Below are 57,671 nucleotides of genomic sequence, written 5' to 3'. Positions count from 1 at the left end.
CATACGATGAGGAATCAGAAGCAGAACAAAAAGAGTAAAATTAATTAATTCAAACACGCGATAAGTAAGTCTTATCGCGTGTTTTTTGATGGGGAGTTTTATCCTGTATGTAATGGGCAATAATACCGAACATTCCGAGCAAATGAGGTTAACCAGAAGAATTCAGTGGAGAGAGAATGCCACCAGTAAAAAAGTCTTAACTTAATATTTTAAATAGATATTGTTTTACACTGAATATTATCATTGAAATAATGTCGAGACATGGAAGAGTTTCTGTATCTAAATTATTAATACAGTTTATACAAGGGACTGATACAGTTTCTTGAAAAAACTATTTTTCAGTTATTGGCTTTCTTGTAATCGTTATTAAATGTGTTATTCTAAGAAAACAAAGTGTTTGACCATAATAAGAAAATGCGCTAATATATAGGAGACAAAAAATTGTATCATTATCTCTCTGGATATTTTTGTAACAGATTTCCCTTATGCAGAATGACATGGTTATGATATTTACGGAAAGGGTAAATGAATAATATGTAATTTTTTGTGATCTTGGGTAGGCTAGGAAAGAAAATAATAAAGCATATATGGAAAGGAAGAGGTGAACCATTTTGAAACAAGTACTTGAAAATATTGAGAGTCAGTTCGAAATGTTCCAAATTCTAGATGAAAATGGAAAAATTGTTAACAAAGATGATATGCCCGATCTATCTGATGATGAGCTTAAGGAGATTATGAAACGTATGGTATACACGCGTATACTTGACCAACGTTCTACTGCCTTAAACCGTCAAGGAAGATTAGGTTTCTATGCACCAACTGCTGGACAAGAAGCTTCTCAATTAGGAAGCCAGTTTGCATTAGAAAAAGAAGACTTTATTTTACCAGGATATCGTGATGTTCCACAATTAATTTGGCAAGGTCTTCCACTATATCAAGCATTCTTATTCTCTAAAGGACATTTTCATGGTAATCAATACCCTGATGAATTAAGAGCTCTTAGCCCACAAATTATTATCGGTGCACAGTATGTACAAACTGCTGGCGTAGCACTTGGAATTAAAAAACGTGGCAAGAAAAATGTAGCTATTACTTATACTGGTGATGGTGGTACTTCTCAAGGTGATTTCTATGAAGGTATTAACTTTGCTGGTGCATATAAAGCTCCTGCAATTTTCGTAGTTCAAAACAACCGTTTTGCTATTTCAGTACCTGTAGAAAAACAAACAAATGCCAAAACGTTAGCACAAAAAGCAGTTGCTGCTGGAATCGAAGGAATCCAAGTTGATGGTATGGATGTTTTAGCGGTATATGCTGCAACTAAATTTGCTCGTGAACGTGCAATTAACGGTGAAGGTCCGACATTAATCGAAACATTAACTTATCGTTTTGGGCCACATACGTTATCTGGGGATGACCCGACTCGTTACCGTACAGAAGATATGGACAATGAATGGGAGAAAAAAGATCCAATCGTTCGTTTCCGTACGTACCTTGAAAGCAAAAAGCTTTGGTCAGAAGAAGATGAAAACAAAGCTATTGAGCAAGCTAAAGAAGATATTAAAAAAGCAATCAAACAAGCAGAAGAGCAACCTAAACAAAAAGTTACTGATTTAATTGCGAATATGTACGAAGAGCTACCAACTCATCTACAGGAGCAAAATGAAATATATAAAGAAAAGGAGTCGAAGTAAATCATGGCACAAATGACAATGATTCAAGCTATCACTGATGCAATGCGCGTAGAATTGAAAAATGATGAAAACGTGCTTGTTTTTGGTGAAGACGTTGGACAAAATGGCGGAGTATTCCGTGCAACAGAAGGTCTTCAAGATGAATTTGGTGAAGATCGTGTGTTTGATACACCACTTGCTGAATCTGGAATCGGTGGACTTGCGATCGGTTTAGCTTTAGAAGGATTTCGCCCAGTACCAGAAATTCAATTCTTCGGCTTCGTATATGAAGTAATGGATTCTATAAGTGGACAAATGGCGCGTATGCGTTATCGTTCTGGCGGTCATTATAATGCCCCGATTACTGTTCGTGCTCCATTTGGTGGAGGAGTCCACACTCCTGAATTACATGCTGATTCATTAGAAGGATTAATGGCACAACAACCAGGTTTAAAAGTTGTTATTCCTTCAACACCATATGAAGCAAAAGGTCTATTAATTTCTGCTATCCGTGACAACGATCCGGTAATATTCTTAGAGCATATGAAACTATATCGTTCTTTCCGTGGCGAAGTTCCTGAAGAAGACTACACTGTTGAAATTGGGAAAGCTGATGTGAAACGCGAAGGTTCTGATGTAACGTTAGTAACCTATGGTGCAATGGTACATTCATCATTAAAAGCAGCAGAAGAATTAGAAAAAGACGGGATTCAAGCAGAAGTAATTGACTTACGTACAGTTTCTCCAATTGATTATGATACAATCCTAGCATCTGTAAAGAAAACAAACCGTGTAGTTGTTGTACAAGAAGCACAGCGTCAAGCGGGAGTTGCAGGTCAAGTTATCTCAGAAATTCAAGAAAGAGCAATTCTAGAATTAGAAGCTCCAATTCTACGTGTTAGCGCGCCTGATACAGTATATTCATTTTCTGATGCAGAAGAAATATGGTTACCAGATCATAAAGATATCGTAGAGAAAGTAAACGAAGTAATTAATTTCTAAAATAGTTTAGGAGGTTTCATAGCATGGCATTTAATTTTAAGTTACCGGATATTGGTGAAGGTATTCATGAAGGTGAAATAGTAAAATGGTTCGTAAAAGAAGGCGACGAAGTAAAAGAAGATGATGTACTTTGTGAAGTACAAAATGACAAATCAGTTGTCGAAATTCCTTCTCAAGTAGATGGAAAAGTTACAAAGATTCACGTTGCTGAAGGCGATGTTGCAGTAGTAGGAGATACACTGATTTCTTTTGATGCTGAAGGTTATGACGATGAAGAAGAAAGCGGAGATGACGCTTCTTCAGAACCTAAAGAAGAAAAATCTTCAGAATCTAAAGAAGAAGAAAAAGAATCGTCTAAAGAAGATTCAAGCGAGCAATCTGATGATTCTCGTGTAATCGCAATGCCTTCTGTTCGTAAATTTGCACGTGATAACGATGTAAATATTAAAGATGTAAACGGAACTGGTAAAAATGGCCGTATTCTAAAAGAAGATGTAGAAAGCTATCTAAATGGTGATCAGCCATCTAGTCAAGCTTCTGAGGACAAAGCTGAAGCTTCTTCTGAAGATAAGCAAGAAAAAGTTGCACCTCAAGGTCAATATCCAGAGACTCGTGAGAAGATGAGTGCTATCCGTAAGTCTATTGCTAAATCTATGGTTAATTCCAAATCAAAAGCACCACATGTTACACTTATGGATGAAATTGATGTAACAGAACTTGTTGCTCACCGTAAGAAATTCAAAGCAGTTGCTGCTGAACAAGATATTAAGTTAACTTATTTACCATATGTAGTTAAAGCATTAGTATCTGCGTCCAAGAAGTTCCCAATCTTGAATTCTTATATTGATGAAAATACAGATGAAATTGTTGAGAAACATTATTACAACATTGGTATTGCAGCAGACACAGATAGAGGTCTATTAGTTCCAGTTGTAAAAGATTCTGACAAGAAATCTATTTTCCAAATCTCTCAAGAAATCAATGAATTGGCAGGGAAAGCTCGAGATGGTAAACTTAAACCTGATGAGATGAAAGGTGCTTCTAACACTATTTCAAACATCGGTTCTGCTGGTGGACAGTGGTTTACTCCAGTATTAAATTACCCAGAGGCAGTTATTCTAGGTATCGGACGTATTGCCGATAAACCAGTTGTTCGAGATGGTGAAATTGTTGTAGCTCCAGTTCTCGCTGTATCTTTAAGCTTTGATCATCGTATCGTTGACGGCGCAACAGCACAACTTGCACTTAATCAAATTAAACGATTATTGAATGATCCACAATTAATTATGATGGAGGCGTAAGTAATGGTAGTAGGAGATTTTCCGGTAGAAGTAGACACTCTAGTCGTTGGGGCAGGACCTGGTGGCTATGTTGCGGCAATTCGTGCTGCACAATTAGGTCAGAAAGTAACAATCGTAGATAAAGGAGCTCTAGGTGGAGTATGCTTAAATGTAGGTTGTATTCCTTCTAAAGCACTTATTGAAGCTGGCCATAAATATGAAAATGCACATGGTTCTGAAGATCTTGGAATCACAACAGACAAAGTAGAAGTAGACTTTTCTAAAGTTCAAGACTGGAAAGGTTCTGTTGTTAACAAACTTACTTCAGGTGTTGAGAGCTTATTAAAAGGTAATAAGGTAGATATCGTAAAAGGTGAAGCGTATTTCGTTGATGCAAATACTGCTAAAATCGCTGGTGAGAGTAACTCTCAAACGTACAAATTTAAGCATTGTATTTTAGCAACAGGTTCTTCACCAATTGAAATTCCATCATTTAAGTTTTCTGATCGCGTTATCGATTCAACTGGCGCATTGAACTTAAAAGAAGTGCCGAAGAAAATGGTAGTAATCGGTTCTGGCTATGTTGGAACAGAGCTTGGTACAGCATATGCTAACTTTGGAACTGACATTACTTTCTTAGAAGGTGCGAAAGACATCCTAGGTGGATTTGAGAAACAAATGACGCAACTTGTTAAAAAAGGCCTTAAGAAAAAAGGTGCTACTATCATCACTGAAGCAATGGCTAAAGGTGTTGAGGAAACAAAAGATGGCGTAAAAGTTTCTTATGAAGTAAATGGAAAAGAAGAAACAATCGAAGCGGATTATGTACTAGTAACTGTAGGTCGTCGCCCTAACACAGAAGAGCTTGGTTTAGAGCAAATAGGTGTTAAGATGACAGACAGAGGCCATATTGAAATAGATAAGCAATGTAAAACAAGCATTGAAAATATCTATGCAATTGGTGATATTGTAGAAGGACCTGCACTTGCGCATAAAGCTTCTTACGAAGGTAAGATTGCTGCTGAAGCTATTAGCGGTGAAAAATCTGAAATCGACTACGTAGGTATTCCTGCAGTAGCATTTACAGAACCTGAATTAGCTACAGTTGGTATGTCTGAACAAGACGCAAAAGATGCTGGTTATGATGTGAAAGTGGGTAAATTCCCATTTGCTGCGAATGGTCGTGCACTTTCTTTAAATAACACAGACGGTTTCTTAAAACTAATCACTCGTAAAGATGATGGTTTGGTAATCGGTGGACAAATTGCTGGTCCGAATGCTAGTGATATGATTTCTGAGATTGGTTTAGCAATCGAAGCAGGTATGACTGCTGAAGATATCTCATTAACTATCCATGCTCATCCAACATTAGGTGAGATTACTATGGAAGCAGCAGAAGTTGCTTTAGGTACACCAATTCATACAATGTAATATATATAAAACTGCCAAGTAATTTTTACTTGGCAGTTTTTTTCTAGGCTTTAAATAATTGTTAGGGTAAGGGGAAAATTTAATTAATAAAAAACACGCAATCTCCTATTTTTGTTTCATCCCCAACATTTGACTTAGAACCTTTTTCTTAATCTATAGTAACGTTTCAATTTCTTGAACGACCTCTTCTTTTGTAATATCTCCATTTAACTTATTTTTTATTTTCCCATCTTCTAATATATACATGCTGCTTTCTGCTTCCGTATGTTCTATGTTGTATTGTTCTAAATCATTATTTTTCGTTAGATTTTCGGCTGAAAAAGCATATGGATGTTTTGCTTTTAATTCAAAGATAGCATCTAAATAAATATCAGTGTCTTTTTTTGACTGTATATAAAGAACTTCATGATTAGTTAAATCGATAGAAATGACGTCATATGGACTTGATTCTTTTTGACAAGCAGTAAGCAAAGTAACGATTATAATGAAGACAATAAAGATAGAATATTTTTTCATGCTTATTCACGCCTCTCGTAATTGTGCCTAATTATGAGTTTATCAAAGAAATTTAAGTAAAAAGTCGCTGTTAATAAATAGTAAAATAATTGATATCGCTAGAACACAATACTACAATTTATTGTTAACTTGTAAACATAATGTCAAATAGAATCGAATAAGAAATAACTATGTATTAAAGTGGATTGCAAGATTTTACTCGTTCATTACTTGAATTAGTATTACTCGATTGATGGGTGTAACTTATTAGCTTATAATGAAACTAGTAATCTACTAAAATTCATCTTGGAGGTTCTACATAATGAAACAATCACGCATGAGTACTTATCTATACATGATATTGGTTTTATGTATTTTATTGATAGCATGTAGTAATGATTCAGAATCTGTCGGCAAAGGAAAATCTAATGAGGAAAGCGAAACGAATGAAAATGCCAATGCACAAAACAAGGACCAATCAGAGGAAAAAGATGAGCAAGATCAAACGGATGAACAGAAACAAGATGGATTAGAGAAACAGGAACCGGAATACTACATATCTGAAGAAACTGCAACTGTATTACCACTGGACGATGCAAATGAAAAAATAGTCCTTCTAACAATTGATGATGTTCCTGATGCTCATGCCGTGGAGATGGCTCATACGTTAAAAGACTTAGGAGTAGGAGCTATTTTTTTTGCTAATGGGCATTTTATAAATGATGATGAAGGCGCAGACAAACTAAAAGAAATTCATGATATGGGATTTTTAATTGGAAACCATACAAATACGCATCCCGTACTTCCAGAACTTACAGAAAAGGAACAAACCGATGAAATTGTTTCTGTGAGTGATCGTATTGAAGAAATAATAGGGGAACGCCCAAAATTTTTTCGAGCTCCACATGGTATGAATTCAGACCATTCAAAAGCTGTTGCTAAAGAAGAAAATATGACTATCATGAATTGGACTTATGGCTATGATTATTTTGACGCGTATACGGAACCTCAGGCTTTGGCTGAAGCGATGATCACAGGTGAAGGACCTGAAGCAGGAGTAGATTATTCTTTATTAAAGCCAGGAGCTAATTTGTTAATGCATGATCGTAACTGGACGAATGAAGCATTAAAGGATATAGTGGAAGGATTACAAAATCAAGGATATGAGATAGTAGATCCACATTTAATAGAAACTTCATAGTATGATGAAGAGTTTATTGGTTTTGATAACTAATAAACTCTTTTTTTGTTTTATTATGTCATACTAATATATATTGACAGAATAAATGTGACATAATATAATTTAATTAGGAAGACATAAACTGTAAAAGGAGATGGCTTCATGGGTACAATAATATGTCAGGATTGTCAACATGTTATCGAACACTTTGAAGGGGAGAAGGTAACGACCTTGTATAGTACTTGTCCAACCTGTTCTTCAAAAAAACAATCGAAATAATATATATTTTCTTCAACCAATGGGAAAAAACGAACAATATCTGATTATTGTTCTTTTTTTTATTCCGTATTTAACGAGCAGTACACCCGCGCTTCAAGACAAAGAGACTTAACGAAAATAGGTAAGTAGGGGATAAACTAAACGTAAATGTCCGATACTGATCAAGGCTTTTAGTTCATCCCTTGAGCTACTAACATTCATAGTGAAAGGGAACGAAAAACCCACTGAATGTTAGTTTTACTATATGAATTCTACTTACGCATATAGCTTATTTCATAAAATTTTAAAGCAATAGCTTCAAAGTTTTTTTCATGATACGATAAGTTTATGTTCCAATAGAATGTAAATACTATTATAAATAGTATGTAGTAAAGAGGTGTGACAACATGAATTATCAATACCCCATGGATGAAACATGGTCAACGGAAGAAATAATCGATGTAGTGAACTTTTTTTCATTAATTGAAAAGGCTTATGAAAAACGAGTGAATCGTGAAGAAGTATTAGCATTGTATAGAAGGTTTAAACAAATTGTTCCTTCTAAGAGCGAGGAGAAAAAATTATTTTCTCAATTTCAAGAGGCATCAGGTTATTCAAGCTATCAGGTCGTAAAGCAAGCGAGAGAAACTAATGAATCAAGTATACGGATGTAAATTACAAAAACACCAGCATATATACGGCTGGTGTTTTTGTAATGCACAATTATAATTTTATTCATCTCTAGAATCTATAGCTAATTGATATAAAGGTAATAGATGATCGAATACATCCATTGTTAATTGATAAAGTTCGTCACCGTTGGAAAGGACAGGATCGCCTTTTTTAATATGTTTTCCAATTAAAAACTCTGCTTTTTTCACATCTCGGAATCTTTCAAGATGACTTTTATTTAATTCAGTTAATGGGATAGCGTCTTTTTTTGTGTGATCAAGAGAAGCGACAAAAGATGTCGGAAGTTTCTTTATTTCATCAAACTGATCAATGAAAGCACTAGCTATTTTAGATTTGTTCGGTAATTCGTATATTAGCGCTAACCAAATAAATACATGATCATCAAATATTCCTAATTGAAAGTGGGGATGTTTTTTGTATCCTCGCTTATTATCAGCTATTGCTAGCCAAGTATCATTTGGTGGGTTTACCGTACGACGTGCATGTTTTGCAATATGTAAGAATAACTCATTGTTCGTTTTTTTAGAGAGATCCTCAGAAAGTGATTCTCCTATTTGTTGAAACTTTGGTTGTATTCTTGTTTGAATTGCTTCCATGCGTTCATCGAGGCCATTTATATTGAATGTTTCAAAATCATTGTTTGTAAAGCCATTCATCAGTAAATATTCATCCTTTCATACGTCTAGATTATAATAATTATTATTAAGTAAATGGGAGAATAAGTCAAGTAATGTAGTTTTATTAGGTTTGGTGGAGGTTATTACAGGGAATAGAAACCTAAATATTTTCATTATTTTTGTTATTATGAAGAACAAATAATTGCTATACTCATAAAATAAAACAAATAAGTGACAGGCGTATCATAAGATATGCCATTAGCTAAATTAGCTAAGGAGTGAGGGAATGAAGTACGTGATGGATGCTCTGAGGAGAAAAGAGGCCGAGGAAAAATTACCTGTCATTCGATTGGAAATAGATTATGAATTAGCTACTTTGTTTGAAGCACTGCAAAAGAATGATACAGTACTTATTATAAAAACAAAGGAACGTTTAAAACAGTTAAGAAAACAATGGTTAGATATTGAAAATGGAAATGATATCTAAAAGTAGACCCTAGTATGAATTGAGAAAACATTTTTGATGCGTATTAGGGTCACTATGTTCATGTTGGATATACTTTGATACAATATTTTTAAGTACTGTTTGGAGGGATTATATGGATATACGTCAAAGGGAGACAGTGTATCAACATGCTAAAGCATGGGTATATGAAGCTGGAAAGATAATAAAAGAACAAATGAATAACCCACTTAATATCGAAACAAAATCAGATGCAAATGATTTAGTTACAATTCTAGATAAACAAACAGAAAAGTATTTTGTTGAAAAAATTAAAGATGAATATCCAGATCATCGAATAATTGGGGAAGAAGGTTACGGGGACCAACTGACAGAATTGGATGGAACGATTTGGGTAATTGATCCAATTGATGGTACGATGAATTTTGTTCATCAAAAAAAATTCTTTGCGATATCCGTCGGTATTTTACATAATGGTGTTGGTGAAATTGGACTAATTTATGATGTGATGAATGATACATTGTATCATGTGAAAAAAGGAGAAGGGGCTTATAGGAATAATGAACTATTACCACCACTATCAATGAACAAACGTTTGAATGAAGCGATTATTGGTATGAATTATTTTTGGTTATGTGAAAACCGTTTTGTTGATTATCGCGTTATGCAAGGATTTATTCGTACAATTCGTGGTGCAAGAACATATGGATCTGCTGCTTTAGAATTAGCATACATAGCTGAAGGAACGCTTGATGGCTATTTATCAATGAGGTTATCTCCATGGGATGTTGCTGCTGGTATTATTTTGTTACAAGAAGTTGGTGGCATTGTTGGGAATATTGATGGGAAGAACTGGGATCCATTACAGAAATCATCTATCATTGCCAGTAATCCAGTGTTGCATGATGAAATTATACAGATATTAAAAAAAGGGAGAAAGTGATAAAATCACTGTTTCCCTTTTTTTCTTGCCATGACGACTCCAAAAATGCCAAAACCAATAAGAATAAATAATAGAATGAACCATATATTACGAAATGCAATAGATAAACCAACTAGAATAAACATTAAGACTACTAAGAACGCAAGTAATAACATTGGTAAATTAATATTTCTCATGTTGACAACCCCTTCTTTATCTCCCTACATTAGTATATCGAAAATTGTATAATACTTCAAAAATCAGACATATAAAAATATATATTTATATGGTATCCTCGATTTAGATTTAGTATGATAAGTATAGTGTTAGGAAGAGGGTGGGAAGAGTATGAGTTTTATGCATGAGTTTATCCTTGATACGTTTGGTGTAGAAAATATTTTTTGGATTTTTTATGTAATTAATTTAGTCTTATCAGCCATAGCGTACAAATTAGGATTTGCAAAAAAGTTACCAATGGCAAAGAATATTATAGTATACATATTATTAATGATTGGCGTATTCGTATTAACGATTTTCTCTACCGTTATGCGGATGCCTACAGTAGAATGTTTGGTAGTAATTATAATGGTACTAGGTATATATCGTCTTCGGTTACATAATGAAAGAAAAGAATAATTTTAAAAAGCGATGAAGAATAATTAATTACTGACAATTATTCTTCATCGCTTTTTTTGTATATAAATCACTCTATGATGAGTTGAATTTACTATAAGAAGTCATCTACTTTTTTAGTTTCTTTATACAATTTAAACTTTCCTGTAGATAGACGTTTCTTTGTGTTCTTTTCAATTCGGTCATAGCAAGGCTTACAAAGGTGCATATTTTTTCTTCGATTTCGAAGTCGTTTGGCTTGTAATGAATAATGTTCAATTTCTTCAACTTTGTCACAGATGCTGCACTTTACCTGCATATTTTCACCTCTATTTGGGAAAAATTATATTAAATTAGTATAAATAATAGTATAACATACAACCATTTGATGAGAAGTAAACTACCTCTTTTATCCCACATGTAACGGGAAGTAATCCCCGTATTGCAAGACCATGAGGTTTAAGCTAAAGGGGATACACTGTCTGCTTAAGGGCGAGCCTTAGTTTATGCCATTATGTTTAATCACAAGATTTAAGGGGTATTAATTTAAATAAGTTATTAGAAAACCGTAAAATTGATGAAGGGGTGATTTTATGAAAAAACGTTATGTGGTATCTGCAGTTGGTGCAGTTGGAGCTGGTATTGCTAGTTATTATTTAATGGATAGCAATAGCCGTTATAAGCTTAAAAAAATGGCGAAAAGTTCTGCGAAAAAAGTGAATAGAGTATTTGAAAATGCTGGAGTACCTGATCAATCGGATGAACAAGAATTGGACCAGTTAGAAAATGCAAAAATGGTATCTGAAGGTTCTCAATTCGGAGTACAATATTATAATGAAAAGAAAAATGAAAATACCTCGGAACAACAACAAAATTTATAATTAAAAAAGAAGGGGTTGGGACTATTGTATGGATATCCCAACTTCTTCTTTTATTAATACTTAAGCAATAACTATTTCTTTTATATTTTTAATTGGATTATCTTGATTGGAACCATCTCCATAATAGAAGTGAACGGGACCATCTTCTTTTAATGGTTTACCATTTTTAGAAAATAAGAAGTATCCATTAAGTAAATTTTCAACAGAAATAGTTTCAAAAGAATCTTCAGTTCCAGTTATTAATTTTACAGTTGTTGCTTCACGGGTGGGTTCTGCGTTACTAATAAAATCATATAAAGGCATTATATAACTGTTTTTTAAAAATTCTTCTCCCTCCATCTTAGAGATACTTCTATTAACTGGAGGTTTTTGAAAACCAGAATATTCATCTTGTTTATTCTTTTCAATTTTAAAAGCTTCTTCTAATTTAATTTTACGATCATCAAAGATCCATACCGTTGGATCCAATGTTATTGGGTAGTGAACATTCCCTTTTATCATAACTATCATATTAAATATTTCCCCCTATCTAGGTATTCCCATTTAAGAATAGCAGACATCGCTTTCATTTTCATCTATTTGAATTGTAAGTTTTTTTTGCTTTTATTTGCATTTTCTGGTTGCTAGCGATAATATAATATAAAGAAAGTCTTTTTGTGGAGGGGATTTAATTGATGCCTGATTTAATGATAGACCATCGTGAAAAAGCCCACGCCCTTCTTAAGGCTGATGCTGATAAAATTTTACGACTTATTGAAGTTCAGATAGAAAACTTAACCATGCCACAATGTCCTGTTTACGAGGATGTACTTGATACGCAAATGTATGGCTTATCACGTGAAATTGACTTTGCAGTGCGTCTTGAATTAATCAGTGAAGTAGAGGGAAAGGCGTTACTTGAAAACTTGGAGAAGAAGCTCAACATTCTACATGAGGCTTCACAAAATACATTGTGAGCGAGGTTCATGTATTGGCGTAACGGTACAAAAGCAAAAACTTTGCCAGCATAAACGGCAAGGTTTTTTTGTTTACATATTTGGGTATTTATTAAAAAGATAAAAAAGAGAATTAAATATAACACACTAATTAATAAAAGTGTTATACTAATATCAATCTCTTAATCTATTATAGGGAGAAGCAATGATGCTAGATAAAATAAAAGATTATGATTACACACTTATGATTACACCTTTGTTACTAACAGGGTTTGGTATGGTTATGGTATATAGCGCAAGCATGGTGGTCGCTGTTGTAGATGGGAATGCAAGTAACTATTATCTCATTCGCCAGTTAATATTTTTCGCGATATCATTTATCGCATTTGCAGCATGTTGTTTTTTACCATATCAAATATATCAACGATTGATGAAGGTAGTTATTTTATCATGTATAGTGTTATTAATTAGTGTATTGTTTTTTGGAAATGCTGCAAATAATGCAAGGTCTTGGTTTGCGATTGGCCCTTTAAGTATGCAACCTGCAGAATTTGCAAAGCTAGGGTTAATTATATATTTAGCAGCTATTTATTCCAAAAAACAATCCTATTTAAATGAATTTAAGAAAGGAGTACTCCCTCCGCTTATATTAACCATTATTTTATTAGGGTTAATTGTATTGCAACCTGATATCGGGACAGCTGCGATTATATTTTTAATGGCATGTTCTGTGATATTCGCATCGGGTATTAAGTGGAAGCATTTGACGATACTCGTTTTAATTGGAATTGGTCTAGTTATTCTCGCTGCTCCTAATATGATTACAGAAGAAAGATTATCGCGTTTTACAGGAGCTTATCAGCCGTTTGAATCACCAGATTTAAATGGATACCAACTTATTCAATCATATGTAGCGATTGGTGTCGGTGGTCTGACAGGAGAAGGACTTGGACAAAGTGTTCAAAAACTTGGTTTCTTAGATGAAGCACATACCGATTTCATCATGGCAGTCATTGCTGAAGAATTAGGATTCTTAGGAGTTGTAATTGTCATAGGATTGCTCGCAACCATTGTTATACGAGGTTTGTATATAGCGAAAAAATGTAAAGACAGCTTTGGCTCGTTACTAGCTATTGGGATTTCATCGATGGTTGGAATTCAAACATTTATTAATTTAGGAGCTATTAGCGGTATTTTACCGATTACAGGTGTACCGTTACCATTCGTGAGTTATGGAGGATCATCAATGTTAATCATGTTAATTTCGATGGGAATCCTTAATAATATTGCAAAGCAAGTGAATCAACAAGAGCAGGATAGAGAAGAGTTAGCACCGAAGCCTGCAATGCATAATCAAAACTCAACTAATATGTACAGAGGTGGTAAAAGATGGCAGAGTTAAACAAGATTAACAAAGTACTAGTAGCAAACAGAGGGGAAATTGCAATTCGTGTCTTCCGAGCATGTACGGAGTTAAATATACGTACTGTTGCTATTTACTCAAAAGAGGATTCCTCTTCTTTTCATCGATTTAAGGCGGATGAAGCTTATTTAATAGGTGAAGGAAAAAAACCAATTGATGCATACTTAGATATTGAAGGTATTATCGAACTTGCAAAAGAAGTGAATGTTGATGCAATTCATCCAGGCTACGGATTTCTTTCTGAAAATATCCAGTTTGCAAGACGCTGTGAAGAAGAAGGAATCATTTTTATTGGACCAAGTAGTGAACATTTAAGCATGTTTGGTGATAAGGTTAAGGCAAGAGAACAAGCAGTAGCAGCTAACTTACCAATCATACCTGGAAGCGATGGTCCAATTAAATCTTTAGAAGAAGTTCAAGATTTCAGTCAGCAACATGGTTACCCAATTATTATAAAAGCTTCCTTAGGCGGTGGCGGACGTGGAATGCGTGTAGTGAAAAATGCTAATGAGCTAGAGAGTGCCTACGATCGTGCAAAATCAGAAGCTAAAGCCGCTTTTGGAAATGATGAAATCTATGTAGAGAAGTTAATCGAAAATCCCAAACATATTGAAGTCCAAATATTGGGAGATAACGCAGGTAACATTGTTCATCTATATGAAAGAGACTGTTCTGTTCAACGTCGTCACCAAAAATTGATTGAAATAGCACCGAGTTTATCATTGGAAGATAAATTGAGGGAAGATATTTGCCAGGCAGCTGTAAACTTGATGAAAAATGTAGATTACTTGAATGCTGGGACGGTTGAATTTCTTGTTACAGATGATGAATTCTATTTTATCGAGGTTAACCCACGCGTACAGGTAGAACACACTATTACAGAGATGATTACTGGTATTGATATTGTACAATCTCAAATTAAAATAGCTGATGGATCCCAACTACATGATAAAACAGTCGGGATTCCAACACAAGAACACATAAGTACTCAGGGCTATGCGATTCAATCAAGGGTAACAACGGAAGATCCATTAAATGATTTTATGCCAGATGCAGGTAAAATTAATGCGTATCGTACTGGTGGTGGTTTTGGAGTACGCCTCGATGCAGGTAATGGTTATCAAGGTGCAATTATTTCTCCTCACTATGATTCCTTATTAGTGAAAGTATCTACGTGGGCATTAACATTTGAACAAGCCGCAATAAAAATGGTCAGAAACTTAAAAGAATTTCGTATTAGAGGAATAAAAACGAATATTCCATTTCTAGAAAATGTGATGGTACATCAAAAGTTCCTATCTGGTGAATATGATACAACCTTTATTGATAAAACACCGGAACTATTTATATTCCCGAAAAGAAAAGACCGTGGAACAAAAATGCTTACGTATATCGCAAACACTACATTAAACGGTGGAGAAGGTATATCTAATATTGAGAAACCGGACTTTAGACCGTTAGATATACCATCTACCAATCATATTGAGTCAACACCGCCTGGTACAAAACAAATATTGGATGAGCTTGGACCAGAGGGTGTAGCAAAATGGATGAAAGAACAGAAAGAAGTATTATTAACGGACACAACCTTCAGAGATGCACATCAATCCTTATTTGCGACACGTGTTCGCACGAATGATTTGCTTCACATTGCAGAACCAACAGCTAAACTGCTGCCAAACCTTTTCTCTGTTGAAATGTGGGGCGGAGCAACATACGATGTAGCATATCGTTTTCTTAAAGAAGATCCTTGGACTAGACTGTTGAAATTACGTGAAGAAATGCCTAACGTTCTATTCCAAATGTTATTACGTGCAAGTAATGCAGTTGGGTATAAAAACTATCCAGATAATTTGATTGAAGAATTTGTGGAGAAAAGTAGTGAAGCTGGCATTGATGTATTCCGCATCTTTGATAGCCTAAACTGGGTAGAAGGAATGAAATTGACAATTGATGCGGTACGAAATTCAAATAAAATTGCTGAAGCTGCTATTTGTTATACAGGTGACATATTAGATACTGGTAGAAGTAAGTATGATGTATCTTACTATCAGATGATGGCAAAAGAATTAGAAGCTGCAGGTGCACATATTTTAGGAATTAAAGATATGGCAGGTTTATTAAAACCAGAGGCCGCTTATCAATTGATTCATAAATTAAAAGAGACCATTGATATACCAATTCATTTGCATACGCATGATACGAGTGGAAATGGTGTGTTCACCTACGCTCGCGCTATTGAAGCTGGTGTAGATGCAGTAGATGTGGCAGTAGGTTCAATGGCGGGTATGACTTCTCAGCCGAGTGCACAGACACTCTATCATGCATTAGAAGGAACGCCATTCCAACCAGATATTAATATCGAGAATTATGAACGTATAGGTCATTATTGGGAAGGAATTCGTGATTACTACCAAGAGTTTGAAAGTGGTATGAAGGCACCTCATACCGAGATTTATCATCATGAAATGCCTGGAGGACAATATAGTAACCTCCAACAACAAGCAAAAGCAGTTGGATTAGGTCATCGTTGGAACGAAGTCAAAACCATGTTCCGTACGGTAAATGATATGTTTGGTGATATAGTTAAAGTAACACCGTCATCTAAAGTTATCGGTGATATGACATTATTTATGGTACAAAATGATTTAACAGAAGAAGAAATCTATGAAAAAGGTGAATCTATTGATTTTCCAGATTCAGTAATAGAATTTGCCCAAGGGTACATTGGACAGCCTTATCAAGGGTTCCCAGAGAAACTTCAAAAAGTTATCTTAAAAGATAAAACACCAATAACTGTTCGTCCTGGTGAGTTATTAGAGCCAATAGACTTTAAGTTAACAAGAGATGAATTGTATGAAAAATTAAACCGTCCGGTTACTAGCTTTGATTTAATTTCCTATGCATTGTATCCAAAAGTGTTTATGGATTATCAAGCATTTACAGAAACATATGGTGATATTTCTGTACTTGATACACCAACATTCTTCTATGGTATGAAATTAGGAGAAGTAATTGAAGTTGAGATTGAAAAAGGGAAGACGCTTATCGTTAAATTGGTTTCTATATCAGAGCCAAAAGAAGATGGTACACGCGTGGTATACTTCGATCTGAATGGTCAGTCAAGAGAAATAACTATAAAGGATGAGAGCATAGAATCCTTAGTTGCTGTCAAACCACAAGTAGATAAAAATAATAAAAATCACTTAGGAGCAACTATGCCAGGTACCGTTTTAGAGTTAAATTGTAGTAAAGGTGATAAAGTCGAAAAAGGCCAACACTTGATGACAAATGAAGCGATGAAAATGGAAACTTCAGTTCAAGCACCATTTGATGGCGTGATAAAAGAGATTTATGTATCAAATGGCGATACCATTGCGGTTAATGATTTATTAATAGAATTTGAATAGTAACAAAATAAAAGCTTGAAGTGAAAATTATTTTTCACTTCAAGCTTTTTAGATGTGAAAACTATTATAGTTCATTTGTGATTCTCTCTGCGTTTTGTGCGGAATGAGAGATGCATAAAAAATGATAACATTCCGAAATAGCAAGTAATAAATAATGCATGAAATAATGCAATAGCTAAGTTAAGTGATGTAAAGATTATTAGCGCACCGAATATGACTTGTAAAGTTATAAGTCCTAAAGTAATCCACCAACTCCAATAGAATACTTTACTATTTTTATAGTATTTCACCATACGTATAGTTAAGATGATTGTCCATATGAAAAGCAATCCAGCTGCTAGACGGTGCCCCATTTGTACCCATTGATAAAAATTGTAATCTGAAATACCAAATGAACTATTATTGACACACAATGGCCAGTCACGACATGCTAAATTCGAATCTGTATGTCTTACTAATGCGCCAGAGTAAACGACACACATTGTATAAAAAGAGAGTGCATAAATTTCAGTTCGGTGCTTTTTCTTAATATGTATATCTTCTGTATGCAATTTCTTATCTATTTCGAATAATTGTAGCATTAATAAAAAAACTGCTGCAAAACAGACTAATGAAATTCCAAAGTGAGTTGCTAATGCAAAATCAGATTGTCCCCAAACAACAGCTGCTGCTCCGATTAAGGCTTGAAGAATCATTAATGAGAGAGCAGAAAATGCTAAAAACACGACCTCTTTATTATGACGAAGTTCTTTCCACACAAGGTAAGTTAAATAAACAATTAATAGTCCTACAACACCAGTAACTCCTCGATGACTTAATTCTATAAACATCTCAAATGAGATTTCAGTCGGTAGAAATTGCCCTTCGCATAGCGGCCAACTATTTCCACAGCCATCAGCAGATCCGGTTTTGGTTACTAGAGCACCACCTAGTAATAGCGGAATCATACAGATCGTGGATATAACGGATAGAATTTTTAATTTTTTTGTCATAGAAGTAGCCTCGCTTTAAATTTGTCTATCTATAAACATGATAATCGTAAAGAGATAGCGATTGCAATGAAATAGTTATGAACAAAATATGAACACTTTTGTTGGACAGACAAATTTAATACTATCATGTTTTTAATTTGTTTACATTAGAGTTTTCAAAAAAGACTTGCATATTTTAAATTTGTTTGCTAGAAATAGAGTAGGGAATAGCATGTGTAAAACCATGCCATAACATAGCATCGACAAATTATGACGGATGGTACATAATAACGGGTACGTTCGGATTGTTTCACATTTTTGTCACATATTAATGTTCAATATGTTGTAAAATATTACATGGAAGTTCATTAGATTGTACGGATTATACGTGATACAATGAAAATGTAAGCAGAATAGGATAGAATAATAAATAAAATCTTATTCTGATTATTATTATGTCTTCTTACTGAACGTGAAGGGGGGATACAATGAATAAAGTAGAAATGACCTATTCTGAGTTAATAGGTAATACCTCCATCTCTAATAAACAAAAAGTAACCATGTTTATTTCAGAGGTGAAGGCATTAATAAAAATTGGGATTGTAAACTCAAACCTAATTACAACGATAGCAGGTTTTTTATTAGCTATATCGTTTACGAGTTCCTCCTTTATAAGTAATTGGGGCACATTTCTCCTTACAATTATAGGTAGTGCATTAGTAATTGCAGGAGGTTGTATCGTTAATAATTGGTACGATGTTGATATTGATCCAAAAATGTCGAGGACGAAAAATAGACCGACAGTAACGGGATTCTTTTCTCTGAAAACGGTTCTTGCGATTGGTTTAGTAACAACAGCAATTGGACTAATATTGTTAATGTTTACAACATGGTATGCGACATTATTTGCTTTTATTGGATGGTTTGGCTATGTCGTACTATATACAATGTGGTCAAAAAGACGATATACGCTAAATACTGTTATAGGGAGCCTTTCAGGTGCGATGCCCCCATTAATTGGTTGGGCTGCAATTAGTCCTTCTTTTCACGTGGTACCGTTTGTTATGTTCTTAATTATGTTTATATGGCAAACTCCACACTTCTTAGCGTTAGCAATGAAGAAACGTGATGAATATGAAGCGGCTGGAATACCAATGCTACCAGTAGTAAGAGGAATGGCAGTTACAAAAAGACAGATCATTGTCTATATAGCTTGTCTACTTCCATTACCATTCTTTTTATTACCAACAATGGGTATAACATTTGCAGTAATTGCAACTCTCTTAAATCTTGGATGGTTGGCAATAGCCTTTACCGGACTATTTGTTGATGAAGATAAGAAATGGGCAAATACAATATTTATCTTCTCGCTGAATTATTTAATAATATTATTTCCGTTAATGATTATCGTTACCTATATTTAGCTAATGTTATGTTATTCCTTAAAAATAAACATATAAAAAGGAAACAACAAGAAGAAAGAGAGGTATTCTTACATGAAAGGTTGGATGGGAAAAATGAAAGTTTTCTTCCTTATCTCAGCCATCGCTTTGTTGATGGCTGGGTGTGGAAGAGAAAATCTAACTGCACTTGATCCGAAAGGCTATGGGGCAGATCGTGCTATGGATTTAATCTTGCTAACAACTTTTATCATGATTGGTGTTTTTGCTGTTGTATTGGCAATCTATGTCATTACACTAGTTCGTTTCCGCAAGAAAAAGGGCCAGGAAGATTATATTCCTGAACAAGTAGAAGGAAACCATAAACTAGAAGCAATTTGGACTATTATTCCGATCATTTTAGTATTAGTTATTGCAGTTCCTACAGTGATGGGAACGTTTGATTTAGCAGATGATTCCAATGCAGACGAACATGTTAATATTGAAGTAACAGGAAACCAGTATTGGTGGCATTTTAACTACGAAGGAGAAGAAGTAGTAACGAGTCAGGATTTATACATTCCTACGGGAGAACGTGTGTACTTAAACATGTTATCCTCTGATGTTACGCATTCCTTTTGGATTCCATCTATCTCTGGAAAAATGGATGTTAACCCTGAAAACGTAAACACCATGTTTATAGAAGCACATGAAGAGGGTGTTTATTGGGGTAAATGTGCAGAACTTTGTGGCCCTTCCCACTCATTAATGGACTTTAAAGTAATTGCAGTAAGTCCCGAAGAGTATGAACAATGGATAGCGGATATGCAAAGTGTAGATCCAGAGGAAGTTCCTGAAGATTCTGTAGCTCAAGAAGGTCAAGAACTTTTTGAAGCAAATAATTGCATGAATTGTCATGCGATTGGCTCTTCCCCGGCTGCGATAGGACCTAACCTAACGAATTTTGGAGATCGTTCAACAATTGCAGGTATATTAGAACCTTCAAAAGAACATCTTGTTGAATGGTTAACAGATCCTGAATCGGTCAAACCTGGGAATAAAATGACCGATCAATATCCAGCTCTTAGTGAAGACGAAGCTGAAAGCATTGCAGAATACTTATTACAATTACAGCCTTCAGAAATTACTCCTGAAAGTGCTGGAAATTAAGACTTGGGATGGAAGACATGAAAGGGAGGTATAAGCATTGAGTGTTAACAGTGCTCAAAAGAGTGGTTTTGGTGCTACTTTATGGGATTGGCTTACTACCGTGGATCATAAGAAAATCGGTATTTTGTATCTCGCAGCAGGGGCATTTTTCTTCCTGTTAGGTGGACTAGAAGCACTTATCATACGAATTCAGTTAATTTCACCACAAAATGATTTCATTAGTGCTGGATTGTATAATGAAATGATTACAATGCATGGAACGACCATGATATTCTTTGCGGCAACGCCGTTGCTCTTTGGATTAATGAACTATATTATGCCATTACAAATCGGGGCTCGCGATGTAGCGTTCCCATTCTTGAATTCTTTAGGTTTTTGGTTATTCTTCTTCGGAGGAATTATGTTGAATTTAAGTTGGTTCACCGGTGCTCCAGATGCTGGTTGGACAAACTACGCACCACTTTCGTTGCAATCACCTGGGCACGGGGTAGATTTCTATGTAATGGGATTACAGTTATCCGGTGCAGGTACATTAATGAGTGGTATTAACTTCATAGTAACGATCGTACTTATGCGTGCGCCAGGTATGACGTATATGCGTATGCCATTATTTACTTGGACGACATTTGTAACAAGTATCTTAGTACTATTTGCGTTTCCAGCACTTACTGTTGGATTATTCTTAATGATGTTTGATCGTATGTTTGGTACAGCGTTTTTCGATGTTGCACTTGGAGGTAACTCCATTATCTGGCAGCATTTATTCTGGATATTTGGACACCCTGAGGTATATATCCTGATACTTCCGGCGTTTGGTGTATTTAGTGAAATACTACCTACTTTTGCGAAAAAACGTTTATTCGGATATACAGCAATGGTATTTGCAACATTTTTAATCGCTTTCTTAGGATTTATGGTGTGGGCTCACCACATGTTTACAGTTGGACTTGGTCCTGTTGCTAACTCCATCTTTGCAGTTGCAACAATGGCAATTGCTGTTCCAACGGGTATTAAGATATTTAACTGGCTATTCACGCTATGGGGTGGAAGCATTACCATCAATTCAGCTATGTTATGGACGCTTGCGTTCATACCTTCATTTACAATTGGTGGAATGACTGGTGTTATGCTAGCTTCTTCTGTAGCTGACTATCAATATCATGATAGCTATTTCGTAGTTGGTCACTTCCACTATGTAATTGTTGGTGGTGTCGTATTTGCCTTACTAGCTGCAATGCATTATTGGTGGCCAAAGATGTTCGGTCGTTACCTACATGAAGGTATGGGTAAATTAGCATTCTGGACATTCTTTATCGGATTTCATTTAACATTCTTTATACAGCATTTCTTAGGTTTAATGGGAATGCCCCGTCGTTACTGGGTATTTTTAGAAGATCAAGGATTGGATACTGGAAACTTAATTAGTACTATTGGTGCTTTCTTTATGACATTTGGGGTATTGGTATTTGTTGTAAATATATTCTACACATGGAAAAAAGGTGAAAAAGCTCCTGCTGATGCTTGGGGTTCTGGTCGAACGTTGGAATGGGCAACAGCTTCTCCACCAATTCATTTTAACTTTAAACAAATGCCACTTGTTCGTGGCTTAGATCCTCTTTGGATTGAGAAAATGGAAGGCAATAATAAGATGACTCCAGCTGAGCCTGTGGATGAAATTCACATGCCGAACGGATCTATTCTCCCACTTATTATGACAATTGGTTTCTTCATTGCATCCTACGGGTTTATTTATCAAGTTGATCATAAAGCTTGGTTAATTGCCGTTTATGTTGGTATGGCAATCGGATTGGGTTGTATGTTAATTCGTTCTTTAAGAGACGATCACGGTTATCATATCCCTAAAGAAGAAGTAGAAAGGGAGGATGATTAATATGAGTCATCATGATCATTCCATTGATCCGAAGAATTTATCGCAGGATCCATCAAAAGCAACGATGGAAGGGAAACATAAGTTTCTTGGCTTGTGGATATTCTTAGGTGGAGAGACCGTCTTATTTGCTTGTTTATTTGGAACATATCTTGCATTAAAAGACTCTACTGCTGGCGGACCATCAACGCATGATTTATATGGTCTTGAGTTGGTCTTCTTAATGACGGTGTTACTATTAACGAGCTCCTTAACAAGTGTATATGCTATATACCATATGAAAAATAACGACTTTAAAAAGATGCAGTTATGGATGGGAATTACAGCAGCTTTAGGTCTTGCTTTCTTAGGATTTGAGATTTATGAGTTTGCGCACTATATTCATGATTATGGATTTACATTCCGTTCTTCTGCATTTGGATCTGCGTTTTATGCGCTTGTTGGATTTCACGGAGGTCACGTAGTTTTTGGACTTTCATGGATTATTACATTAATGGTTCGAAATGCTAAACGCGGATTGAATCTTTATAATGCACCTAAATATAATACATTTGCATTATATTGGCACTTCATTGACGTTGTTTGGGTATTTATTTTTACAGTTGTTTATTTAATGGGGATGGTGAGTTAATTTATGACGGATAATATGAGTACCAGAAAAATTAATTCGTTCCAAAAAGCTAAAAATAAAGAAGAAATGAAGAAACAAATTGTTACGTTTGCATTGATGATTTTCTTTACATTAATTGCGTTTTTCGCTGTAATGTTGGAAATCGATAAAATGTTTGTAATCCCATTGCTTCTCATATTGGCAGTGGTACAAATCGCATTTCAATTCTTTTATTTTATGCATATGAAAGATAAGGGACATGAAGTTCCATCACAAATCATTTATGGTGGAATATTTGTTACAATGTTGGTTATTTTAACTTTTACTGTTATAACTTGGTGGTAAATATACTTTAAAAAGGTCGGGGTGAAGTCATTTCCCGACCTTTTTATATGTTCTATTTATTTGTTTTAAAATCGTCACATGCAATTGGAGAAATCTATTATAAATTAAGTTATAATGAGAAAAGTGGTACATAAATGGAGTGATATCGTATGTGGTTAGATATTCAAATTTTTGGTTTTCGTGCGTTATGGAGTCCGTTCTTTTTAATGTTTGTTATATTACTAGGTATTGCTTATTATCTCATAACAGGCCCATTACGAGGTAAATTTGGAGAGAATGGAAAACCAACTGCTAGACAAGTATTTATGTTTTATACGGCGCTAGTTTTATTATATCTTGTAAAAGGAGCTCCTATTGACCTGCTCTCACACATAACGCTAACTGCCCATATGATTCAAATGGCAATATATTTACTTGTTTTCCCTATATTAATCATTAAGGCAATACCTGAATGGGTTTGGAGAAATATGATGGAAACGCGAGTTGTAGCACCCGCACTGAAGCTTTTAACAAAACCATTAATTTCTCTACTATTATTTAATGGATTATTTTCCATTTATCATATTCCAGTAATTTTTAACTTTGCAAAGTCTTCACCTAGTGTACATACGACTATATCGATTGTATTATTGATTTCGGCTTTTATTGTATGGATACCATTATTAGCTCCGATCAAAGAGTTGGATAAGCTTCAACCTTTGTTGAAAATTGGTTATATTTTTGCAAATAGTGTTCTGATTACTCCAGCATGTGTATTGATAATATTTTCATCTGAACCATTATATGCGATTTATTCACAGGGGGGAGCATGGTTACAAGCATTGAGCCTTTGCGTTCCACAAGATGTCTTACAAGGTCTTGCACCTCAATTGTCTGGTCCGGAAACCTTTATTTCTTTAAGTACGGTTGATGATCAGCAATTAGGTGGTATCATTATGAAAGTTATGCAAGAAATCACATATGGAATCTTATTAGGTACCATAATATTTGCATGGTTTAAAGGAGAAAGTAATAAAATCGATCCTTTACCATCATCTTCAGAAACTTAAATATATTGATTTTAATATTGGAGGATATAAGAGATGCCGTTATTACCAACAATTAGTACATTATTTATCATAATTAGTGCTGTTTTAGTTGCAATAGGCTGGGTACTTATTGCAAAAGGAAAAGCTAGTGCACATAAAAAGGTAATGTTAGCTGCTGCAGTCAGTGCATTATTATTTTTTATTATCTATGTATCAAGAACCGTCTTCATTGGAAACACAAGTTTTGGTGGCCCAGATGATGTAAAAACGTACTTTACTATTTTCCTTGTTTTTCACATAATTTTAGCAACTACTGGTGCTGTATTTGGTATAGTAACATTAATCTTAGCATTAAAGCGTAATATTAAAAAACATCGAAAGATTGGTCCTGTAACCAGTATTATTTGGTTCTTTACAGCCATTACTGGAGTGATGGTGTATATATTCTTATATGTTATGTACGACCCAGGTGAAACCACAAGTATGATTAAAGCTATATTTGGATTTTAAAAAGAATTAAACTAGTGAAAATAATCTAGTTAAAAATAGAAACCGAGCTATTATTTGAGACGGACTCAAATAATAGCTCGGTTTCTATATGTTCGTTCATTCTCGCTTATTAGATAGTGTTTTTAAAATTTTAGACTTATTTTTTGTAGTATTGAAGCTCTTCTGAAATCTTTTTTAATAAGGTGCTAGCTCTTTCGACTATGGATTCAGGAAAGTCTTCACCATCACCATATTCTACACCATGAGGGTAATAATGTTTTCCGATTAGTGGAGGAAGAAGTGTAACTACTGCGCTTCTTTTATCAACATCGCCCTCTTTAGAGTGAGCCATAATACGAATGTAATATGTAACATTCTTTTCATTCGAACCAATTTTGTAATCATACGTTGCGCGCTCATAGTCCCACTGACCTGCACGTATAAATGCATGTTTTGCGGTAATATGGTCTAAAGATTGAATATCAATGACCGTATTTTCGATACCAGTGTTTTCTAGTTTCATCTATTTTTCACCTCATATATTAGTTCTACTTTTTTAAGCATAATACGAAAACGCTTCAGATGCAACGAAAAACCGATAGACGTATAAAAAATAAAGGTATACTATTATAAATAATAGGGTAAAGAGAATATATAGTAAATTTTTACATAGAATGAAGTAATTGTATATAGATGGGAGAATCAGTTATGCGTGTGATTCGTGGATTTTTAGCTATTACTATTTTAGCATTAGTGATTTTTGTTGTAATAGAACAAATTGATAACTCTCAAGAAGAAGTAATTACAGATGTAACCAATGTTGTAAAAGAAAGTAGTCATGTTCTCCAGTCGAAAGTGCAACCTGAGGAATCTCCATCGATTGAATTAGAAGGGGATATCTATCAATGGATAGGAGAATCAGAAAGCAAGCTAAAAGAAGATTTGGGTGAACCCAAGCGTGTCGACAAAAGTGCGTACGGATATGAATGGCTCGTATACAATAGTTCGGAGAGTCAATATATTCAATTTGGTGTCGAAGAGGGGATAATAATATCGGTTTATGCTACAGGTAATAATTTGCAGATTGCACCTGTACAGTCTGGAGCAACTTATGAGGAAGTTAATGATACGTTCAATTTTAGTAATGAAATTAGTTATAACGAAGGATTGTCTTCGTACACTTTTCGATTAACAGAAGATGATATGAAGACAAGGCCGTTAGTACAAGTTGATGATTCTGTATTTGTACAATTTTATTTTGATACATTTACTTCTTCACTGTCATCTGTCCGAATATTAACTGCAGACACATTGTTATTGCACCGTCCTTATGAAATTGAGTATCGAGGAAAACTACCAGAACAACCAGAATTATCGAATGAACAATGGAGCACTGTGCAACAAGGCATGGAACAGCAAGTGTTTGATATTTCGAATGTTATTCGACATGTACATGAAAAGAGTCAATTAGAATGGGATGATAACGTAAGTGAAGTTGCTTACGAACATAGTAAGGATATGCATGATAATAATTATTTTTCTCATTTTAGTCTAAATGGAGATGGATTAAAGGAAAGATTAGAGGCTGGTGAAGTACTTTATGTATCTGCCGGTGAAAATATAGCTGCTCAGTACCCTGATGCTCCTTCAGCGATGGAAGGATGGCTGAATAGCGAAGGCCATCGTGAAGCCTTGCTTAGTGATGATTATAATCATTTAGGAGTAGGTGTGTATCGCTTTTATTATACACAAAACTTTTTAGGTAAAGCTTTGTAAAGAGGATTATTTCTAAAAATAACATTTTCTTAGGACTCGAACGGTACATTGGATAAAACTTCCGATTACCGTTCGTATTTTTGTTTTTTAGGTTGATAAGGGTGTAAGAACAAATAGACACATATTAGTGAATTAGGCATAGGTTATAGTATGAATAAATGGGTAAAAGAGGTGATCAAAATGGGTAATCTGGATCCAAGTGTACAAGAGTTTAAAGAATTTGTTAATAAACATCCAAAAATCGTAAGAGAAATTAGGAAAAGTGGTCGCTCTTGGCAAGAGTATTATGAAAAATGGGCCTTATTAGGAGAGAGTGATCCTTATTGGAATGAATTTATAGAAGTAGATAAAATAGAGAACCAGAGCCATCAAGATACTAATTATAATGGAAAAGAAAATCAAGAGAAAAAAGAAAATGAAGAGAAAGATTTAATGAGTCAATTAATGAAATATACTCAAAAAATTGATGTAGATAAATTACAAGGACAAATTGATCAATTAAGTAAAGCGGTCGGTAGTGTTCAAGAAATGGTAGAACAATTCAAAAGTACGGGTCCAAAAAAAAGTCCAAAAGATCCATTCCACTGGATTAAAGACTAGAGGTGATGAAAATGGACCCATCTGTACAAAAGTATTTGAAAGATAACCCTAAATTAGCGGAGTTTATTCGGTATAATCCGATGTGGTATCGCTATTTAATGAGAGACCCAGCGAATATTGATAAAATGAAAAAAGAGGCAAAAAAATTTTATGGGAAAACATTTCCGCAGCAAGTAAACACGATAAGTGGACAAATTCAAATGGCTCGTATGTTAGCAGAGATGGCGAAAGCAATGAAGGATTAAAAGTCATTCTATTTTCATTACACTAATAAAATGGTAGTATTAAAAGTGGAGGTGTAATGAATGATAGCTACGATGGAGTATGTCAATATTCTGGATGAATCTGAAAAATTAGGAAAGATGGTTTTACAATCGGATATCATGCAGGATTACCAAACTACTCGTTCCATCATGGAAACGGATGATGAGGCACAGAAGTTGATTAGAGAATTCTCTGCGATGAAGGAGCATTACGATGACGTGCAGCGTTTTGGAAGGTATCATCCCGATTACTATGACATCATGAAAAAAGTACGATCAACAAAAAGGGAAATGGATATGAATGATAAAGTAGCTGCATTCAAAATTGCAGAAAGAAATCTGCAAAAGCTTCTGGATGAAATTAGTAGTTTTGTTGCAAATAGTGTCAGCGAACAAGTGAAAGCTCCGAGAGACGGTGCGGCACTGACAGATAGTGGCTGTGGCTGTGGTAGCGGTGGTGCTTGTGGCTGTGCCTCCTAGACATATACGGATAGGGGCTAATTTCTTTAATTAGGAGTTGCTCCCTAGTCCATACATATAACTTTCAAAGGGGATAGATGAATGAAAGTGAACAGACAAGGAATCGTTGTCTGGTTTCAGCATATGAAAAACATAAAACAGTTAAGAAAACACGGCAACGTTATATATGTTTCTAAAACAAAGCGATATGCTGTGATTTATGTGAATCAGGACGAAATGGATGATGTAGAAATAAAATTGATAAATTATCCTTTTGTGTCAAAAGTGGAACGATCTCAAAAACCATTTGTCCGAACAGATTATGAAAATGCGAAACCAGATAAAGCAAAACAATATGATTATAAAATGGGAATTTAGTGAGCTTGAATTCTCCTCTATGTTAGTGAATAATAGAGTCAATTGTATAAAGAAAAATAAAAAACCTGCAGAGATAACTCTGCAGGTCCCTCTGTTTTTCATATGAAAAACAAAAAGGCAAAGGGAGAGGAGAAACCGGAGGAAGAACTTATGGGGAAGTGTAAGTCTTCTTCCGTTTTACATCAACCAAACGATGTTTAGTTGAATCATTATGATATTATGGACATTGAAATGAATAATATACATTACTTATGAAAATGATTTTATTATAGAGCACATTTATGATAGGATTATGTCGGATAGTGGTAGCTAATGAGGTGAATTATGCGAGTAATTGCGGGAATACATAAAGGTAGACAGTTAAAGCCAGTACCTGGGCATCATACTAGACCAACAACAGATAAAGTCAAAGAAGCTATTTTTCAAGTAATCGGTCCATTTTTTTCTGATGGTCGAGTGTTGGACTTATTTGCAGGAAGTGGTGGTCTAGGAATAGAAGCATTAAGTCGAGGAATGGATCAGGCCATTTTTGTTGATAAACACCCGAAAGCAATACATACTATTAGAGAAAATTTAAGGCAATTAAAGCTTGACGATAAAGCGGAGGTATTTAGGACAGATGCTTTTCGAGCAATCAAAGCAGCAGCCAAGAGAGAATTAGTATTTGACCTCGTTTTACTTGATCCGCCATACGGGAAGTTAGATTACCTGGAATTAATGAACGAGCTTGTGGAAAATCATCTATTAGCGGATAATGCAATTGTCTATTGTGAACATGAAGCTTCAGAAGAACTTCCTAAAGAATATGGCCCATATCAAGCAATAAAACAAGAAAACTATGGTGGATTAATTAACATTACTATTTATCAAGTTAATCATGAAGGAGCGTAATTATGGGAAAGCTAGCAATATGTCCAGGAAGTTTTGATCCGATTACTAATGGTCATTTAGATATCATCCAAAGGGGAGCAAATGTATTTGAAGAAGTAATTGTAACCGTTTTTAATAATCAATCGAAATCTCCCTTATTTTCAGTAGAAGAACGCATCGAATTATTAGAGGAGTCAACCAAACATATTCCAAATGTGACAGTTGATTCATCTAGTCGTTTATTAATGGATTATGCTAGAGAGAAAAAAGCGCATGCAGTTATTCGTGGATTAAGAGCAGTTAGTGATTTTGAATATGAAATGCAAATAACTTCGATGAACAGAAAATTAAATGAAGATATTGAAACTTTGTTTATGATGACAAACAATCAATATTCTTTTTTAAGTTCAAGTATGGTGAAAGAAATAGCTAAATATGATGGAAATATAACTGGCTTAGTTCCTGAACCGGTAGAAAAAGCATTAAAGGCAAAATTTAATTATTTATAAACGAAGAGGTTGGGACATAACAAAAAGTTTTGATCAAAAGACGGATGATAGCTAGAATAAGTGTAAGAAATATACGGAGACTCCTTGAAAATCAAAAATCGATTTTCTGCATGCGATGTAATGTTGTTGAGGTCTACCTTGTCCTATTGGAAGATGGCCTAGGCAAGACTTCGAAAAGCTTCCGGTGTCTCACCAGCCCATCTTAGGATAAGCGGAGTATATTTCTAAAAGCTGGGTTTCAAAGGCAAATCATTCGTATTTATCTTTTGCGTGAATACTTTTGTGCCAACCTTTTCTAATTATTTCTTTTTCTATAAAATAGAATACATGTTGCTATGATTATACTAATAATTGTAAGCGCCGGACCATAATCTTTCATCCAATAAAAGATAGACATCCAAATAGAACTGTTTGGATCTAATTGAGAAACAGGTACCTCGTTTAAATTTATTGTCTTACGATCAAGATATAAGGGTTTATATAATATAACAGTCAGGATAACAGCAATACTGCCATGTAAAAGTCTTGCAAAGAAATATGGTGAGAAACGAATATCTGTTTTGGCAAGAATACTAGCGACTTGTGCATGTATAGATAGGCCGTTAAATCCTAAAATAAAACTAATAATCACAGCTTTTTGTAATAAAGTGTCTGTAGTAACTTGAGAGATCATGTTTGCACCTAGAGTTATTTCAAATAATCCAGAAATAAAGGGAAGGCTAAGGTCAACAGGCAAATGGAATATTTGAAGAATAGATTGAAAAAGAACTGCAATTGCTGGTGTTACATGTACTAAAAATAGTAGTTTAATAAGTACAGAAAATAAGATGATGAATCCTCCGACCATGACTAGGGTCTTTATAGAGTTAATAACAGCATCTCCTAAAATTTCACCGAATGGTTTATCCTCTTTTAAACGATCTCGATGCATTTCTTGAAAAGCTTTTTTAATTGAAAAACGTTTGGTATCTTGTTTTCGGAAACGTTCTTGACGTGTACCATGAAACCTCATACAAATTCCAACAATAGCATTACTCGTATAATGGCAGACAGCTAATAAAAGTCCAAGTTTTAAGTCATGAAAAAAACCAGCAGAGATTGCGCCAAAAATGAATAAGGGACTAGAATTATTTGTAAAAGATACTAATCGTTCTGCTTCCATTTTGCTTAATTGATTTTCTTCCCGTAATCTAGCTGTTATCTTCGCTCCAGTAGGATACCCGCTTGCCATACCCATCATCCATCCGAAACTACCTGCTCCTGGAACATTAAACAAAGGACGCATAATCGGTTCGAATATAACTCCGATAAATTTCACGACTCCAAAAGCCAATAATAATTCTGCAGTAATAAAAAAGGGTAGTAATGAAGGGAAGACAACTTCCCACCACATATTTAAGCCTCTAATTGCAGCTTCAAGTGCCTGATCAGGAAAAGCAATTAGTGATAGGGTAAGTAAGAGAGTAAGTCCGGCATAGACAAGAGTTTTCATTCTTTGATTCAATCGAATTTCCCCCTAAGTATGAGTGCTAGCTCTGTACAACTTATAATGTAAGTAGTAGAATTATGCTAGCTTGTCCTATCGAAAAATGGATAAGCTAGATGATGTATCTTAATACAATATACGCGATGACATAGGTGAAATATTCCATTCATATAATAGGATGGTGTATAAAGCGAAGTTGAAGGAGATGAAGGACTAGGATGCGGTTGTCCAAAAAGAATATTGCCATATTTATTGTTTTATTTATTGGGATTTATTTATTTGGTACATATAAAATGCCTTATTATATACAAAAGCCAGGCGGTGCAGATGCGTTAAATCCAATTGTGGAAGTTGAAGGTGGTTATGAGAGCGATGGGGATATGCATTTAGTTACTGTGAGTGGGATGCAAGCAACACCGTTGTTTTATATATTTGCTAAAGTAATGCCACATCAAGAAATTTTACCAATTGATCAAGTATTTCCAGAAGGAATGTCTCAAGATGATTATATGAATGCACAGTTACAGGTTATGGAAAGCTCTCAAGAAGCGGCTACTGTAGTTGCTTACGAAGCCGCTGGTGAGTCAATAGATATTTCCTATGAGGGAGTATATGTAGTTACGGTTGTGGAGGATATGCCTGCAGAAGGGATTTTACAAGCTGGAGATCGAATTATAGGTATTGACGGGAAAGATATAAATGAATCCCAAGATTTGATTAATTATATTGATTCTTTAAGTTCTGGTGATACAGTAACTGTTGAAATTATCAGAGACGATGACAATCTTTCAGAGGATATACAGTTGCAACAGTTCACTGATAACGACGAGAAAATAGGTTTAGGAATCAGTTTAGTAACGGATCGCGATGTGACTGTAGATCCTAAAGTTAATTTTTCTAGTGGAAATATTGGAGGACCAAGTGCTGGTTTAATGTTTTCATTGGAAATTTATGATCAATTATCAGAAGAAGATATTACTAAAGGCAAACAAATTGGCGGAACAGGTGAAGTAGATTATGATGGAAATATCTATCGAATCGGGGGAATTGATAAGAAAGTAGTAGCTTCTGATAAAGAAGGAGTAGATGTTTTCTTTGCTCCAAATGAAAATGGGGCTGAAGAATCTAATTATCAAGTTGCTGTTGAAACGGCAGAAGAAATCGGTTCAACCATGGAAATTGTCCCCGTCGATACATTTGAAGATGCATTAGAATATCTTCAACAAATGAAATAAAGGCACATTTTATTAAAAATTGATACAGTAGGTAGTAAAAACGAACGACGTTGTGATGATTGATATACTCCCCTTAAGGTAGACAGATAAAAAATAAAATCTGTTTCTATACTAAGGGGAGTTTTCTAGTCTTCACTATGAAATTTATTCATTTATATTATAATTAAATGATTATTGGGGGCTGTAATTCTTGTTTGAACATCTTTCGTTGTAAATGTGCAGGTATAACACTGTAATATGCTTTTGTAGCGCGTTCTTCAATAGACAATATAGAATGATTCATATTAGCTATACTAGTGATTATTGGAACATCAATATTTTTTTTATGATGATTAACATATTGTTGTCCTTGTTTATTCATGCCGAGTATACGAATGTATGATGGAGAGCAATCAACATAATTTTCATCTTTTTTGGTATTTGTAAGGATGTGGATAAAAATACGTTGAATTCTAGTCCAAGTATATCGTTTTGTTTTAATCTTTCGCATCCAATCTAGAAATGTTGTAGCATCGTTTGCGGTTTGTTGAATTCGAAATTCTAATCCTTCAACAACCCCTTGAATATTTTGTAATTCTTTTATACTCATTGTTAAAACTCGATATCGAAGAAATGGGAAATACTTTTCAAAGTCATGCCAAATCGATGTTTTTTCTTTATATGACTGTAGTTGCTTAAATGTCTCTGGTGGGATTGCGTTTTGTACACTAGTATCTATAGATTCTGAATGAAGCATCTGTTTTCGGATACTTGTCGCACTAGCTATACTGCCTTTTATAGATTCATCATGAAAATCATTATTTTTTCTCTGAATCGTTAACGGTGTAATCGATGAAGCATATTCCTGGATAGCTTTCACATAACTAAACCCTAAAATATTGTTTGGTTTAGATAAGTCTAAATTCTCTTCAGTAAGCCCTAAAGTTCCATAAGCAGCAGTTGCTGCATCAGGAAAAGATAATCCTCCTGATAAATTGTCCTTTAAGATTTTTTCAAATACATGATTACTTGTTTTTAACGTTTTATAAGCATATAAAAAAGGGTCTATACTACCCGATTCACTTCCAAAACAGACGCTAGTTACACCGAATTTATGTAATGTCTTAATTGCTCCGGTAGCAAAGCGATCACTATTTTGAACTGCAAAAGTATATGGCAATTCTATAACAATATCAGCCCCACCATTAAGAGCAGCTTTTGCACGGTGAAACTTATCAATAATCGCTGGTTCACCACGTTGAAGGAAATTGCCACTCATAATTGCTATAATACAAGTAGACTGTGAAGCTTTTCTTGCTTGGCTAATATGATATTGATGTCCATTGTGAAACGGGTTATATTCGACTATTAATCCGCATGCGTCCATTTTTTCACCCCTATTGTAATCAGATAATATTATTGTAGCAAATTTAGCTATGTTTCACATCATATATTAGTGGTTAAACAAAAGTATAACGGGAAGGATAACTGTAAAGAAAATATATTGACAAATGTCCGTTTTTCTTTTAAAATAACTCTTGTTGCCTAGAGGTGATTTATATGAAATTGACAGTCAGTCAAATTAGAAAAGGTTCTGTTCATCAACCGTATTCTTTTGATGAACATGTAGATGTGAAAGAACTGGAATCAATGAATAATGATATTCGTCGTATTGATCCTGTTCATGTTCATGGGCGTGTGGATGTACAAGGAGATCAATTCTTTGTAACATTTACCATTGAAGGAGAGATGATCCTTCCATGTGCTCGTACTTTATTAGATGTCCCATATCCTTTTCAGATTAACACAAATGAAGTGTTTTCTGATTCTGCTTACTATGGTCGAGAAGAAAAGCTAGAAGAAATTCATCCAATAGATGGAGAAGTGCTTGACTTAATGCCATATATCAAGGAAAATATATTATTGGAAATTCCATTCCGAGTATTTTCTGATCAAGTAGATTCTGAAGAGGCGGCACCATCTGCTGGTGAAGGTTGGGAATTAATTTCAGAGGAAAAGGAAGAGAAGTCTATTGATCCACGGATGAAGAAACTTGAATCTCTCCTTAAAAATAATCAGAAAGAAAAATAAGAATAGCTATTCAAGTTTTACTTTCATTTGAAGGAGGTGTAAGTCATGGCAGTACCTAAAAGAAGAACTTCCAAAAAAGTAAAGAACCAACGTCGTACGCATAAAAAACTACACGTACCTGGCATGGTAGAATGCTCCAATTGTGGAGAATTAGCAAAACCACACCGTGTTTGCAAATCATGTGGACACTATGACGGGAAAGAAGTAGTAAATAGCTAATAGTGAACAAACAACAGATCACAAATTGTGATCTGTTTTATTTTTTTCTGAGAAAACGATTCTAGCACCCCTATTTTTTGCATACATTGATAGCAAACATATTAGGAGGGGTGTTATGAACGAAACGAGACAGGATGCTTGGACCGAGGATGAAGATAAAATACTTGCAGATACCGTATTAAGGTTTATACGAGAGGGGCAAACACAACTTGAGGCTTTTAAAGAAGTAGCAAGTACGTTATCACGTACATCTGCTGCTTGTGGTTTCCGTTGGAATGCAACAATTCGTAAACAGTATCATCATGCCATTCAAAATGCGAAAGAGCAACGAAAGAATGGATTTAAAAAACAAACCATCTTCGCTACTACTAGCCCAGCAGATTTTTCCCAATCACATACTATTGATACAGCCATAAAAATATTAGAGAGAATGCGAACAGAATATCCTCAAGAAAAACAACAAGAACAAGCAAATCAATTAGAGAAAGTACTTAAGGAAAATGATCGACTTCAAAAACAATTAATTAAATATGATGAAGCATGGGCTGAAATGAACTCTATTTGGTTAAATGTAAAAAGTTGATCATGTATGGCGGATGTAAGGGTATACCCAAAAAGAAAGACATGAAGTTTTAATCCTTCATGTCCTTTTCTTTTACACCTTCTGGTAACCATATTAATGGATTTTCCCCTAAATCTCTTTCCATTTCATAATGCGCTTTTATAAATCCCATTTTCTCCCAAAATCCGTGTGAATTAATTCGAGGATTTGTTTTTATTGGTAATTCAAGACTTTTTGCAAAGTCCACTAATACTTTCCCATAACCTTTACCTTGATAATCAGGTAGAACTTCTAACTTCCACAATGTTAAGTAATCTTGAGATGGTTCAAAATAGTAATCATACTGTTTACTTACTTCATATAAGCTCATTCTAGCTATTAAGTTATTCCCAAAATAGATCCCATAAAAAGGAGACTTACTATCATTTTCGATAATGTTGTTTTCTAAGTCTTCCATCATTGTCAGTTCTTGATTACCATATTCACGAAACCGTTTAAATTTCTCCAAAGTCTTATAATTTATTAGGAGATTTTCCACTTTTACATTTTCCATTCTGTTCTCCCCCTATTGAAACAATTCAAATTTAAAGATTATTAATAAGATAACGCTTCCTATAAATTCAATTATAATACAAAAAAGATTATTTTGAAATTAAATACAACTTTTGATGTTCAGAAAAACGAGCAAGATATATAATGGAGAAGGGAATAAATAGTACAGCACGACGGTTCTAACATAAATTTGGTAAATGGATAAAAGGAGGGATATGATATGAAGGATATAATGATCTATGTCATTGCTACAGCAATCAGCTTTCCTTTTATTATGACGATAGGCATATATTGGATAGCGAAATGGACAAGGTCAAGTAACTGGAAAGCAATTCATATAGCAGTTCACTGGTCTACTTTATTTTATATTATAGCGGTAAGTATTATTTTAAATATTTTATTACAACAGTCATTTATTGGATTAATTCTATTGTTCTTCTTAGTATTTTTAACGCTAATTATAATTTATCAAAGGAAATCACAAACAGATATCGAATTATTCAAAGCGCTTAAGATTGTGTGGCGTGGATCATTTTTATTGTTTTTCACATTATATTTTCTTTTGGGATGTATCTATGTAGTGAATGGAGTATGGGGAGGGTAGTAATTTACCAATTGTATATCTATAAACAGATTAGTTTGATTAACGGATGATTTTATGTACAATACTGATTGTACATAATTCGTAGAAGGAGAAATAGATTTATTATGAAGACTACTCCACTCTCTATACAAACAACAAATAAATTAGTGACACATTATAAGAACAACGACGAATCTGTGATAAAATATTTTGATTATAGTTCTAATCAATATGAACAAGAACGGTTAGCATATATAAATAATCGAACATATCAACGACAAGATTTTGTTAAAGCTATTCATAAATTACATAAAAAATGGGGAGCTCCAGAAGCATCTATGGAACAACTGAACAAATTACTTGATGAACAGACCGTTGCGATAGTCGGTGGTCAACAAGCTGGTTTATTAACAGGCCCATTATACTCGATTCATAAAGTTATTTCTGTTATTCAGTTAGCAGAGGAACAAGAAGAGAAATTAGGAATTCCTGTAGTTCCTATCTTCTGGATTGCTGGAGAAGATCACGACTTTGAAGAAATAAACCATACTTATACACCAACAACAGATATGAAAATGAAGAAAGTTAAATTACAGAATAAATCTATTGATGCGGGTAGAAAATCGATATCTGATCTAGAGTTTGAAAAAGATAAACTTCGTGAATGGGTAGAGAATGTTTTTCATTCACTAAAAGAAACGGACCACACAATGGACATATATACTATGGTTCAAACGGTATTAACTGATTCAAATTCCTATAGTGAATTCTTCGCTAAATTAATTTTTCAATTGTTTCCTGAACAAGGTATCATCTTGTTAGATTCACATGCTCCAGAAATCCGAGAAATTGAATCAGACTTTTTTTTAGAAATGATTCAACATCGACAGGAAATTAGTACTGCAGTGAAACGCACAATAGATAATTTAAACACAGAAGATTATTCCATTTCCTTAGAAGCTTCAGAAGATGACGCTCATTTATTTTATCACGACGAACAATTAGGGAGAGTCTTATTACAAGTGGAAGAAGATGGTGTTTGGGTAGACAAGCAACATAATATAAGATTAACTCAAGAAGAACTAAGTTCTATTGCAAAAAATAAGCCGCAACTCTTAAGTAATAATGTTGTTACGCGTCCAATGATGCAAGAGAAATTAATCCCTACATTGGCATTTGTAGGTGGTCCGGGAGAAATAGCTTACTGGTCAGCATTAAAAGATGCGTTTCATGTACTCGAATTGAAAATGCCACCTGTCGTACCACGAACTTCTTTTACTTATCTCGATCGGTATACGAGTAGACTTTTAGATAAGTATCATTTGAAATTACCAGAAATATTATATGCAGGTGTGAAAGATTACAAGCAAAGATTCTTAAATGAAAAAAATGATTATAATATTGATGAGCTAACGGATGAGTTAAAGACTCAAATTACTGACATTCATCAACCATTAAGAGAAATAGCTGCTTCTATGGGAGATGATATAAAAGCGTTAAGTGAGAGTAATTTATCTTATCTCTTAAAAGATGTCGATTTTTTAAGAAAGCGTCTAAATAAAGAAATCCGAAATAAGTATGCATTAGAGATTAGTGAATTCGATCGAATTGAAATGATGTTAAGACCAAACAATGGATTGCAAGAGCGAATTTGGAATCCGATATTTGTTTTAAATTGTTGTGGGATGAATGTTTTTTCAAAATTGGTAAACGATCATTCTTTTGTTCACGAAGAACATTGGATAGTACATTTATAATCCCCCACCTTCCACCACAATTAAATAAATTGTAAAGAAAAGCTGTCTATATACTGATATGACAGCTTTTTTTATTTGTGTTTTAACCGACTGATTTCTAGACTATTGAAGAAATTTAATGATTTTTGATAAAAGTGGTGGAGGATAGTGGGGGAATGTGGTAATATAAAAAATATGAAAGTGGGGGCGACTATATGTTTATGGGTGAATTCCTTCATAGCATTGATACAAAGGGAAGAATAATTGTTCCCTCTAAGTTCCGTGATAATTTAGGAAATAGCTTTGTAGTCACCCGTGGACTAGATAAATGTCTTTTCGCCTACCCTATGGAAGAATGGAAGATTTTAGAAGATAAGTTAAAGCAACTCCCACTTACAAAGAAAGATGCACGAGCTTTTACTCGATTTTTCTTCTCTGGTGCCATTGAATGCGAAGTAGATAAACAGGGGAGAATAAATATTCCAGCAAATCTTCGTAGCTATGCAGGTATCGAAAAAGAATGCAATGTTATCGGTGTATCTAATCGAGTAGAACTTTGGGCTAATGATGCATGGGAAGATTATGTGGCGGAGTCTGAAGAATCATTTGCGGAAATCGCGGAAAACTTAATGGACTTTGATATTTAAAATTTCCAGTAAAAGAGATAAGAATTAAAGTGGGTGTTGATATGTTTGAGCATTACAGTGTATTAAAAGAAGAATCGATTAAAGGATTAGCAATTAAGCCAGATGGAATTTATGTTGACTGTACAACTGGTGGTGGGGGACATTCTCTAGAGATTGCATCTAGACTAAATGAGAATGGTCAGCTATTCGCATTTGATCAAGATGAGGATGCATTAGCTGCTGCGAGAGAAAGATTATCTACATATGCAGATAAGATTGTATTTGTGCAATCGAACTTTCGTGGATTAGAAGAACAGTTGAAAAAACATGGAATTGAACAAGTAGATGGTATTTTATTTGATTTAGGTGTTTCCTCGCCTCAATTGGATAGAGGTGAAAGAGGTTTCAGTTATAATCATGACGCTTTGTTAGATATGCGAATGGATCAATCACAAGATCTTACCGCTTATGAAGTTGTCAATGAATGGCCATATGAACGTTTGGTTTCTATTTTCTTTTCCTATGGGGAAGAGAAATTTTCTAAACAAATCGCCAGAAAGATAGAAGCTTATCGCGAACAACAAGATATTAAAACGACACATCAATTAGTAGAAATAATAAAGGATGCCATACCAGCACCAGCCCGGAGAAAAGGGGGACATCCTGCGAAACGCATATTCCAAGCATTGCGTATTGCGGTAAACGATGAGTTAGAGGTATTTAATAATGCCTTACATCAAGCAGCTAGGTTAACGGCAATAAATGGCCGAATAGCTGTTATAACTTTCCACTCTTTAGAAGACCGAATATGTAAGCAAGCTTTTAAAAAATGGAGTACAGATAAACCTACACCTAGACATTTACCGATAGTTCCTGAGTCGCATAAAGCTCCATTTAATTTAGTGACAAGGAAACCTATCACAGCAGATACTTCCGAATTAGATGAAAATAGGAGATCACGTTCTGCGAAGTTAAGAGTGATTGAAAAAGTAAGTGAATGGGATCATGAATTTACGTATGAAGAAGGGTGGAGAAAATAATGAGTGTAAATCATGCAACGAAATTGGAAACAAATGCACAGTATCGTCCGGAAACTCAGCCGAAAACCGTTGTTAAAAAAGTTAAGCGAACAAGATGGATCACAAAAGGTGAAAAAGTGATCTATGCATTTGCAGGTGTTTTAATGCTCGCTTTTGCGGTTTATATGGTTTCGTTTTCTTCTTCAACGGATACCTTAAATCGAGAATTGCAACAAATCGAACAAAGTGTAAACCAACAGAAGATTGCGAATGAAGGATTAAGTTTTGAAAAAGAAGAGTTATCCCGCCCTGAACGTATTATTAATATTGCTGAAGAGAACGGTCTAAAAATTCAAAACGCAGAAGTGAAACAAGTACAATCGTTCAACAACTAGGCAAGGGGAATACAAGATGAAAAAACATAGAACGACACATTTTATGTCTAGTATATATATGATCATTTTTGTAGCATTATTTGTAATACTTACAGGAAGGTTCATGTATATTCAAGCGACCGGTGAAGTAAGTGGAGTGTCATTAGATGAATGGGCTGAAAAACAACGAACCGCATCTTATACCATGAATTCAGAGAGAGGGAAAATTTATGATAAGAATGGTATGGTCCTTGCCTATGACCGCCCGACTTATCGAATGTATGCTATTCTAGATGAAGCTTATTCTGAAAACGCCGAGGAGCCATTGCATGTTTCAAACGCAGAAGAAACCGCTGAGAAACTGGCTCCTCTTTTAGATGTTGAGAATGAAGAGATACAAGCTCCGTTACAAAACGGAATAGACAATAATCGATTTCAAGTAGAGTTTGGGCAGATAGGGAAACAAATTTCCAAACAAGTGAAAGATGAAATTGAAGATTTGAATATTCCAGGTATTAAATTTGAAGAAGAACCAATGCGCTATTATCCTAATGGAATGTTTGCATCCCATATTATCGGGTTTGCACGAGAAGAAGAACAGGAAACGGATGAAGGTGTTGAACATACCATAACGGGAGTTACTGGAATGGAAGATGTCATGAACGACATTTTAGGTGGGAAAGATGGTTATATTGCTTATCAAAGGGATATTTATAATAAAAAATTATTGGATCCAAGTGAAGTTATTCAGTTACCAGAAGATGGAGACGATATTTACTTAACAATAGATCAAAAGATACAAACATTACTAGAAGATGTAATGACACAAGCAGACGAGAAGTATAATCCGACTAAAATGAATGCGATTATTATGGATCCAAAATCGGGAGAAATTGTTGCAATGAGTTCTCGCCCAAGCTATGATCCGAATAATCCAACTGATGTAGAAAATTGGTACAATGATCCAATATCTACTCCGTTCGAGCCAGGTTCTACGATGAAAATATTCACATGGGCAGCAGCAATAGAAGAAGGAGTATATAATGGCTCTGAAGGATTTGAATCGGGAACTTATCAGCCGAATGAGAAAATAAGAGCAATTGGCGATCACAATAATGGCGAAGGTTGGGGGACGATTTCTTATGATGAGGGATTTGAACGTTCTTCGAATGTAGCAGCTTCGAAATTATTATGGGAAAAATTAGATACAGAATCATATTATGAATATCTACAAGCATTTGGTTTTGAAGAACCAACTGGAATTGATCTCCCTGGGGAAACTGTAGGAAAGATATCGTATAATTGGCCGTCAGATAAGTTGAGAACGGCTTTTGGACAAAGTTCAACAGTAACCCCTATTCAGCAAATGAAAGCAGCTTCTGCAATTGTTAATGACGGGAAAATGGTTAAACCATACGTAGTAGATAAAGTAGTAGATTCATCATCAGGAGATACAATCTCAGAAACAGAACAAGAATATGTAGGTCAGCCTATATCTGGAGAGACGGCTGAACAGATGAAGGAATTAATGTCATCTGTAGTTAATGGTGAACATGGAACAGGAAAACCATATCAATTAGAAGATTATATGGTAGGGGGTAAAACCGGTACTGCAGAGATTCCAAATCCTGATGGCGGTGGATATCTACAAGGCAAAGAAAATTATGTGTTTTCTTTCTTAGGAATGGCGCCAATAGATGACCCTCAACTAATGGTTTATGTGTCCATCCAACAACCAGAACTAGAACCAGATGAGTCTGGTTCAACACCACTCTCTTTTATATTTAAAAATGTAGTAGAGAATAGTTTGCATTACATGGATATTAATCCTGAAAAGAATGAAGCTCCAGACATAAATCAAGTGGAGATGCCAGAAGTTGTTAATGAATCGACCTCTGATGTAAAAGATGAAATGTCAGAAAAAGGATTAAATACAGTTGTAATCGGGGAAGGTTCTACAATAATTGATAGCAGTATTCAAGCCGGAGCATCTGTTCTTCCGAATGAAAAAGTTATTTTAATAACAGATGAACCTGTAATGCCAGATGTTAAAGGTTGGTCTCTTCGTGAAGTAATGACGTTAGCTAATCTATTAAATCTTCAAGTGGAAAGTTTTGGTTCAGGCTATGTTACCACTCAAAATATTGATGCTGGTAACCCATTGCAAGCTGGGGATTATCTAGGGGTTGAATTAGAAGGGCCGAACTCTACCGATGAAGATGAAGAAGCTTCAGAAGAGGAAAGTGAAAATGAAGAGGAAACGGAAGATGGCGAATCTGAGTAAACGATTGTAGGACAAACAGTGTTCTATTCAAAATTCTTTATTCATATAGTGGATACAAAGTAGCCTAAGAAGGAGTTGGCTTATGAAACGTGTATCTACTGTAACGATAAAGAAGAGAATAGTCACTGTTTTTCTTTTTGGTGCATTGATTATTGCGGTTATTATTGGTCGCTTAGCTTATGTACAATTTGTCCTCGGTGATGATCTAGCTGGACAAGCAAATGAATTATGGACAAGGGATATTACTTTTGCGGCAGAGCGTGGTTATATTCTTGATTCTGAAGGGGAGGTTTTAGCGGAAAATGTTACTGCCCCTACAGTGATCGTAATGCCAAGACAAATAATCAATCCAGAACAAACTGCCGCACAACTTGCAAAGATATTAGATGTTCCTGAGGATCGCGTATTAGAAACAATCACAAAAAACACATCGAGTGTGATGATCCGTCCAGAAGGTATTAAAATAACAGATAAGCAAGAAAAAGCAATTCGGGAATTAGATTTATCCGGGGTTTATTTAGCAAAGGACTCTAAACGATATTATCCAAATGGAGATGATTTATCTCACGTACTTGGTTTTACCGGTATTGATAATCAAGGATTAATGGGATTGGAATTGTCCTACGATGATAAGTTAAAAGGAGAAAACGGTAGCCTATCACTCTACTCAGATGCTAAAGGAAGAAAATTAGAAGATTTAGCAGATGAATATAATCCTCCTGTAGATGGATTGAATTTACAAACTACTATTAATACTAAAGTACAAACAATAATAGAAAGAGAGCTCGATAAAGCAGCAATCAAATATAACCCGGATGGAGCTTTAGCTATTGCTGTGAACCCAAAGACAGGTGGCATATTAGGAATGTCATCGAGACCAAATTTTGATCCGGAAAACTACCAGGATGTAGATGCTTCTATCTTTGGTAGAAATTTGCCAATTTGGAGCACTTACGAGCCGGGTTCTACATTTAAAATTATTACATTGGCTGCAGCATTAGAAGAAGGAGCAGTTAATTTAGAAGAAGATCGATTTCACGATGATGGAGATATTAAAGTTGGAGGAGCTACGATTCATTGTTGGAAAAAAGGTGGACATGGCGATCAAAGCTATTTAGAAGTCGTTCAAAACTCATGTAACCCAGGATTTGTTAATCTTGGACAAAGACTAGGAACAGAAAAATTGTTTTCTTACATTGATGCTTTTGGATTTGGAAAGAAAACAGGAATAGACTTACAGGGAGAAGGAAATGGGATATTATTTCAACCTGAGAATGTCGGACCGGTCGAGTTAGCGACTACGTCTTTTGGACAGGGTGTTTCTGTTACACCGATTCAACAAGTAATGGCGGTGGCGGCTGCTGTAAATGGCGGATACTTATATAAGCCATATATTGCGGATGAATGGATAGATCCTGTAAATGGAGAAACTGTGGAAAAGTTTGAGCCACAATTACAAAATCGAGTAATTTCAGAAGATACATCAGAGGAAATTAGATTTGCATTGGAGAGTGTGGTAGCACAAGGAACAGGACGTCCTGCGTATGTTGACGGATATCGAGTAGGTGGGAAAACTGGTACAGCTCAAAAGGTTGGCCCAAGTGGAGGTTATATGGAAAACAACTATATTGTCTCATTTATTGGATTCGCCCCTGCAGATGACCCTGAAATTGTAGTTTATGTAGCGGTTGATAATCCAAAAAACACTGTTCAATTTGGAGGCGTTGTGGCTGCTCCAATTGTAGGAACAATTATTGGCGATAGCTTAAGGGCAATGGAAGTTGAGCCACGTACAGATGGGTTAGCAAAAGAATATTCGTGGCCAGATCAACCGAAAATAGAAGTCCCAGATTTAGTTGGTGAGTCTAAACAAAAATTACCAGAATATCTTATAGATTTAAGTATTGTGACTAGCGGAGAGGGAGATAAGATTATAGAACAATCTCCGAAACCAGGTACCATGTTAGAATCTGGCTCTACTGTAAGAATCTATTTAAGTGATGAAAATGAATAATGAAAATCATCGTTAAACAAGAAAAAATTTGCTATAATAGGAAGGTCAATCGGAATACGAGAGAAGGTGTGGTTTTACCCTCTCACTATTAAAAAACAGAAAATACCTAAATAGTATTAATTAGAAAAAAGGTGTATATGATGGAATTAAAAAAATTACTAGAATGTCTTACATTTTATAAAGTGAATGGTGAAGTGGAGAATTGTGAAATCACTTCACTAGAAATGGATTCGAGAAAAGTAACTAGTGGAAATGCATTTGTATGTATTACAGGTTTTACTGTGGATGGTCATGACTATGTAGATCAAGCGGTGAAACAAGGTGCATCTGCAGTTTTTACTAGTAAACCTTTAACGAAGGATTATGAGGTTCCAATTATTCAAGTAGAGGATACAAACCGTGCGCTTGCGATGCTTGCGGTGAAGTTTTATGATTATCCAACAAAACATTTCCCGCTTATTGGTGTTACCGGAACAAACGGAAAAACAACTGTTACTTATTTGTTAGACAAGATTTTTGAGTATCATCAAAAAAAAGCCGGAGTAATTGGGACCATTCAAGTGAAGATTGGCGAAGAAACGTTCCCTATTGTAAATACAACTCCAAACGCACTTGAACTACAAAAAACGTTTCATATGATGCGTGAAAAAAATGTAAAACAAGGTATCATGGAAGTTTCCTCTCATGCCCTAGATATGGGAAGAGTATATGGTTGTGATTATGATATTGCAGTATTTACCAATTTATCACAAGACCATTTAGACTATCATCAAGATATTCAGGATTATCTACGTGCGAAGAGTTTGTTATTTGCTCAACTTGGAAATAGTTATGATGGTGAAAAGCAAAAATATGCAATTATTAATGATGATGATTCATCAAACCATTTATTAAAACGAAGTACAGCACAGCATGTAATAACGTATAGCTGTAAAAAAGAGGCAACTATCATGGCTAAAGATATTGAACTTACGGCATCTGGTATTCGTTTTAATTTACATTCCCCTCTAGGTGATATTACGATACAAAGTCGATTAATGGGAATGTTTAATGTTTATAATATGTTAGCAGCAAGTGCGGCAGCTATCGTATCGAAGGTACCATTAAACGTAATTCAACAAGCATTAGAATCAATTGAAGGAGTCAATGGAAGGTTTGAACCAATTGTAGAAGGACAAGAGTATTCTGTAATTGTTGACTTTGCACATACGCCAGATTCTTTAGAAAATGTTCTACAGACAATAAAGGACTTTGCTAAACGAAATGTATATGTGGTCGTTGGATGTGGTGGAGATCGCGATCGTAAAAAAAGACCATTGATGGCAGAAGTAGCTCTAAATTATGCGGATCATGCGATATTCACTTCTGATAATCCTCGTACAGAAGATCCTCAAGCGATCTTAGATGATATGACTGCTGAACTTGATGCAACAAGTGGTAGTTATGAGGTGGTAGTAGATCGTAGAGAAGGAATTGCTAAAGCCATTCAATCTGCCCAAAAAGATGATATTGTTTTAATAGCTGGAAAAGGTCATGAGACATATCAAATTGTTGGTCATACAAAATATGATTTCGATGATAGAGAAGTGGCTAGAAATGCAATAAAGCAGAAAGGGGTGTAAACATCTTGTTATTCACAGCACAGTGGTTGGCAGAATTATTTCCTAAACATCAGGGGAAAATAAATACAACTATTTCTATTGAGGAAGTAACTCGTGATACGAGACAACCAAGTTCAAACGCCCTATATATCCCTATTGTCGGTGAAAGATTTGATGGGCATAATTTTATTTTTGACGCAATTAAAAATGGTGCTGTCGCAGCATTATGGGATAAGTCCATTGATTTGCCAGATGATTGGGACGATTCTTTCCCCGTATTTTTCGTGGATGATACGATTACAGCTATTCAACAACTAGCTAAAACCTATCGTCAACATGTCAATCCTATCGTTATAGGAGTTACTGGATCAAATGGTAAGACAACAACCAAAGATTTGGTTACAGCAGTGGTAAAAACAAGTTATAAAACAGCAGCTACACAAGGTAATTTAAATAACCACATTGGATTGCCGCTTACCATTTTATCGATGCAACCGGGTACGGAGGTGCTTGTTCTTGAGATGGGTATGAGTCAGTTTGGTGAAATTAAGTTGTTAAGTGAAATCGCAGAGCCAGATTACACGGCTATTACGAATATCGGCGAATCCCATATTGAAAATTTAGGTTCTCGTCAAGGTATTGCAAAAGCAAAATTGGAAATAATTGAAGGAATGAAGTCAAACGGTAGTTTATTTATTGATAATGATGAGCCATTATTAGCTAAAGAAAATATACTTATCGATCAATCCCAAATAACGGGAATTGGTTTTACTAAAGAAAGTGATATTTATGTTTCAAATGTAAAAGTACATCCTGATCATACTTCATTTGAAATCGCAGATGTATCTTATCAAGTTCGTTTACTTGGTAAACATCATGCAAAGAATGCAGCATTTGCTACTTCTATCGGAGAAGCACTGAATATTTCACAAGAAAAGATGCAAGAAGCTTTTAATAAGCTTGAGGTTACAGGGATGCGCTTTGAACTAAAAAATGGGAAAAATGGTGTTCATATCATAAATGATGCATATAATGCCTCTGCAACTTCCATGAAAGCATCCATACAAGTAGTAAAAGAAATGGAAGGCTTTCAAAATAAAGTATTAGTATTGGGTGATATATTGGAGTTAGGTACATATTCCGAACACTATCATCGTTCGGTTGCCGAAGTTATTGATTCCCGAGTATCGGAAATTTATACTTATGGAGAACAAGCTTTTTATATTTATGATGAAATTGTCAACCAGCATCCTGAAATGAATGTACATTATATGAAACAAAGAGAAGATGTCGTTCCATTGTTACGTAAGCATTTAAATAATCAAACATTAATATTATTTAAAGCATCACGAGGAATGAAATTTGAAAACTTTATTGAAGAATTAAAGCAGTAATCGAACATCTAGTTACTTAGTTGGACGGTTTAATACGTGAGGAGGAAATGAAGTGGACTTAACTGGATTATTAATTACAATAGTTGTAGCATTTCTCATTACCGTTCTTCTATCTCCTATTTTTATACCATTTTTAAGAAGATTAAATTTTGGACAAAGCATTAGAGAAGAAGGACCACAGTCACATCAGAAAAAGACAGGAACACCTACGATGGGTGGGCTGATGATTATATTTAGTATCATTATCACTTCACTTATAATGGCTAGTAGAATGGATGGAGGAATTAGTTACCAAATATGGTTATTAATTTTTGTTTTATTTGGATACGGATTATTAGGCTTCTTAGATGATTTTATAAAAGTTGCAATGAAAAGAAATCTTGGACTTACATCTAAACAAAAATTATTTGGTCAAATAGTAATTGCACTCGTCTTTTATTTTATTTTAAGAAATCAAGGATTTTCGACAGTCATCTATGTACCAGGAACTGAGCTACAATTTGATATTGGTTGGTTTTACGCTGTATTAGTTATATTTATGATGGTCGGAGCTTCCAATGCAGTAAACTTAACAGATGGATTAGATGGTTTATTAGCTGGAACTGCCGCAATCGCATTTGGTGCATTTGCTATCATTGCTTGGTATGGAACACCTGATCATGTAGTAGCGGTGTTTTCTCTAGCAGTAGTTGGTGCATTGCTAGGGTTTCTAGTTTTTAATGCACATCCAGCAAAAGTATTTATGGGTGATACAGGCTCACTTGCTCTTGGTGGTGCAATTGCTGCAATTTCGATCTTATTGAAATTAGAAATTTTACTAATAATTATAGGTGGAGTATTTGTCATAGAAACATTGTCTGTTATCATTCAAGTTATCTCATTTAAAACTACAGGTAAGCGTGTATTCAAAATGAGCCCATTACATCACCATTATGAATTATTAGGTTGGTCAGAATGGCGTGTAGTAACCACATTTTGGTTAGTTGGTTTATTGTTCGCCATGCTCGGTGTATATATTGAGGTGGGAATGTAATGAATGTACTTAGAAATTTCCCTTATCAACATGTACTTGTATTAGGATTAGCTAAAAGCGGTACAGCAGCAGCAACTGTCTTATTAGAAAATCAAATTCAAGTTACAATTAATGATGGAATGGCTTCATTAGAAGATTCATCCGTACAGAAATTACAAACGATGGGAGCTGAATTAGTATTAGGATCACATCCACTTTCTGTGCTTGATGAGAAAGATCTTATCGTGAAAAATCCGGGTATTCGTTATGATAATGTAATTGTAGAAGAAGCCGAGCGGCGAGGGATACCAGTGATATCTGAGGTTGAACTAGTTCATTACTTAACAAAACAACCTGTAATTGGGATTACTGGATCAAATGGAAAAACAACAACGACAACATTAATTACAAAAATGCTTAACCAAAGTGATGTTCCTGTAAAGGTTGCAGGAAATATTGGCGTAGTTGCAACAGAAGTTGCTGCTTCGTTACAACCTAATGAAAAAATGGTTATGGAATTATCTTCTTTTCAATTACAGGGGACCAATCAATTACAATTTTCAACTGCTGTCCTTTTAAATTTATTCGAAGCACATTTAGATTACCATGGATCTTTTGATAATTATGTTCAAGCAAAATGTAATATATTTAAAAATCAATCTAAACATGATTATTTAATTTATAATGCGGATGATGCAAATGTTTCCGCAGTAGTTAAAACAGCAAAGGCGACTAAGGTACCGTTTTCTAGTTCACAACCATTGAAAGATGGCGCGTGGATGGATGATGATTTTATGTACTTTAAGGATGAAAAAATCATAGCTATTCGAGAGATTGTACTCGTAGGTAAACATAATATGGAAAACATACTAGCTGCAATTGCTACTGCAAAATTAAATGGTGCTTCAAATGAAGGAATTTATCAAGTGTTAACAACATTTTCAGGAGTAAAACATCGTTTAGAGTTTGTTGGCGTAATAAATGGACGCTATATTTATAATGACTCAAAAGCAACGAATATATTAGCTACGAAAAAAGCATTAGCAGCTTTTAACAAGAATGTTGTTTTATTAGCCGGGGGATTAGATAGAGGAAATACATTTGAAGAATTAATTCCTTATTTACATCATGTGAAAGCGATGGTCGTATTTGGAGAAACAGCAAGTAAGCTCAAAGATGCTGGTGTTGCTGCAAACGTACCATTGATTGAGAAGGCTGTCGATGTTCAACATGCTGTAGAAGTAGCATTTCCTTTAACGGATGAACAGGATACCTTATTGTTATCTCCAGCTTGTGCAAGTTGGGATCAGTACAAAACTTTTGAAGAAAGAGGAGACATGTTTATACAAGCCGTGCATAGACTGAAGTAAGGGGCTTGTACACATGAATACTTCCGACTCAATGTTACACCCCTTATTCTTAAGTAAAGATTAGGGGTGTTTTTCTTTGTTGAATAAACTAAAAGAGCAGCAAAAGCCAGATTATATATTATTAATTATTTTATCGATACTACTTATAGCTGGAATTGTAATGGTCTTTAGTTCTTCTTATATATGGTCAGAGTATAAATTCAACGATGCCTTTTATTATTTAAAGCGACAAGCTTTATTCGCTGGTGCGGGTGTTGCTGCAATGATATTTTTTATGTTTATTCCATATTTCACGTGGAAAAAATACGCAAAAATGATTTTATTTATTTGTTTCGTACTATTATTGCTTGTATTAATCCCGGGGGTAGGGATGGTCCGTGGTGGTGCGCAAAGTTGGATTGGTATAGGGGCATTTAGTATTCAGCCTTCTGAATTTATGAAACTAGGCCTGATTATATTCTTAGCATCTTTACTATCAGAGTATCAAAAGTATATTACTTCATTGAAAAAGGGTTTCTTACCATGTTTATTATTAATTTTTACTGCGTTTGGATTAATTATGCTACAACCAGATTTAGGTACAGGTATGGTTCTTGTATTGACTTGCATGATTATGTTGTTTGTAGCTGGTGCTAAGTTAAGTCATTTTTTCGGGTTAGCAGGAATTGGTGTGATTGGCTTCATAGGTTTAATTGCTTCTGCACCGTACCGAATTAATCGGATTACTGCCTTTTTAAATCCTTGGGAAGATCCATTAGGTCATGGATTTCAAATTATACAATCTTTATATGCTATCGGCCCCGGAGGATTGATGGGGTTAGGTTTAGGAAATAGCTTGCAAAAATATTTTTATTTACCTGAGCCGCAGACGGACTTTATATTTGCAATAATTGGTGAAGAATTAGGATTTATTGGGGGATCAATGATAATTATATTGTTTTTCCTGCTACTTTGGAGAGGAATTAAAATATCGCTTGAGGCTCCGGATTTATTTAGCCGATTACTAGCAGTGGGAATCTCTTCTATGTTAGCACTACAAGCCATGATTAATATAAGTGTAGTTATAGGCTTAATTCCAGTAACCGGTATAACTTTACCTTTCTTGAGTTATGGTGGTTCCTCCCTTACGTTAACACTTTGTTCGGTAGGGATTCTATTGAATATAAGTAAGTATTCCAAAAGTATGGAAAGTAAATAACCCGTCAAAAGTAGGTATTATAGAAAAACTTCATATTCTATGTGATGTACACTACATCTAATGGTAGGTTTTGTGATATAATTTCTGTAAATAGAAGAAATGGCACATAACCTACCATTTTTATATTTAAAAATGTTGTTAAAGGAAGAAATGGAGATGAGTGACAAAAATGTAGTTTCAATTGAGGATCGTATTCCAAAATTGAAACAAGCAAGAAAAAAGAAAGCGAATAGGCGTCTTATATTCTATCTATCTATCTTTTTTCTTCTAATAGCTGTTGTTGTTTACTTACAATCTCCATTAAGTCATATTCGGACGATTGAAGTAAATGGAAATACATTTCTAAATGAAGAAAAAATTATTGAATATAGTGAGCTGACAACCGATACGAATATATGGACAATTAATACGAATTCTATTGAACAAGCTATTGCGAAAGATCCAGTCATTAAAAACATCCAAGTAAACAGAAATTTCCCCTCTACAGTGACGATGGAGGTAGAGGAGCAACCAGTTATTGGTTATATTAATGTAGACTCAGATTTTGTTCCTGTATTAGGAAATGGTGAGGTATTGTCTGGTAATAATCAAGATTTTACTGGTAATGCACCCTTCATACATGGATTTAATGAAGAACAGTTAAAGCAATTAGCAACTGAGATGAAAAATGTCCCTCAGAGTATTATGAGTCTGATTTCTGAAATTCATTGGGTCGAAACCGACGAAGATATCAATAAAATTATGCTATATATGAATGATGGATATACCGTATTAGGATCGCTAAGTGAGATAAGCAATAAAATTTCTGTATATCCTTCCATTGTCTCACAATTAGAACCAGAAGATGAGGGAGTTATTCATATAGGTGTTGGTGTTTATTTTGAATCGTACCATGATAATGAAGATGTTACTGAACTAGAAGTGGATGAAACATCAGATAATGATTCAGAAGGTGGAGCCGAAGAGGATTAACATCAAAATAAAGTCACATAATTGTTTTTATCTACGAAAACTATATTATGTACCATTTTTTTGGTAAATGAAGAAGGGTTATGACCTATTTGTGTTGAATAACCTATATATATTTTATTTTTCATTGAAATCTTTTAAAATAGTAGAATCTACAATGAATGGATAACGTAGTTTTAAGAAACATAGAGAATGTTTCTGCAGGAGGTGCCTTTAATTGGATAATAGTGAGATTTTAGTAAGCCTAGATATTGGAACGACAATGATTAAAGTAATTATTGGAGAAGTACAATCAGATTCTCTAAATATTATTGGAGTAGGAACAGCAAAGTCAAATGGCATGAAAAAAGGCGCAATTGTTGACATCGATCAAACTGTACATTCGATTCGAAATGCTGTAGAACAAGCAGAACGTATGGTTGGTATGCATATTGAACGAGTGGTTGTAGGTATTAATGGAAGTCACATTCAACTTCAGCCTTGTCATGGTGTAGTTGCGGTGCAAAGTGAGAATCGTGAAATTGGAGATGAAGATGTTACAAGGGTCATTGATGGAGCACAAGTTATTTCTATACCACCAGAACGCGAAATAATTGATGTCATACCACGACAATTTATTGTAGATGGATTGGATGAAATAACAGATCCACGAGGAATGATTGGTGTTCGTCTTGAAATGGAAGGTACCATTATTACTTGTTCTAAGACAGTTCTACATAATATATTAAAGTGTGTGGAGCGTGCTAATCTAGAGGTATCTGATATTTGTCTTCAGCCTTTAGCAGCTGGTACAATAGCACTGTCAAAAGATGAGATGAATATGGGAGCAGCTTTAATTGATATAGGTGGAGGATGTACGACTGTATCTGTTTTTGAAAATGATCATTTAGTTGCGTCAAGTGTAATCAGTCTTGGTGGAGATAACATTACGAAAGACCTTTCGATTGGTCTACGAACCTCTACAGAAGAGGCAGAAGATATTAAGATGAATTATGGACATGCATTTTATGATGATGCTCAAGAAGATGAAACATTTGAAGTTTCAACAATCGGCAGTAATCAAAGACAGGTATTTAACCAATTACAGATAGCAGATATGATTGAAGCGCGACTAGAAGAAATCTATGCTTATGTCGAAAGAGAAATTCGTAAAATGGGTTATAGAGAACTTCCAGGCGGGTATGTATTAACCGGTGGAACAATTGCAATGCCTGGAAGTCTAGAGCTAGCACAGGATTTGTTTTACTCAAATGTACGTGTTGCGATTCCTGATTATATTGGAGTGAGAGAACCGCAATTTACTTCGGGAATTGGAATTCTTCAATTTGCTTATCGTAATGCGAAGATACAAGGTAAAGATTTATATCCATCAGTTGTCTTGGATGTAGCTAGTCCACAAAAACCTAAAAAACAAACAAAACCACCAAAAGAGAAAAAAGAAAAAAACGAAAGTAAAAAGAAAGAATCAGGCTTTGCAAATCTATTTAAATATTTCTTTGACTAATAGATTGTAAAGTTACAAATTGTTTCGTTTAACATGTAATCTGGATATTAGGAGGAACGTACTTATGTTAGATTTTGATACAAATATGGAAGAACTCGCTACGATTAAAGTAATAGGAGTAGGTGGGGGCGGCAATAACGCTGTAAACCGAATGATTGAGCATGGTGTGGAAGGTGTTGAATTTATTGCTGTTAATACAGATGCACAAGCATTAAACTTGTCGAAAGCTGAATCCAAAATTCAAATTGGAGGTAAGCTAACAAGAGGATTGGGTGCTGGAGCAAATCCAGAAGTAGGTAAAAAAGCTGCCGAAGAAAGTAAAGAACAGTTGGAGGAAGTACTTAAAGGTGCGGATATGGTATTTGTTACTGCTGGAATGGGTGGTGGAACTGGAACGGGAGCTGCCCCTGTCATTGCACAAGTAGCTAAAGATATAGGTGCATTAACGGTTGGTGTTGTTACTCGTCCGTTTAGCTTTGAAGGAAGAAGACGTTCTACGCAAGCAGTCTCTGGTATAGATACGTTAAAAGGAGCTGTAGATACACTAATCGTCATTCCTAACGATCGTTTACTTGAGATTGTTGATAAGAACACACCGATGCTTGAAGCATTCCGAGAAGCAGATAATGTACTACGTCAAGGTGTACAAGGTATTTCTGATTTAATTGCAAAACCAGGTCTCATTAATGTTGACTTTGCTGACGTGAAAACAATCATGTACGATAAAGGCTCTGCTTTAATGGGAATTGGTATTGCTACAGGAGAAACAAGAGCAACAGAAGCAGCGAAGAAGGCTATTTCTTCTCCACTACTAGAAACATCTATTGATGGTGCGCATGGAATTCTTATGAATATAACAGGTGGTACAAACTTAAGCTTATATGAAGTTCAAGAAGCTGCTGACCTGGTAACTTCTGCTGCTGATCAAGAAGTAAATGTTATCTTTGGTTCAGTAATTAACGAAAACTTAAACGACGAAATTGTTGTCACTGTTATTGCTACTGGATTTGATGAAAATGCTAAAAAAGTAGATACTAGACAGAAACAACAACGCACAAACATAGGGCAGTCACAACAAACTGCTGCTAAAGAAATGAATGAAGCTGCAAGTACAAGAGAATCACAACAACACCCTCAGCAGCCACAGACTCAATCTCGTCCACGACAGGATGAGGAAGAGTTGGACATTCCAACATTCTTAAGAAATCGTAATAGAAATCGATAGAATGTAAATAAAAAGGCAGTTATGCCGAATCAAGAAATCCAGCTATTTAAATAGCTGGATTTTTTTGTGAAATTAATTTGTGGCTCTAAAATAATTGTTGGAGCAAAGGAAAAATTTAATTAATAAAAAACACACAATCTCCTATTTTTGTTATCATTTTTTAAACCACTAAACCAAACAAAAAGGAGATGCGTGCAATTGAATTCTAACATAACAGTGAATTTAAACGATTCGATGGCTTTCGATCAAGGATACTGTTACACCATCAATATAAAAACAAAGTGGTTTAAATACAAAAAAAGGATGCATAACGAAAAATTTTGGTCAAAAGACGGATGATAGGTAAAATAAGCGTAAGAAATATACGAATACTCCTTGAAAATAAGAATCAATTTTCGGCGTGCGATGCAATGCTGTCGAAGTCTTCCTTGTCCTGTGGGAGGAAGGCCTGGCTGAGACCCCAGATGCATGAGCAACCGGAGGCTCATCAGCCGCCTTAGGATAAGCACAGTATCAATACCCATTCATTCGGATTTCTCTTTTTATTAAATACTTTTGTCTCATCCCCCAACATTTGACTTAGAACCAATTTGAAAGATTACTTCTTTCTATAATGAAAATCAAAACAGCGAACTTTAGGTTTTTATACAAAATATCCTATTATGAAATATACTCAATTGGATACGATTTTCTCACAATCTATGAATATGAATAAACGAACTTTCGACAGATTCTTTATAAGAATTACGTTAATTTATTTATAGTATTTATAGAACTTACTTCAAATTGTCTTAACTAGCTTTGATCCCCATTGACAGAATTAGGTATAAAAAGTGTAAATTAGCATATTTATGCATACAAGAAGTGACAGACTTTGCTTAGCTCGTCATCTATACTTTTCAGTAATTCCATTTCATTACTTTATCTATGTTTTTCATACACCACCATTTGCATCAGGGAAGGAAGAGAAGTATTGACTATTTACCTCGATGCTGTCTGGATGCTAAATTTTTTGATTGATCTCATGTTACTCATGTTAGTAAAACTACTTGCAAGAGATTCTATAAGAATGTTGCGGCTTCTATTTGGAGCATTTATAGCATCTTTAATTGTACCAATAACCATTTTTTATCCTGAGTCTTTTATTAATGGAGCTGTTGGCAAGCTCCTTTATTCCGTATTGATTATTTTTAGTGCCTTTGGATGGAAAGGTACATATCAGACATTGAAATTATGTTTATTGTTTTATTTTGTATCATTTGCTATTGGTGGAGGATTAACAGCTATACATTTTATGCTATCAAGTCCTGTTTCTATGACAGCAAATGGTATGATTACCTTCAACAAAGGATTTGGGGACCCGATTAGCTGGTTATTTATATTAATAGGATTTCCAATTATCTGGTACTTCACAAAGAGGCGTATGGACGAGCATGTTGGAGAACAAATTAAGTATGATCAAATGTGTGAAGTTTCTTTAACTCTAAATCAAAAAGTACGACAAACGACCGGTTACATTGATAGTGGAAACCAATTAGTAGATCCGCTTACAAAACGACCAGTTATTATTTGTGATCGAACGTTTTTAAGAGAATGGTTCACAGAAGATGAATGGATTCAATTAGAAAATGCAAAAAATAATTTAGAAATGGATGAAATTCCAAAACGTTGGCAGGATAAGATACAAATTATTCCTTATCAAGGTGTAGATGGTGGAAGTTCAATAATGATTGGTATTCGTCCAGAAAGAGTGATAGTTAATTATAATGATCAACAATTACTTGCTACAAATGTGATCATAGGAATTCAATTTGGAAATTTAGTACGAGATAATAGCTATCACTGCTTATTACATCCACAAATTATGAAACAGTCAATTATACATTCAGCATAAAGGAGTGAAGGTTGTGCGCGTTTGGAAAGTTAAACTAAAATTGCGTTGGTATCAGCTGTTAATTAAATTAGGGTTAAAGTCAACTGAAATTTATTATATAGGAGGAAGTGAAGCACTACCACCGCCTCTTTCCAAACAAGAGGAACAAGAACTGTTAATCCGTTTACCTAAAGGAGACAAGGCAGCTAGGGCGATGTTAATCGAGCGAAACTTACGATTAGTCGTTTATATTGCAAGGAAATTCGAAAATACCGGTATAAATATTGAGGATTTAATCAGTATTGGTACGATTGGATTAATTAAAGCAGTGAATACATTTAACCCAGAGAAAAAAATTAAACTTGCTACGTATGCATCTCGTTGTATAGAAAATGAGATATTAATGTACTTACGTCGAAACAATAAGCTGAAATCAGAAGTTTCTTTTGATGAACCATTAAATATTGATTGGGATGGAAATGAGTTACTATTATCAGATGTAATGGGGACGGAAGAAGACATAATCACGAAAAATTTGGAATCCACTGTTGATAAAACATTATTAAAAACCGCATTAGAAAAGCTTAATGCAAGAGAAAAACAAATAATGGAACTGCGCTTTGGACTCATAGGGGAAGAAGAAAAAACACAAAAAGATGTAGCTGACATGTTAGGAATTTCTCAGTCTTATATATCTCGTTTAGAGAAAAAAATAATACGGCGATTAAAAAAAGAATTTAATAAAATGGTATAGC

General features: G+C 34.8%; 60 protein-coding genes (1 of these 60 only partly in view). 50 read left to right on the top strand and 10 right to left on the bottom strand.

Features of this window, described 5'->3' with window-relative positions; translation table 11 throughout:
* The 5 genes from ABC346_RS15550 to lpdA form a co-directional block, all read left to right on the top strand.
* Nucleotides 1–38: the end of a YkyA family protein gene (locus ABC346_RS15550; RefSeq protein ID WP_413235711.1), read on the top strand. Its footprint begins 646 nt before the window's first position; 38 of the gene's 684 nt are visible here — the last part of the coding sequence; its start codon lies beyond the left edge, outside the window; its stop codon occupies nt 36–38.
* A 573-nt stretch (nt 39–611) separates the two neighbouring features.
* The gene (pdhA, locus tag ABC346_RS15545; RefSeq protein ID WP_017796535.1) at nt 612–1,694 is read left to right on the top strand and encodes a pyruvate dehydrogenase (acetyl-transferring) E1 component subunit alpha; all 1,083 of its coding nucleotides are present in this window, start codon (nt 612–614) and stop codon (nt 1,692–1,694) included.
* 3 nt (nt 1,695–1,697) lie between these two features.
* A complete protein-coding gene (locus ABC346_RS15540) occupies nt 1,698–2,675 on the top strand; it encodes an alpha-ketoacid dehydrogenase subunit beta (protein ID WP_413235710.1) in 978 nt (325 codons plus the stop codon).
* A gap of 23 nt (nt 2,676–2,698) precedes the next feature.
* A complete protein-coding gene (locus tag ABC346_RS15535) occupies nt 2,699–3,976 on the top strand; it encodes a dihydrolipoamide acetyltransferase family protein (RefSeq protein ID WP_413235709.1) in 1,278 nt (425 codons plus the stop codon).
* 3 nt (nt 3,977–3,979) lie between these two features.
* Entirely contained in the window at nt 3,980–5,386 is a 1,407-nt protein-coding gene (gene lpdA, locus ABC346_RS15530) for a dihydrolipoyl dehydrogenase (protein WP_413235708.1), read from the top strand.
* A 153-nt stretch (nt 5,387–5,539) separates the two neighbouring features.
* Here lpdA and ABC346_RS15525 read toward each other — a convergent pair whose 3' ends face one another.
* The gene (locus tag ABC346_RS15525) at nt 5,540–5,902 is read right to left on the bottom strand and encodes a hypothetical protein (RefSeq protein WP_413235707.1); all 363 of its coding nucleotides are present in this window, start codon (nt 5,900–5,902) and stop codon (nt 5,540–5,542) included.
* Nucleotides 5,903–6,203: 301 nt separating this feature from the next.
* Here ABC346_RS15525 and ABC346_RS15520 point away from each other — a divergent pair, with 301 nt between their 5' ends.
* The 3 genes from ABC346_RS15520 to ABC346_RS15510 all read left to right on the top strand — a co-directional run bounded on the left by ABC346_RS15520 (nt 6,204) and on the right by ABC346_RS15510 (nt 7,993).
* Nucleotides 6,204–7,082 carry a polysaccharide deacetylase family protein gene (locus tag ABC346_RS15520; RefSeq protein WP_413235706.1) on the top strand — a complete coding sequence of 293 codons (879 nt, stop codon included), beginning with the start codon at nt 6,204–6,206 and terminating at the stop codon, nt 7,080–7,082.
* Between the two features lie 141 nt (nt 7,083–7,223).
* Nucleotides 7,224–7,340, top strand: a complete 117-nt coding sequence (locus ABC346_RS15515; protein WP_413235705.1) for a GapA-binding peptide SR1P — start codon at nt 7,224–7,226, stop codon at nt 7,338–7,340.
* A gap of 386 nt (nt 7,341–7,726) precedes the next feature.
* The gene (locus ABC346_RS15510) at nt 7,727–7,993 is read left to right on the top strand and encodes a UPF0223 family protein (protein ID WP_413235704.1); all 267 of its coding nucleotides are present in this window, start codon (nt 7,727–7,729) and stop codon (nt 7,991–7,993) included.
* Nucleotides 7,994–8,050: 57 nt separating this feature from the next.
* Here the strand turns inward: ABC346_RS15510 and ABC346_RS15505 are convergent, their stop codons facing one another.
* Complete coding sequence (locus ABC346_RS15505) at nt 8,051–8,668, bottom strand: YktB family protein (protein WP_413235703.1); 618 nt, start codon at nt 8,666–8,668, stop codon at nt 8,051–8,053.
* Between the two features lie 247 nt (nt 8,669–8,915).
* Between ABC346_RS15505 and ABC346_RS15500 the strand changes: the two genes are divergently transcribed.
* Nucleotides 8,916–9,116 carry a hypothetical protein gene (locus ABC346_RS15500; RefSeq protein ID WP_413235702.1) on the top strand — a complete coding sequence of 67 codons (201 nt, stop codon included), beginning with the start codon at nt 8,916–8,918 and terminating at the stop codon, nt 9,114–9,116.
* Nucleotides 9,117–9,228: 112 nt separating this feature from the next.
* The gene (locus ABC346_RS15495) at nt 9,229–10,035 is read left to right on the top strand and encodes an inositol monophosphatase family protein (protein WP_413235701.1); all 807 of its coding nucleotides are present in this window, start codon (nt 9,229–9,231) and stop codon (nt 10,033–10,035) included.
* Between the two features lie 5 nt (nt 10,036–10,040).
* Here ABC346_RS15495 and ABC346_RS15490 read toward each other — a convergent pair whose 3' ends face one another.
* A complete protein-coding gene (locus ABC346_RS15490) occupies nt 10,041–10,211 on the bottom strand; it encodes a hypothetical protein (protein ID WP_413235700.1) in 171 nt (56 codons plus the stop codon).
* Between the two features lie 151 nt (nt 10,212–10,362).
* Here ABC346_RS15490 and ABC346_RS15485 point away from each other — a divergent pair, with 151 nt between their 5' ends.
* Nucleotides 10,363–10,650: a YlaH-like family protein gene (locus ABC346_RS15485; protein ID WP_413235699.1), complete on the top strand. Its 288-nt coding sequence runs from the start codon at nt 10,363–10,365 to the stop codon at nt 10,648–10,650.
* A 91-nt stretch (nt 10,651–10,741) separates the two neighbouring features.
* Here the strand turns inward: ABC346_RS15485 and ABC346_RS15480 are convergent, their stop codons facing one another.
* A complete protein-coding gene (locus ABC346_RS15480; RefSeq protein ID WP_413235698.1) occupies nt 10,742–10,945 on the bottom strand; it encodes a YlaI family protein in 204 nt (67 codons plus the stop codon).
* A 274-nt stretch (nt 10,946–11,219) separates the two neighbouring features.
* Here ABC346_RS15480 and ABC346_RS15475 point away from each other — a divergent pair, with 274 nt between their 5' ends.
* Nucleotides 11,220–11,507 (top strand): hypothetical protein, encoded by a 288-nt coding sequence (locus ABC346_RS15475; protein WP_413235697.1) that lies wholly within the window; start codon nt 11,220–11,222, stop codon nt 11,505–11,507.
* Between the two features lie 60 nt (nt 11,508–11,567).
* On the opposite strand, the gene ABC346_RS15470 is transcribed toward ABC346_RS15475, so the two are convergent.
* Nucleotides 11,568–12,017 carry a hypothetical protein gene (locus tag ABC346_RS15470; RefSeq protein ID WP_413235696.1) on the bottom strand — a complete coding sequence of 150 codons (450 nt, stop codon included), beginning with the start codon at nt 12,015–12,017 and terminating at the stop codon, nt 11,568–11,570.
* A 164-nt stretch (nt 12,018–12,181) separates the two neighbouring features.
* On the opposite strand from ABC346_RS15470, the gene ABC346_RS15465 reads away from it, so the two are divergent.
* The 3 genes from ABC346_RS15465 to pyc all read left to right on the top strand — a co-directional run bounded on the left by ABC346_RS15465 (nt 12,182) and on the right by pyc (nt 17,275).
* Entirely contained in the window at nt 12,182–12,463 is a 282-nt protein-coding gene (locus tag ABC346_RS15465; RefSeq protein ID WP_413235695.1) for an Fpa/YlaN family protein, read from the top strand.
* Between the two features lie 187 nt (nt 12,464–12,650).
* Complete coding sequence (gene ftsW, locus ABC346_RS15460; RefSeq protein ID WP_413235694.1) at nt 12,651–13,844, top strand: putative lipid II flippase FtsW; 1,194 nt, start codon at nt 12,651–12,653, stop codon at nt 13,842–13,844.
* Nucleotides 13,832–17,275, top strand: coding sequence for a pyruvate carboxylase (gene pyc, locus ABC346_RS15455; RefSeq protein WP_413235693.1), 3,444 nt, complete (start codon nt 13,832–13,834; stop codon nt 17,273–17,275). The genes ftsW and pyc overlap by 13 nt, the downstream gene beginning before the upstream one ends.
* Nucleotides 17,276–17,346: 71 nt before the next feature.
* On the opposite strand, the gene ABC346_RS15450 is transcribed toward pyc, so the two are convergent.
* A complete protein-coding gene (locus ABC346_RS15450; protein ID WP_413235692.1) occupies nt 17,347–18,267 on the bottom strand; it encodes a COX15/CtaA family protein in 921 nt (306 codons plus the stop codon).
* A 467-nt stretch (nt 18,268–18,734) separates the two neighbouring features.
* Here ABC346_RS15450 and cyoE point away from each other — a divergent pair, with 467 nt between their 5' ends.
* The 7 genes from cyoE to ABC346_RS15415 all read left to right on the top strand — a co-directional run bounded on the left by cyoE (nt 18,735) and on the right by ABC346_RS15415 (nt 25,176).
* On the top strand, nt 18,735–19,670 hold the full coding sequence (cyoE, locus tag ABC346_RS15445) for a heme o synthase (protein ID WP_413235691.1): 936 nt from the start codon (nt 18,735–18,737) through the stop codon (nt 19,668–19,670).
* 72 nt (nt 19,671–19,742) lie between these two features.
* On the top strand, nt 19,743–20,795 hold the full coding sequence (gene coxB / locus ABC346_RS15440) for a cytochrome c oxidase subunit II (protein ID WP_413235690.1): 1,053 nt from the start codon (nt 19,743–19,745) through the stop codon (nt 20,793–20,795).
* Nucleotides 20,796–20,832: 37 nt separating this feature from the next.
* The gene (gene ctaD, locus ABC346_RS15435; RefSeq protein WP_413235689.1) at nt 20,833–22,686 is read left to right on the top strand and encodes a cytochrome c oxidase subunit I; all 1,854 of its coding nucleotides are present in this window, start codon (nt 20,833–20,835) and stop codon (nt 22,684–22,686) included.
* A gap of 1 nt (nt 22,687) precedes the next feature.
* A complete protein-coding gene (locus ABC346_RS15430) occupies nt 22,688–23,314 on the top strand; it encodes a cytochrome (ubi)quinol oxidase subunit III (protein ID WP_413235688.1) in 627 nt (208 codons plus the stop codon).
* A gap of 3 nt (nt 23,315–23,317) precedes the next feature.
* Nucleotides 23,318–23,638, top strand: coding sequence for a cytochrome c oxidase subunit IVB (gene ctaF / locus ABC346_RS15425; RefSeq protein WP_011065842.1), 321 nt, complete (start codon nt 23,318–23,320; stop codon nt 23,636–23,638).
* Between the two features lie 149 nt (nt 23,639–23,787).
* Entirely contained in the window at nt 23,788–24,687 is a 900-nt protein-coding gene (gene ctaG / locus ABC346_RS15420; protein ID WP_413235687.1) for a cytochrome c oxidase assembly factor CtaG, read from the top strand.
* Nucleotides 24,688–24,720: 33 nt separating this feature from the next.
* The gene (locus tag ABC346_RS15415; protein ID WP_413235686.1) at nt 24,721–25,176 is read left to right on the top strand and encodes a DUF420 domain-containing protein; all 456 of its coding nucleotides are present in this window, start codon (nt 24,721–24,723) and stop codon (nt 25,174–25,176) included.
* Nucleotides 25,177–25,312: 136 nt separating this feature from the next.
* On the opposite strand, the gene ABC346_RS15410 is transcribed toward ABC346_RS15415, so the two are convergent.
* The gene (locus ABC346_RS15410; RefSeq protein ID WP_413235685.1) at nt 25,313–25,678 is read right to left on the bottom strand and encodes a YugN family protein; all 366 of its coding nucleotides are present in this window, start codon (nt 25,676–25,678) and stop codon (nt 25,313–25,315) included.
* Nucleotides 25,679–25,863: 185 nt separating this feature from the next.
* On the opposite strand from ABC346_RS15410, the gene ABC346_RS15405 reads away from it, so the two are divergent.
* From ABC346_RS15405 to coaD, 7 genes are all read left to right on the top strand, one after another.
* On the top strand, nt 25,864–26,931 hold the full coding sequence (locus ABC346_RS15405; RefSeq protein WP_413235684.1) for a CAP domain-containing protein: 1,068 nt from the start codon (nt 25,864–25,866) through the stop codon (nt 26,929–26,931).
* A 180-nt stretch (nt 26,932–27,111) separates the two neighbouring features.
* Nucleotides 27,112–27,531: a YlbD family protein gene (gene ylbD / locus ABC346_RS15400; protein WP_413235683.1), complete on the top strand. Its 420-nt coding sequence runs from the start codon at nt 27,112–27,114 to the stop codon at nt 27,529–27,531.
* Between the two features lie 11 nt (nt 27,532–27,542).
* Nucleotides 27,543–27,776, top strand: coding sequence for a YlbE-like family protein (locus ABC346_RS15395; protein WP_017796565.1), 234 nt, complete (start codon nt 27,543–27,545; stop codon nt 27,774–27,776).
* Nucleotides 27,777–27,836: 60 nt separating this feature from the next.
* Nucleotides 27,837–28,274: a YlbF/YmcA family competence regulator gene (locus ABC346_RS15390; protein WP_413235682.1), complete on the top strand. Its 438-nt coding sequence runs from the start codon at nt 27,837–27,839 to the stop codon at nt 28,272–28,274.
* 81 nt (nt 28,275–28,355) lie between these two features.
* Nucleotides 28,356–28,631 carry a YlbG family protein gene (locus tag ABC346_RS15385; protein WP_413235681.1) on the top strand — a complete coding sequence of 92 codons (276 nt, stop codon included), beginning with the start codon at nt 28,356–28,358 and terminating at the stop codon, nt 28,629–28,631.
* Between the two features lie 324 nt (nt 28,632–28,955).
* Entirely contained in the window at nt 28,956–29,522 is a 567-nt protein-coding gene (gene rsmD / locus ABC346_RS15380) for a 16S rRNA (guanine(966)-N(2))-methyltransferase RsmD (protein ID WP_413235680.1), read from the top strand.
* Between the two features lie 2 nt (nt 29,523–29,524).
* Nucleotides 29,525–30,010: a pantetheine-phosphate adenylyltransferase gene (gene coaD, locus ABC346_RS15375; protein WP_413235679.1), complete on the top strand. Its 486-nt coding sequence runs from the start codon at nt 29,525–29,527 to the stop codon at nt 30,008–30,010.
* Nucleotides 30,011–30,305: 295 nt separating this feature from the next.
* On the opposite strand, the gene ylbJ is transcribed toward coaD, so the two are convergent.
* The gene (gene ylbJ, locus ABC346_RS15370; protein WP_413235678.1) at nt 30,306–31,514 is read right to left on the bottom strand and encodes a sporulation integral membrane protein YlbJ; all 1,209 of its coding nucleotides are present in this window, start codon (nt 31,512–31,514) and stop codon (nt 30,306–30,308) included.
* 200 nt (nt 31,515–31,714) lie between these two features.
* Here ylbJ and ABC346_RS15365 point away from each other — a divergent pair, with 200 nt between their 5' ends.
* On the top strand, nt 31,715–32,731 hold the full coding sequence (locus ABC346_RS15365) for a SepM family pheromone-processing serine protease (RefSeq protein WP_413235677.1): 1,017 nt from the start codon (nt 31,715–31,717) through the stop codon (nt 32,729–32,731).
* Nucleotides 32,732–32,894: 163 nt separating this feature from the next.
* Here ABC346_RS15365 and ABC346_RS15360 read toward each other — a convergent pair whose 3' ends face one another.
* A complete protein-coding gene (locus ABC346_RS15360; RefSeq protein WP_413235676.1) occupies nt 32,895–34,097 on the bottom strand; it encodes a nucleotidyltransferase in 1,203 nt (400 codons plus the stop codon).
* Nucleotides 34,098–34,270: 173 nt separating this feature from the next.
* Here ABC346_RS15360 and ABC346_RS15355 point away from each other — a divergent pair, with 173 nt between their 5' ends.
* The 3 genes from ABC346_RS15355 to ABC346_RS15345 all read left to right on the top strand — a co-directional run bounded on the left by ABC346_RS15355 (nt 34,271) and on the right by ABC346_RS15345 (nt 35,603).
* A complete protein-coding gene (locus ABC346_RS15355) occupies nt 34,271–34,801 on the top strand; it encodes a YceD family protein (RefSeq protein WP_413235675.1) in 531 nt (176 codons plus the stop codon).
* 45 nt (nt 34,802–34,846) lie between these two features.
* Nucleotides 34,847–35,020, top strand: a complete 174-nt coding sequence (gene rpmF / locus ABC346_RS15350) for a 50S ribosomal protein L32 (protein WP_413235674.1) — start codon at nt 34,847–34,849, stop codon at nt 35,018–35,020.
* A 115-nt stretch (nt 35,021–35,135) separates the two neighbouring features.
* Nucleotides 35,136–35,603 carry an RsfA family transcriptional regulator gene (locus tag ABC346_RS15345; RefSeq protein WP_413235673.1) on the top strand — a complete coding sequence of 156 codons (468 nt, stop codon included), beginning with the start codon at nt 35,136–35,138 and terminating at the stop codon, nt 35,601–35,603.
* Between the two features lie 49 nt (nt 35,604–35,652).
* On the opposite strand, the gene ABC346_RS15340 is transcribed toward ABC346_RS15345, so the two are convergent.
* Nucleotides 35,653–36,135 (bottom strand): N-acetyltransferase, encoded by a 483-nt coding sequence (locus ABC346_RS15340; RefSeq protein WP_413235672.1) that lies wholly within the window; start codon nt 36,133–36,135, stop codon nt 35,653–35,655.
* A gap of 219 nt (nt 36,136–36,354) precedes the next feature.
* Between ABC346_RS15340 and ABC346_RS15335 the strand changes: the two genes are divergently transcribed.
* From ABC346_RS15335 to sigE, 17 genes are all read left to right on the top strand, one after another.
* On the top strand, nt 36,355–36,738 hold the full coding sequence (locus tag ABC346_RS15335) for a DUF3397 domain-containing protein (RefSeq protein ID WP_413235671.1): 384 nt from the start codon (nt 36,355–36,357) through the stop codon (nt 36,736–36,738).
* 104 nt (nt 36,739–36,842) lie between these two features.
* Nucleotides 36,843–38,474 carry a bacillithiol biosynthesis cysteine-adding enzyme BshC gene (gene bshC / locus ABC346_RS15330; RefSeq protein WP_413235670.1) on the top strand — a complete coding sequence of 544 codons (1,632 nt, stop codon included), beginning with the start codon at nt 36,843–36,845 and terminating at the stop codon, nt 38,472–38,474.
* A gap of 194 nt (nt 38,475–38,668) precedes the next feature.
* The gene (gene mraZ / locus ABC346_RS15325; protein WP_413235669.1) at nt 38,669–39,100 is read left to right on the top strand and encodes a division/cell wall cluster transcriptional repressor MraZ; all 432 of its coding nucleotides are present in this window, start codon (nt 38,669–38,671) and stop codon (nt 39,098–39,100) included.
* 41 nt (nt 39,101–39,141) lie between these two features.
* The gene (gene rsmH, locus ABC346_RS15320; RefSeq protein ID WP_413235668.1) at nt 39,142–40,119 is read left to right on the top strand and encodes a 16S rRNA (cytosine(1402)-N(4))-methyltransferase RsmH; all 978 of its coding nucleotides are present in this window, start codon (nt 39,142–39,144) and stop codon (nt 40,117–40,119) included.
* Nucleotides 40,119–40,493 carry a cell division protein FtsL gene (gene ftsL, locus ABC346_RS15315; RefSeq protein WP_413235667.1) on the top strand — a complete coding sequence of 125 codons (375 nt, stop codon included), beginning with the start codon at nt 40,119–40,121 and terminating at the stop codon, nt 40,491–40,493. The genes rsmH and ftsL overlap by 1 nt, the downstream gene beginning before the upstream one ends.
* Nucleotides 40,494–40,509: 16 nt before the next feature.
* Nucleotides 40,510–42,756 (top strand): penicillin-binding protein, encoded by a 2,247-nt coding sequence (locus tag ABC346_RS15310; RefSeq protein WP_413235666.1) that lies wholly within the window; start codon nt 40,510–40,512, stop codon nt 42,754–42,756.
* 82 nt (nt 42,757–42,838) lie between these two features.
* Nucleotides 42,839–44,770, top strand: coding sequence for a stage V sporulation protein D (locus ABC346_RS15305; RefSeq protein WP_413235665.1), 1,932 nt, complete (start codon nt 42,839–42,841; stop codon nt 44,768–44,770).
* A gap of 140 nt (nt 44,771–44,910) precedes the next feature.
* The gene (locus ABC346_RS15300) at nt 44,911–46,392 is read left to right on the top strand and encodes a UDP-N-acetylmuramoyl-L-alanyl-D-glutamate--2,6-diaminopimelate ligase (protein WP_413235664.1); all 1,482 of its coding nucleotides are present in this window, start codon (nt 44,911–44,913) and stop codon (nt 46,390–46,392) included.
* Nucleotides 46,393–46,397: 5 nt separating this feature from the next.
* Nucleotides 46,398–47,765 carry a UDP-N-acetylmuramoyl-tripeptide--D-alanyl-D-alanine ligase gene (locus ABC346_RS15295; protein WP_413235663.1) on the top strand — a complete coding sequence of 456 codons (1,368 nt, stop codon included), beginning with the start codon at nt 46,398–46,400 and terminating at the stop codon, nt 47,763–47,765.
* 52 nt (nt 47,766–47,817) lie between these two features.
* Entirely contained in the window at nt 47,818–48,798 is a 981-nt protein-coding gene (mraY, locus tag ABC346_RS15290) for a phospho-N-acetylmuramoyl-pentapeptide-transferase (protein WP_413235662.1), read from the top strand.
* The gene (gene murD, locus ABC346_RS15285; protein ID WP_413235661.1) at nt 48,798–50,147 is read left to right on the top strand and encodes a UDP-N-acetylmuramoyl-L-alanine--D-glutamate ligase; all 1,350 of its coding nucleotides are present in this window, start codon (nt 48,798–48,800) and stop codon (nt 50,145–50,147) included. The genes mraY and murD overlap by 1 nt, the downstream gene beginning before the upstream one ends.
* 76 nt (nt 50,148–50,223) lie before the next feature.
* On the top strand, nt 50,224–51,345 hold the full coding sequence (spoVE, locus tag ABC346_RS15280) for a stage V sporulation protein E (protein ID WP_413235660.1): 1,122 nt from the start codon (nt 50,224–50,226) through the stop codon (nt 51,343–51,345).
* Between the two features lie 156 nt (nt 51,346–51,501).
* Nucleotides 51,502–52,317: a cell division protein FtsQ/DivIB gene (locus ABC346_RS15275; RefSeq protein WP_413235659.1), complete on the top strand. Its 816-nt coding sequence runs from the start codon at nt 51,502–51,504 to the stop codon at nt 52,315–52,317.
* A 214-nt stretch (nt 52,318–52,531) separates the two neighbouring features.
* Complete coding sequence (gene ftsA, locus ABC346_RS15270; RefSeq protein WP_413235658.1) at nt 52,532–53,818, top strand: cell division protein FtsA; 1,287 nt, start codon at nt 52,532–52,534, stop codon at nt 53,816–53,818.
* Between the two features lie 64 nt (nt 53,819–53,882).
* A complete protein-coding gene (gene ftsZ, locus ABC346_RS15265) occupies nt 53,883–55,043 on the top strand; it encodes a cell division protein FtsZ (RefSeq protein WP_413235657.1) in 1,161 nt (386 codons plus the stop codon).
* A 973-nt stretch (nt 55,044–56,016) separates the two neighbouring features.
* Nucleotides 56,017–56,937 (top strand): sigma-E processing peptidase SpoIIGA, encoded by a 921-nt coding sequence (gene spoIIGA / locus ABC346_RS15260; RefSeq protein ID WP_413235656.1) that lies wholly within the window; start codon nt 56,017–56,019, stop codon nt 56,935–56,937.
* Between the two features lie 13 nt (nt 56,938–56,950).
* On the top strand, nt 56,951–57,670 hold the full coding sequence (gene sigE, locus ABC346_RS15255) for an RNA polymerase sporulation sigma factor SigE (protein ID WP_413235655.1): 720 nt from the start codon (nt 56,951–56,953) through the stop codon (nt 57,668–57,670).
* Nucleotide 57,671: the final 1 nt, after the last annotated feature.

The organism is Oceanobacillus phoenicis, from assembly GCF_047238145.1.
GTDB lineage: Bacteria > Bacillota > Bacilli > Bacillales > Amphibacillaceae > Oceanobacillus.
Note: the sequence above shows the minus strand (reverse complement) of the source record. Positions and strands in the feature narration are given on the sequence as shown.

Bases quoted from the DNA above. Each gene is read 5' to 3' on its own strand.
- ftsW (WP_413235694.1), top strand. From the start codon at position 12,651: ATGCTAGATAAAATAAAAGATTATGATTACACACTTATGATTACACCT.
- ABC346_RS15415 (WP_413235686.1), top strand. From the start codon at position 24,721: ATGCCGTTATTACCAACAATTAGTACATTATTTATCATAATTAGTGCT.
- ABC346_RS15305 (WP_413235665.1), top strand. From the start codon at position 42,839: ATGAAACGTGTATCTACTGTAACGATAAAGAAGAGAATAGTCACTGTT.
- ABC346_RS15515 (WP_413235705.1), top strand. From the start codon at position 7,224: ATGGGTACAATAATATGTCAGGATTGTCAACATGTTATCGAACACTTT.
- ABC346_RS15300 (WP_413235664.1), top strand. From the start codon at position 44,911: ATGGAATTAAAAAAATTACTAGAATGTCTTACATTTTATAAAGTGAAT.
- ABC346_RS15465 (WP_413235695.1), top strand. From the start codon at position 12,182: ATGCCTGATTTAATGATAGACCATCGTGAAAAAGCCCACGCCCTTCTT.
- mraZ (WP_413235669.1), top strand. From the start codon at position 38,669: ATGTTTATGGGTGAATTCCTTCATAGCATTGATACAAAGGGAAGAATA.
- ABC346_RS15510 (WP_413235704.1), top strand. From the start codon at position 7,727: ATGAATTATCAATACCCCATGGATGAAACATGGTCAACGGAAGAAATA.
- ABC346_RS15505 (WP_413235703.1), bottom strand. From the start codon at position 8,668: ATGAATGGCTTTACAAACAATGATTTTGAAACATTCAATATAAATGGC.
- ABC346_RS15365 (WP_413235677.1), top strand. From the start codon at position 31,715: ATGCGGTTGTCCAAAAAGAATATTGCCATATTTATTGTTTTATTTATT.
- ABC346_RS15405 (WP_413235684.1), top strand. From the start codon at position 25,864: ATGCGTGTGATTCGTGGATTTTTAGCTATTACTATTTTAGCATTAGTG.
- cyoE (WP_413235691.1), top strand. From the start codon at position 18,735: ATGAATAAAGTAGAAATGACCTATTCTGAGTTAATAGGTAATACCTCC.
- ABC346_RS15500 (WP_413235702.1), top strand. From the start codon at position 8,916: ATGAAGTACGTGATGGATGCTCTGAGGAGAAAAGAGGCCGAGGAAAAA.
- rpmF (WP_413235674.1), top strand. From the start codon at position 34,847: ATGGCAGTACCTAAAAGAAGAACTTCCAAAAAAGTAAAGAACCAACGT.
- rsmD (WP_413235680.1), top strand. From the start codon at position 28,956: ATGCGAGTAATTGCGGGAATACATAAAGGTAGACAGTTAAAGCCAGTA.
- ABC346_RS15335 (WP_413235671.1), top strand. From the start codon at position 36,355: ATGAAGGATATAATGATCTATGTCATTGCTACAGCAATCAGCTTTCCT.
- ABC346_RS15450 (WP_413235692.1), bottom strand. From the start codon at position 18,267: ATGACAAAAAAATTAAAAATTCTATCCGTTATATCCACGATCTGTATG.
- ABC346_RS15275 (WP_413235659.1), top strand. From the start codon at position 51,502: ATGAGTGACAAAAATGTAGTTTCAATTGAGGATCGTATTCCAAAATTG.
- ABC346_RS15540 (WP_413235710.1), top strand. From the start codon at position 1,698: ATGGCACAAATGACAATGATTCAAGCTATCACTGATGCAATGCGCGTA.
- ABC346_RS15475 (WP_413235697.1), top strand. From the start codon at position 11,220: ATGAAAAAACGTTATGTGGTATCTGCAGTTGGTGCAGTTGGAGCTGGT.
- ABC346_RS15395 (WP_017796565.1), top strand. From the start codon at position 27,543: ATGGACCCATCTGTACAAAAGTATTTGAAAGATAACCCTAAATTAGCG.
- ABC346_RS15470 (WP_413235696.1), bottom strand. From the start codon at position 12,017: ATGATAGTTATGATAAAAGGGAATGTTCACTACCCAATAACATTGGAT.
- ftsL (WP_413235667.1), top strand. From the start codon at position 40,119: ATGAGTGTAAATCATGCAACGAAATTGGAAACAAATGCACAGTATCGT.
- bshC (WP_413235670.1), top strand. From the start codon at position 36,843: ATGAAGACTACTCCACTCTCTATACAAACAACAAATAAATTAGTGACA.
- ctaG (WP_413235687.1), top strand. From the start codon at position 23,788: ATGTGGTTAGATATTCAAATTTTTGGTTTTCGTGCGTTATGGAGTCCG.
- ABC346_RS15360 (WP_413235676.1), bottom strand. From the start codon at position 34,097: ATGGACGCATGCGGATTAATAGTCGAATATAACCCGTTTCACAATGGA.
- ylbD (WP_413235683.1), top strand. From the start codon at position 27,112: ATGGGTAATCTGGATCCAAGTGTACAAGAGTTTAAAGAATTTGTTAAT.
- ABC346_RS15485 (WP_413235699.1), top strand. From the start codon at position 10,363: ATGAGTTTTATGCATGAGTTTATCCTTGATACGTTTGGTGTAGAAAAT.
- ABC346_RS15490 (WP_413235700.1), bottom strand. From the start codon at position 10,211: ATGAGAAATATTAATTTACCAATGTTATTACTTGCGTTCTTAGTAGTC.
- ABC346_RS15310 (WP_413235666.1), top strand. From the start codon at position 40,510: ATGAAAAAACATAGAACGACACATTTTATGTCTAGTATATATATGATC.
- ABC346_RS15410 (WP_413235685.1), bottom strand. From the start codon at position 25,678: ATGAAACTAGAAAACACTGGTATCGAAAATACGGTCATTGATATTCAA.
- ABC346_RS15390 (WP_413235682.1), top strand. From the start codon at position 27,837: ATGATAGCTACGATGGAGTATGTCAATATTCTGGATGAATCTGAAAAA.
- ABC346_RS15345 (WP_413235673.1), top strand. From the start codon at position 35,136: ATGAACGAAACGAGACAGGATGCTTGGACCGAGGATGAAGATAAAATA.
- ABC346_RS15535 (WP_413235709.1), top strand. From the start codon at position 2,699: ATGGCATTTAATTTTAAGTTACCGGATATTGGTGAAGGTATTCATGAA.
- coxB (WP_413235690.1), top strand. From the start codon at position 19,743: ATGAAAGGTTGGATGGGAAAAATGAAAGTTTTCTTCCTTATCTCAGCC.
- rsmH (WP_413235668.1), top strand. From the start codon at position 39,142: ATGTTTGAGCATTACAGTGTATTAAAAGAAGAATCGATTAAAGGATTA.
- coaD (WP_413235679.1), top strand. From the start codon at position 29,525: ATGGGAAAGCTAGCAATATGTCCAGGAAGTTTTGATCCGATTACTAAT.
- ABC346_RS15430 (WP_413235688.1), top strand. From the start codon at position 22,688: ATGAGTCATCATGATCATTCCATTGATCCGAAGAATTTATCGCAGGAT.
- pyc (WP_413235693.1), top strand. From the start codon at position 13,832: ATGGCAGAGTTAAACAAGATTAACAAAGTACTAGTAGCAAACAGAGGG.
- ABC346_RS15525 (WP_413235707.1), bottom strand. From the start codon at position 5,902: ATGAAAAAATATTCTATCTTTATTGTCTTCATTATAATCGTTACTTTG.
- lpdA (WP_413235708.1), top strand. From the start codon at position 3,980: ATGGTAGTAGGAGATTTTCCGGTAGAAGTAGACACTCTAGTCGTTGGG.
- ABC346_RS15520 (WP_413235706.1), top strand. From the start codon at position 6,204: ATGAAACAATCACGCATGAGTACTTATCTATACATGATATTGGTTTTA.
- ABC346_RS15340 (WP_413235672.1), bottom strand. From the start codon at position 36,135: ATGGAAAATGTAAAAGTGGAAAATCTCCTAATAAATTATAAGACTTTG.
- ABC346_RS15480 (WP_413235698.1), bottom strand. From the start codon at position 10,945: ATGCAGGTAAAGTGCAGCATCTGTGACAAAGTTGAAGAAATTGAACAT.
- murD (WP_413235661.1), top strand. From the start codon at position 48,798: ATGAATGTACTTAGAAATTTCCCTTATCAACATGTACTTGTATTAGGA.
- ABC346_RS15385 (WP_413235681.1), top strand. From the start codon at position 28,356: ATGAAAGTGAACAGACAAGGAATCGTTGTCTGGTTTCAGCATATGAAA.
- ftsZ (WP_413235657.1), top strand. From the start codon at position 53,883: ATGTTAGATTTTGATACAAATATGGAAGAACTCGCTACGATTAAAGTA.
- ctaF (WP_011065842.1), top strand. From the start codon at position 23,318: ATGACGGATAATATGAGTACCAGAAAAATTAATTCGTTCCAAAAAGCT.
- ABC346_RS15495 (WP_413235701.1), top strand. From the start codon at position 9,229: ATGGATATACGTCAAAGGGAGACAGTGTATCAACATGCTAAAGCATGG.
- ABC346_RS15355 (WP_413235675.1), top strand. From the start codon at position 34,271: ATGAAATTGACAGTCAGTCAAATTAGAAAAGGTTCTGTTCATCAACCG.